General features: G+C 66.8%; 46 protein-coding genes (1 of these 46 running past the window's edge). 34 read left to right on the top strand and 12 right to left on the bottom strand.

Annotated features, from left to right (window positions below; all coding sequences use genetic code 11):
- Positions 1-116 precede the first annotated feature (116 nt).
- The 3 genes from HV786_RS11175 to HV786_RS11185 are packed head-to-tail and all read left to right on the top strand — an operon-like array spanning position 117 to position 4,561.
- Complete coding sequence (locus HV786_RS11175; protein ID WP_252870447.1) at positions 117-2,135, top strand: alkaline phosphatase family protein; 2,019 nt, start codon at positions 117-119, stop codon at positions 2,133-2,135.
- A 21-nt stretch (positions 2,136-2,156) separates the two neighbouring features.
- The gene (locus tag HV786_RS11180; RefSeq protein WP_174245375.1) at positions 2,157-2,354 is read left to right on the top strand and encodes a hypothetical protein; all 198 of its coding nucleotides are present in this window, start codon (positions 2,157-2,159) and stop codon (positions 2,352-2,354) included.
- Positions 2,355-2,389: 35 nt separating this feature from the next.
- On the top strand, positions 2,390-4,561 hold the full coding sequence (locus tag HV786_RS11185; protein ID WP_128828107.1) for a phosphocholine-specific phospholipase C: 2,172 nt from the start codon (positions 2,390-2,392) through the stop codon (positions 4,559-4,561).
- Positions 4,562-4,564: 3 nt separating this feature from the next.
- Here the strand turns inward: HV786_RS11185 and HV786_RS11190 are convergent, their stop codons facing one another.
- Positions 4,565-5,467, bottom strand: coding sequence for a LysR family transcriptional regulator (locus HV786_RS11190; RefSeq protein WP_128828108.1), 903 nt, complete (start codon positions 5,465-5,467; stop codon positions 4,565-4,567).
- A 92-nt stretch (positions 5,468-5,559) separates the two neighbouring features.
- Here HV786_RS11190 and ggt point away from each other — a divergent pair, with 92 nt between their 5' ends.
- The 23 genes from ggt to HV786_RS11305 all read left to right on the top strand — a co-directional run bounded on the left by ggt (position 5,560) and on the right by HV786_RS11305 (position 32,608).
- Positions 5,560-7,188 carry a gamma-glutamyltransferase gene (gene ggt, locus HV786_RS11195; protein ID WP_056316430.1) on the top strand — a complete coding sequence of 543 codons (1,629 nt, stop codon included), beginning with the start codon at positions 5,560-5,562 and terminating at the stop codon, positions 7,186-7,188.
- 47 nt (positions 7,189-7,235) lie between these two features.
- Positions 7,236-8,747, top strand: coding sequence for an ABC transporter substrate-binding protein (locus HV786_RS11200; protein WP_128828109.1), 1,512 nt, complete (start codon positions 7,236-7,238; stop codon positions 8,745-8,747).
- 129 nt (positions 8,748-8,876) lie between these two features.
- Positions 8,877-9,821, top strand: coding sequence for an ABC transporter permease (locus HV786_RS11205; protein ID WP_056316436.1), 945 nt, complete (start codon positions 8,877-8,879; stop codon positions 9,819-9,821).
- Positions 9,818-10,696 (top strand): ABC transporter permease, encoded by an 879-nt coding sequence (locus HV786_RS11210; protein ID WP_128828110.1) that lies wholly within the window; start codon positions 9,818-9,820, stop codon positions 10,694-10,696. Before HV786_RS11205 ends, HV786_RS11210 begins: the two co-directional genes overlap by 4 nt.
- Before the next feature lie 14 nt (positions 10,697-10,710).
- Positions 10,711-12,579, top strand: a complete 1,869-nt coding sequence (locus HV786_RS11215; protein WP_128828418.1) for a dipeptide ABC transporter ATP-binding protein — start codon at positions 10,711-10,713, stop codon at positions 12,577-12,579.
- A gap of 911 nt (positions 12,580-13,490) precedes the next feature.
- Complete coding sequence (locus tag HV786_RS11220; protein ID WP_062840943.1) at positions 13,491-14,027, top strand: YaeQ family protein; 537 nt, start codon at positions 13,491-13,493, stop codon at positions 14,025-14,027.
- A gap of 75 nt (positions 14,028-14,102) precedes the next feature.
- Positions 14,103-14,696: a TetR/AcrR family transcriptional regulator gene (locus tag HV786_RS11225; protein WP_175210865.1), complete on the top strand. Its 594-nt coding sequence runs from the start codon at positions 14,103-14,105 to the stop codon at positions 14,694-14,696.
- A gap of 118 nt (positions 14,697-14,814) precedes the next feature.
- Positions 14,815-15,507 (top strand): SDR family oxidoreductase, encoded by a 693-nt coding sequence (locus HV786_RS11230; protein ID WP_128828111.1) that lies wholly within the window; start codon positions 14,815-14,817, stop codon positions 15,505-15,507.
- A gap of 17 nt (positions 15,508-15,524) precedes the next feature.
- On the top strand, positions 15,525-16,973 hold the full coding sequence (locus HV786_RS11235; RefSeq protein ID WP_128828112.1) for an MFS transporter: 1,449 nt from the start codon (positions 15,525-15,527) through the stop codon (positions 16,971-16,973).
- Between the two features lie 172 nt (positions 16,974-17,145).
- Positions 17,146-18,834, top strand: a complete 1,689-nt coding sequence (locus HV786_RS11240) for a sensor domain-containing diguanylate cyclase (RefSeq protein ID WP_175210875.1) — start codon at positions 17,146-17,148, stop codon at positions 18,832-18,834.
- 62 nt (positions 18,835-18,896) lie between these two features.
- Positions 18,897-19,694, top strand: a complete 798-nt coding sequence (locus tag HV786_RS11245) for a GntR family transcriptional regulator (RefSeq protein ID WP_056316452.1) — start codon at positions 18,897-18,899, stop codon at positions 19,692-19,694.
- A gap of 19 nt (positions 19,695-19,713) precedes the next feature.
- Positions 19,714-20,919, top strand: coding sequence for an ABC transporter substrate-binding protein (locus HV786_RS11250; protein ID WP_128828114.1), 1,206 nt, complete (start codon positions 19,714-19,716; stop codon positions 20,917-20,919).
- A gap of 8 nt (positions 20,920-20,927) precedes the next feature.
- Entirely contained in the window at positions 20,928-21,800 is an 873-nt protein-coding gene (locus HV786_RS11255; RefSeq protein ID WP_056316458.1) for a branched-chain amino acid ABC transporter permease, read from the top strand.
- 2 nt (positions 21,801-21,802) lie between these two features.
- Positions 21,803-22,774 carry a branched-chain amino acid ABC transporter permease gene (locus tag HV786_RS11260; RefSeq protein WP_128828115.1) on the top strand — a complete coding sequence of 324 codons (972 nt, stop codon included), beginning with the start codon at positions 21,803-21,805 and terminating at the stop codon, positions 22,772-22,774.
- Positions 22,767-23,522 (top strand): ABC transporter ATP-binding protein, encoded by a 756-nt coding sequence (locus HV786_RS11265; RefSeq protein ID WP_175210877.1) that lies wholly within the window; start codon positions 22,767-22,769, stop codon positions 23,520-23,522. Before HV786_RS11260 ends, HV786_RS11265 begins: the two co-directional genes overlap by 8 nt.
- On the top strand, positions 23,519-24,229 hold the full coding sequence (locus tag HV786_RS11270; protein ID WP_175210879.1) for an ABC transporter ATP-binding protein: 711 nt from the start codon (positions 23,519-23,521) through the stop codon (positions 24,227-24,229). The genes HV786_RS11265 and HV786_RS11270 overlap by 4 nt, the downstream gene beginning before the upstream one ends.
- A 2-nt stretch (positions 24,230-24,231) precedes the next feature.
- The gene (locus tag HV786_RS11275; RefSeq protein WP_175210881.1) at positions 24,232-25,500 is read left to right on the top strand and encodes a 3-isopropylmalate dehydratase large subunit; all 1,269 of its coding nucleotides are present in this window, start codon (positions 24,232-24,234) and stop codon (positions 25,498-25,500) included.
- Positions 25,497-25,997, top strand: coding sequence for a LeuD/DmdB family oxidoreductase small subunit (locus HV786_RS11280; protein WP_175157294.1), 501 nt, complete (start codon positions 25,497-25,499; stop codon positions 25,995-25,997). Before HV786_RS11275 ends, HV786_RS11280 begins: the two co-directional genes overlap by 4 nt.
- A gap of 10 nt (positions 25,998-26,007) precedes the next feature.
- On the top strand, positions 26,008-27,678 hold the full coding sequence (locus HV786_RS11285) for a hydantoinase B/oxoprolinase family protein (protein ID WP_128828118.1): 1,671 nt from the start codon (positions 26,008-26,010) through the stop codon (positions 27,676-27,678).
- The gene (locus HV786_RS11290) at positions 27,675-29,723 is read left to right on the top strand and encodes a hydantoinase/oxoprolinase family protein (protein WP_175210883.1); all 2,049 of its coding nucleotides are present in this window, start codon (positions 27,675-27,677) and stop codon (positions 29,721-29,723) included. Before HV786_RS11285 ends, HV786_RS11290 begins: the two co-directional genes overlap by 4 nt.
- A 9-nt stretch (positions 29,724-29,732) precedes the next feature.
- On the top strand, positions 29,733-30,341 hold the full coding sequence (locus HV786_RS11295; protein ID WP_175210885.1) for a cysteine hydrolase family protein: 609 nt from the start codon (positions 29,733-29,735) through the stop codon (positions 30,339-30,341).
- Positions 30,338-31,735, top strand: a complete 1,398-nt coding sequence (locus HV786_RS11300; protein WP_175210887.1) for an FAD-dependent oxidoreductase — start codon at positions 30,338-30,340, stop codon at positions 31,733-31,735. The genes HV786_RS11295 and HV786_RS11300 overlap by 4 nt, the downstream gene beginning before the upstream one ends.
- A 9-nt stretch (positions 31,736-31,744) precedes the next feature.
- Positions 31,745-32,608 carry an isocitrate lyase/PEP mutase family protein gene (locus HV786_RS11305; RefSeq protein WP_175210889.1) on the top strand — a complete coding sequence of 288 codons (864 nt, stop codon included), beginning with the start codon at positions 31,745-31,747 and terminating at the stop codon, positions 32,606-32,608.
- A 36-nt stretch (positions 32,609-32,644) separates the two neighbouring features.
- Here the strand turns inward: HV786_RS11305 and HV786_RS11310 are convergent, their stop codons facing one another.
- On the bottom strand, positions 32,645-33,265 hold the full coding sequence (locus HV786_RS11310; RefSeq protein WP_175210891.1) for a chorismate--pyruvate lyase family protein: 621 nt from the start codon (positions 33,263-33,265) through the stop codon (positions 32,645-32,647).
- A gap of 94 nt (positions 33,266-33,359) precedes the next feature.
- On the opposite strand from HV786_RS11310, the gene HV786_RS11315 reads away from it, so the two are divergent.
- Positions 33,360-34,091: a pseudouridine synthase gene (locus tag HV786_RS11315; protein ID WP_062840884.1), complete on the top strand. Its 732-nt coding sequence runs from the start codon at positions 33,360-33,362 to the stop codon at positions 34,089-34,091.
- Between the two features lie 141 nt (positions 34,092-34,232).
- Here HV786_RS11315 and HV786_RS11320 read toward each other — a convergent pair whose 3' ends face one another.
- Positions 34,233-35,144, bottom strand: coding sequence for a LysR family transcriptional regulator (locus HV786_RS11320; protein ID WP_062840885.1), 912 nt, complete (start codon positions 35,142-35,144; stop codon positions 34,233-34,235).
- A gap of 332 nt (positions 35,145-35,476) precedes the next feature.
- Here HV786_RS11320 and HV786_RS11325 point away from each other — a divergent pair, with 332 nt between their 5' ends.
- From HV786_RS11325 to adeC, 3 genes are read left to right on the top strand one after another with little or no spacing between them, the layout of a single operon-like run.
- Entirely contained in the window at positions 35,477-36,679 is a 1,203-nt protein-coding gene (locus HV786_RS11325; protein ID WP_056316490.1) for an efflux RND transporter periplasmic adaptor subunit, read from the top strand.
- 14 nt (positions 36,680-36,693) lie between these two features.
- Positions 36,694-39,873 carry an efflux RND transporter permease subunit gene (locus tag HV786_RS11330; RefSeq protein WP_128828119.1) on the top strand — a complete coding sequence of 1,060 codons (3,180 nt, stop codon included), beginning with the start codon at positions 36,694-36,696 and terminating at the stop codon, positions 39,871-39,873.
- Positions 39,873-41,351, top strand: coding sequence for an AdeC/AdeK/OprM family multidrug efflux complex outer membrane factor (adeC, locus tag HV786_RS11335; RefSeq protein ID WP_271264772.1), 1,479 nt, complete (start codon positions 39,873-39,875; stop codon positions 41,349-41,351). The genes HV786_RS11330 and adeC overlap by 1 nt, the downstream gene beginning before the upstream one ends.
- Before the next feature lie 88 nt (positions 41,352-41,439).
- Here adeC and HV786_RS11340 read toward each other — a convergent pair whose 3' ends face one another.
- The 6 genes from HV786_RS11340 to HV786_RS11365 form a co-directional block, all read right to left on the bottom strand.
- Positions 41,440-41,691, bottom strand: a complete 252-nt coding sequence (locus HV786_RS11340; protein ID WP_056316497.1) for a GlsB/YeaQ/YmgE family stress response membrane protein — start codon at positions 41,689-41,691, stop codon at positions 41,440-41,442.
- Positions 41,692-41,804: 113 nt separating this feature from the next.
- On the bottom strand, positions 41,805-42,419 hold the full coding sequence (locus tag HV786_RS11345) for an SCO family protein (RefSeq protein WP_128828120.1): 615 nt from the start codon (positions 42,417-42,419) through the stop codon (positions 41,805-41,807).
- Positions 42,420-42,576: 157 nt separating this feature from the next.
- Positions 42,577-44,643 (bottom strand): M3 family metallopeptidase, encoded by a 2,067-nt coding sequence (locus tag HV786_RS11350; protein ID WP_175210895.1) that lies wholly within the window; start codon positions 44,641-44,643, stop codon positions 42,577-42,579.
- A 205-nt stretch (positions 44,644-44,848) separates the two neighbouring features.
- Positions 44,849-45,700: a bifunctional methylenetetrahydrofolate dehydrogenase/methenyltetrahydrofolate cyclohydrolase FolD gene (folD, locus tag HV786_RS11355; protein ID WP_056316504.1), complete on the bottom strand. Its 852-nt coding sequence runs from the start codon at positions 45,698-45,700 to the stop codon at positions 44,849-44,851.
- Positions 45,697-46,323, bottom strand: a complete 627-nt coding sequence (locus HV786_RS11360) for a response regulator transcription factor (protein WP_006219003.1) — start codon at positions 46,321-46,323, stop codon at positions 45,697-45,699. Before HV786_RS11360 ends, folD begins: the two co-directional genes overlap by 4 nt.
- On the bottom strand, positions 46,320-48,074 hold the full coding sequence (locus HV786_RS11365; protein ID WP_056316505.1) for a PAS domain-containing sensor histidine kinase: 1,755 nt from the start codon (positions 48,072-48,074) through the stop codon (positions 46,320-46,322). Before HV786_RS11365 ends, HV786_RS11360 begins: the two co-directional genes overlap by 4 nt.
- Positions 48,075-48,426: 352 nt before the next feature.
- Here HV786_RS11365 and aceE point away from each other — a divergent pair, with 352 nt between their 5' ends.
- The 3 genes from aceE to lpdA are packed head-to-tail and all read left to right on the top strand — an operon-like array spanning position 48,427 to position 54,636.
- Entirely contained in the window at positions 48,427-51,135 is a 2,709-nt protein-coding gene (aceE, locus tag HV786_RS11370) for a pyruvate dehydrogenase (acetyl-transferring), homodimeric type (protein WP_056316508.1), read from the top strand.
- Between the two features lie 12 nt (positions 51,136-51,147).
- Positions 51,148-52,821: a dihydrolipoyllysine-residue acetyltransferase gene (aceF, locus tag HV786_RS11375; RefSeq protein ID WP_175210897.1), complete on the top strand. Its 1,674-nt coding sequence runs from the start codon at positions 51,148-51,150 to the stop codon at positions 52,819-52,821.
- A gap of 12 nt (positions 52,822-52,833) precedes the next feature.
- Positions 52,834-54,636 (top strand): dihydrolipoyl dehydrogenase, encoded by a 1,803-nt coding sequence (gene lpdA / locus HV786_RS11380; RefSeq protein WP_062840891.1) that lies wholly within the window; start codon positions 52,834-52,836, stop codon positions 54,634-54,636.
- Positions 54,637-54,747: 111 nt separating this feature from the next.
- Here lpdA and HV786_RS11385 read toward each other — a convergent pair whose 3' ends face one another.
- Positions 54,748-55,938 (bottom strand): MFS transporter, encoded by a 1,191-nt coding sequence (locus HV786_RS11385; RefSeq protein WP_175210899.1) that lies wholly within the window; start codon positions 55,936-55,938, stop codon positions 54,748-54,750.
- A 109-nt stretch (positions 55,939-56,047) separates the two neighbouring features.
- On the opposite strand from HV786_RS11385, the gene HV786_RS11390 reads away from it, so the two are divergent.
- Positions 56,048-56,563 (top strand): MarR family winged helix-turn-helix transcriptional regulator, encoded by a 516-nt coding sequence (locus HV786_RS11390; protein WP_128828131.1) that lies wholly within the window; start codon positions 56,048-56,050, stop codon positions 56,561-56,563.
- 151 nt (positions 56,564-56,714) lie between these two features.
- Here HV786_RS11390 and HV786_RS11395 read toward each other — a convergent pair whose 3' ends face one another.
- Both HV786_RS11395 and HV786_RS11400 read right to left on the bottom strand, forming a co-directional pair.
- Positions 56,715-56,909 (bottom strand): putative motility protein, encoded by a 195-nt coding sequence (locus HV786_RS11395; protein WP_056316520.1) that lies wholly within the window; start codon positions 56,907-56,909, stop codon positions 56,715-56,717.
- A gap of 198 nt (positions 56,910-57,107) precedes the next feature.
- On the bottom strand, positions 57,108-57,671 hold the 3' portion of the coding sequence (locus tag HV786_RS11400; protein WP_175210901.1) for a hypothetical protein. Its footprint extends 366 nt past the window's final position; only the last 564 of its 930 coding nucleotides appear in the window; its start codon lies beyond the right edge, outside the window; its stop codon occupies positions 57,108-57,110.

Here is a 57,671-nt window from a genome sequence, read left to right on the forward strand (position 1 = left end):
AAGAATCCTGATTCAGCAATCAAGGTTTCTCGCCTTTGCTTCACGGGTCTTTCACGTTTGGTCGCCACCATGTCGGCCAGCGTAAGACCCCCTTCATGAAAAAGAGAAGAGAAGCAATGCAGACATTGAATTGGAGAAGATGGTGCGCCATGTTGCTGGCGACCAGCGTATTGGCCGGCTGTGGAGGCGGTGATGATGATGACGACGAAGCCCCCGTGGCCCCGCCGACCCAGCCGCCCGTGACCACGCCGGGCGAGGCGAGCGCCAGCAAGGTGCTGTTTGTCGGCGTGGACGGCCTGACGTATGACGCGCTGCGGCGCGGCGTGGCGGACAACACGCTTCCCAACCTGAGCCAGCTGACCGTCACCCGCGCCTGGACCGGCGGCGTGACCGGCACCGTGACCCAACAGCCCACGCTCACCGCACCTGGCTGGGCCACCTTGCTCACCGGCCAATGGGCCGACGTCCACGGCGTGCGCTCCAATGCCCAGAGCCAGGGCATGAAAGCCCCCAGCCTGTTCCAACGCATCAAGACCGCGCAGCCTGAAGCGCGCACCGCCGGCGCCTTCAACTCATCGCTGCTGGCCAGCCTTTTAAACATCGACCGCGACGCCGGCTACGTCCAGACGCTAACCGACTGCGCAGGCCAGGACGATTGCGTCGCCTCCCAAGCCCGCGACCGCATCGCCGAAGGCTACGACCTCGTCGTCGCGCAATTCGGCGCGCCCGAACGCGCCGCCGCCGAAAGCGGCTTCGGCACCACCTACGACGCTGTCATCCGCCAGACCGACGCCGCCCTTGGCGTCCTGGCCAAACAGCTGGTCGACCGCCGCGCCGCGCACCCCAACGAAAACTGGCTCATGGTCGTCGCCACAAGTCACGGCCTGGACAAGACCGGCGGCAGCGACGGCCTGCCGTTCTCCTCCAACAAGACCATCCTGCTCGCCGCCAATCAGCCCGCGCTGCTCGGCGGCAGCGCCGACGACGCCTCGTTCGACGGCGTATGGGACACCAACTGGTACGCGCTGCCCAGCGCTGCCGACGTGGCGCCCACTGTCCTGTCGCACCTGGACGCCTTGCCCGAGGCCACCGCCTACGACATGGCCGGCACCGCGCTCAGCGAGCCGCTGGCGCTGCGCCGCGTTGCCACCCGCACCTCCATGGACAACAAGAGTGTCACCGTCACCTGGGTCCGCGTTGGAGAACCCACCGGCGACATCGTCGTCAGCCGCGATGGCAAGGAAGTTGCGCGCCTGCCCGGCACCGCCACCGAATACGTCGACACCGGCTTCACCTTCAATGCCGAGGGCGTGCATGAAGTGGCCTACAGCGTCTCCACCGGCCACGCGGTCAGCGCCGCACGCGCCACGGTCGTCTACGTCAAGCCCGTGCCCCTCTTGGCCTCGCTGCGCACCGGCCTGACCATGTTCTTCCCCTTCGAGGGCGACGTGGCCGACAAGGCCGCCGGCGGCGGCGCGATCACGCCGTTCGACGGCACCCAGGCGCCCGCCTATGCCGACCCCGGCGTGTACGGCAAGAGCTTCCGGAACGAGCGCGGCACGGCGGCCCTGGGCGCATTCAAGCTGGACTATCCGGCGGGCCTCCTGGACAGCGTGCAGGCGTTCACCATCGGCTTCTGGTTCCAGTCCGACGGCACCGCCAATGACCGCTCGATCATCGGCAACAAAGACTACAACTCCGGCGGCAACCCTGGCATCACCATCGCCCAATGGGCAGGGCCCGAACTGCGCTTCAACATCGCCGGCGGCGGCAAGCGCGCGGACATCAACGGCGTGAAGTTCACGCCCAACAAGCCCGTCTACGTCGCCATGACCATCGACAAGACGGCCCGCACCATGACCGCCTACCGCTACGACAGCGAACTGGGCTTTGTGCGCAGCGTCACCTCCACCGCCACGCCCGGCGTCAACCTGGCCCAGGTCGCCGGCATCTTCGGTCCGCACATCGGCCTGAACGAAGACGGCCGCGGCACCTACGGCATCTGCTGCGCCGGCACCAAGGGCCCGTACACGATGATTTTCGATGACCTGGCGTTCTGGTCGCGGGCGTTGACCGAGGAAGAAGTGAGATCCCTCGCCCTGTCCGGCAAGTCCGTCTACGAACTGTTTCCCTGATGTCCCAAGGATAAATACCCCATGAGCAAGTCCATGATTTTGCGCGGCTTCCTGCGCGCCGGCGCGGTGCTGATGCTGACCGCCACCCTGGCCGCCTGCGGTGGCGACGATGGCGGCGACGACGACGCCGCCACGCCCGGCAATCCGGGTACGCCCACCCAGCCCGAAACGCCCACGACGCCGCCGCCGGCCAAGCCCGAACTGCGTTGCGCGCCCTGAGCCGCGCCTATCCCAGACACATAGGAAAATCCTCCGTGAAGTCCGATAAAGACACGATCCACGCCGGCAAGCGCCGGTTCCTGCGCAACGCCGCTGCCTCAACTGCGGGCCTCACCGCGCTGTCGATGTTCCCGCCGGCGATCCGCCGCGCGCTCGCCATTCCCGCCAATAACCGCACCGGCACCATCAACGACGTCGAGCACGTGGTCATCCTGATGCAGGAGAACCGCTCGTTCGACATGTACTTCGGCACGTTCAAGGGCGTGCGAGGCTTTGGCGACCGCATCACCATCCCGCTGCCGCAGGACCGCTCGGTCTGGGAGCAGACCAACGGCACACGCGTCGTCATGCCGTATCACCTGGACAGCACGCAGGGCAACGCCCAGCGCGTGGCCGGCACGCCCCACGACTACGTGGATGCGCAGATGGCCTGGGACGGCGGCCGCATGTATCAATGGCCCCGCTACAAGCAGAACCAGTCGATGGGCTACTACCGCCAGAAGGAAGTCGAGTTCCAGTTCGCGCTGGCCGACGCCTTCACCCTGTGCGACGCCTATCACTGTTCCACCCACGGCGGCACCAACACCAACCGCCTCTTTCACTGGACCGGCACCAACGATCCGCTGGCGCAGGGTAACGGCCCGTCGACCCGCAACCAATGGGACAGCCTGGGCGCCTCGAACATCGGCTGGACCTGGAAGACGTATCCGGAACGCCTGCAGGAAAACGGCGTGACGTGGAAGGTCTACCAGAACCTGCCGGAGAACTTCGGCGACAACCCGCTGGCCGGCTTCCAGCAATACCGCCGCGCCAACGAACTGGCGGGCAACGGCAGCAACGGCGCGCCTTATCCGGCCTGGACGCCCAGCATGGACGCGGCCAATCCGCTCTACAAGGGCACCGCCAACACGATGCCGGACGGCGGCTTCCTGCAGGCGCTGCGCGACGACGCGATGAACGGCACGCTGCCGCAGGTGTCATGGATCGTGGCGCCGGCAACCTACTCCGAGCACCCCGGCCCCTCCAGCCCCGTGCAGGGCGCCTGGTACATCCAGGAAACGCTTGACGCGCTGACCGCCAATCCGGACGTCTGGAGCAAGACCGTCCTGCTCATCAACTTCGACGAGAACGACGGCTACTTCGATCACGTGCCGCCGCCCGCCGCGCCCTCGCTGAATACCGATGGCTCGATGGCCGGCGCCTCCACCGTCAACACCGACCTGGAGCGCCACACGCACGCGTCCGCCCAGGACGCCGCCGACAACCGCGTCTACGGCCCCGGCCCCCGCGTGCCGATGTACGTCGTGTCGCCCTGGAGCCGCGGCGGCTGGGTCAATTCCCAGGCCTTCGACCACACTTCCGTGCTGCAATTCCTGGAAGCCCGCTTCGGCGTGAAGGAAGAGAACATCAGCCCGTGGCGCCGCGCCGTGCTGGGCGACCTGACCTCGGCCTTCAACTTCGCCACGCCCAACGACGAAAAACTGCCCGACCTGAACATCCTGACCCGCAGCGGATCGGACCAGGAACGCGCCGCGCAGGAAGCGCTGACCGCCGTGCCGCTGCCCGATCCGTCCACGCAGGCCAAGGGCGTGCAGGAGCCCGGCGTGCGTTATTCCCGCGCCTTGCCGTACGAGCTGCACGCGAGCGGCCGCAGCCAGCCGGGCACCGGCAACATGTGGCTGGTGTTTTCAAACACCGGCAAGCAGGCCGCGGTGTTCCATGTGTATGACCGCCTGCATCTGGACCGCCTGCCGCGCCGCTACACCGTGGAGCCGGGCAAGCAGCTCGAAGGCAGCTGGGACACGGCGGCCGACGGCGGCAAGTACGACCTGTGGGTGCTGGGCCCCAACGGCTGGCACCGCCATTTCGCCGGCGACGTGGCGCATGACCGCACGGCGCAGCAGGATGCCGAGATCCGCGTCTGCTACGACATCGCCAATGGCGACGTCTACGTCAGCTTCATCAACGCCGGCAAGACCCCGTGCACCTTTGAAGTCACGCCCAATGCGTATTACGCCAACCACGAGCGCTGGACCTTCACGGTCGCGGCGGGTGCGCAGGTCGAGCAGCATTGGGCGCTGGCGGGCAGCCACGCGTGGTACGACTTCACGGTGCGGCTTGCCGAGGATCCGTCGTGGCTGCGCCGCTTTGCCGGCCGCGTCGAAACCGGCAAGGCGTCCGTGACCGATCCGGCCATGGCGATGTAAACGTCACGCGGGGGTCTGCGGTTCGCGTGCGCGGAAGGCCTGCGCGCACGCCTCGCAGATCGCCGCCGTGATGCCCTGGCGGGCGTGTTCTCGGCGTTCCAGCATCCCGATGGAACGGGACAGCGGTCCCAGGTCGTCGGGCAGGTGGAAGATCCGCAACTCCGGACTGTGCTGCCAGTTCGCGCCGTTGATCAGCGGCAGCAGCGTCACGCCGACTTCCTGGCGCACCAGTTCCACCAGCGTCTCGATCGCGTTCAGTTCCAGGAAATCATTGACCGGCACCGCCATCCGGCGCAGCAGCCGGTCGATCTGCAGCCCGGTGCGCTGGGTGCGGTCAAAGCGCAGGAACGGATTGCCCGCCAGCACCTCGCGGGCGTCCTTGCCGGCCGCCGAGCGCGGGGCGATCACCACCATCTGTTCTTCATAGAGTGCGGTCCAGCGCGTGCTGGCCATCTTGCGCCCGGCTTCCACCAGGAACGCCGCATCCAGCTCGCCGTCCTCGACCTTGCCCGCCAGCTCGCTGGCCTTGCCCGACAGGATGCGCACGTCCAGCTTGGGGTGGGCCTTTTTCAATCCCGAGATGACCTTCGATAGTGTCCCCATGCAGGACACGATGCTGCCCACCGACACGGACCCGGCCAATTCGCCGGGCGCGGTGTTCGGCCGCCGCAGTCTGTCGTATAAATCAAGCAAGTGCTTGATTTCAGGAAGCAATTCGCGCCCGGCCGCGTTCAGGATGGCCAGGCGCCCGCTGCGGTCGAAAAGTTCTCGTCCCAGCTCGGCTTCCAGCGAGCGCATCTGAAAGCTGACGGCCGCCTGCGTCAGGGCCACCTGCTCGGCCGCTTCCGAGAAGGAACCGTGGTGCGCGACTGCCAGAAACGTGCGCATGAAACGGATCGTACTCATAAAAAATTCTTTTATGACGGAACAAAAAATCAAATTGATTTAATTAAAGCACGAGAGTAACTTCGCCCGCTTAACCTTTTGAGACCCGCCACATGAAAACCTTCGACTGGGCCAACCCGTATCCTTCCGTCCGCATTCCGCTGTTTGCCCGCAACGTGGTCTCCACGTCGCACCCGCTGGCTGCCCAGGCGGGGCTGCGCATGCTGCTCAAGGGCGGCAACGCCGTGGACGCCGCCATCGCGGCCGCGGCCACGATCGTCCTGGTCGAACCGGTTTCCTGCGGCCTGGGCGGCGACTGCTTTGCCATCGTCTGGGACGGCAAGGAACTGCACGGCCTGAACTCGTCGGGCGTCGCGCCCGCCGCATGGAACACCGAATACTTCAAGCGCAAGTACGGCACCGACGCCAATGGCCTGGCCATCCAGCCCAAGCGCGGCTGGGACGCGGTCACGGTTCCCGGCGTGGTGGCCGGCTGGGCCGCGCTGCATGAAAAGCTGGGCAAGCTGCCGTTCGAACAACTGTTCGAACCCGCCATCGAGATCGCCGAACGCGGCTATGCCGTGCCGCCCGTCGTGGCGCACAAGTGGGCCGCCGCCGCCGAGGAACTGAAGTCGCAGCCCGGATACGCCCAGGCCTTCCTGCCCGAAGGCCGCGCGCCCAAGGTCGGCGAGCACTTCCGCTTCCCCGACGCCGCCAACACGCTGCGCCGTATCGCCGAATCCAAGGGCCGCGACTTCTACGAAGGCGAACTGGCCGAGCGCATCGCCGCCTTCAGCAAGGAATGCGGCGGCGCGATGACGCTGGAAGACCTGCGCGGCTACCGTCCGGAATGGGTCAAGCCCATCTCCAAGTCCTATCGCGGCTACGAGCTGCACGAAATCCCGCCGAACGGGCAGGGCATCGCCGCGCTGATCGCGCTGGGCATCGTCGAACGCTTCGACATGGCCGACATCCCCGTGGATTCGGTGCAATCGCAGCACATCCAGATCGAAGCCATGAAGCTGGCCTTCGCCGACCTGTACAAGTACGTCGCCGACCCCCGAGCCATGCAGGTCACGCCCGAGCAAATGCTGTCGGACGCCTACCTGGACAGCCGCGCCAAGCTGATCCGCCTGGACCAGGCCACCCATTTCGAGGCCGGCCGTCCGCACGCGGGCGGCACCATCTACCTGACCGCCGCCGACGAAAACGGCATGATGATCTCGTTCATCCAGTCCAACTACATGGGCTTCGGGTCGGGCGTGGTCGTGCCGGGCACGGGCATCAGCATGCAGAACCGCGGCGTGGGCTTCTCCATGGATCCCAAGTCGGCCAACGTGGTCGAAGGCGGCAAGCGTCCGTTCCACACCATCATCCCGGGTTTCCTCACGCGCGGCGGCAAGCCGGTCATGAGCTTTGGCGTCATGGGCGGCGACATGCAGCCCCAGGGCCACATGCAGACCGTGGTCCGCATGATCGACTACCACCAGAACCCGCAGGCCGCATGCTGCGCTCCGCGCTGGAAGGTCAACCGCGACTTCACGCTCGACATCGAGACCAATATGAAGGCTTCTACGATTGCGGGACTGAAAGACCTGGGGCATGCTTTGAAATCCGTTGACGATCCGTACATGGATTTCGGCGCCGGCCAATTCATCTGGCGCATGTCCGAAAACGACAACGAACTGGGTTACGTCGCCGCCAGCGACAGCCGTCGCGACGGCCAGGCGGTGGGCTTCTAAAGCGCTTCCTTAAACCGGCAAATGCAGCAACAAGGGGAATAAACACAATGAAACGCTTGACCATGACCTTCGGCGCCAGCCTGCTGGCGCTGGCCGCCGGCGCCGCCAGCGCCCAGAACATCCGCATCGGCCTGCAGGAAGATCCCGACGTCCTGGATCCGCACCGCGCCCGCACCTACGTGGGCCGCATCGTGTTCACGTCGCTGTGCGACAAGCTGGTGGACATCGATCCCAAACTGCACTTCGTGCCGCAACTGGCCACCTCGTGGTCGTTCAGCGACGACAACAAGGTGCTGACCTTCAAGCTGCGCGACGACGCGTCGTTCCACGACGGCACCAAGTTCGATGCGGCCGCGGCCAAGGCCAACCTGGACCGCGCCATGAGCCTGCCCGACAGCCTGCGCAAGGGCGAGCTCCGTTCGGTCGCCAAGGTCGACGCGCCGGACGCCACCACGCTGGTGCTCACCCTGAAGGAACCGGACGCCACGCTGCTCGCGCAGCTGTCCGACCGCGCCGGCATGATGCTGTCGCCCAAGACCTTCTCGGACGACGTCGCCGCCGTGGGCCGCAAGCCCATCTGCTCGGGTCCGTACAAGTTCGTCGAACGCATCCAGAACGACCGCATCGTTCTCGAAAAATTCGACCAGTACTACGGCGCCAAGGATTACGCCTTCAAGCGCCTGACGTTCCTGCCCATCCCGGACACCACCGTGCGCCTGTCCAACCTGCGCGCCGGCGACCTGGACATGCTGGAACGCTTGAATCCGTCCGACGCCCCGCAGGTCAAGACCGACGCCAACCTGACGTTCGCACCGGTCGCGGGCCTGGGCTTTCAGCAGTTCATGTTCAACGTGGGCAACGGCAAGCGCGCCGAAGACAACCCGTTCAAGAACAAGCTGGTGCGCCAGGCATTCCAGTACGCGATCGACCGCAACGCCATCAACGAAGTGGCCGGCGGCGGCATCTTTGAACCGGCCCAGCAGCCGTTCCCGCCCGCCAGCCCCTATCACAGCGACAAGTTCCCCGTCACCCAGCGCGACGTGGCCAAGTCCAAGAGCCTGCTCAAGCAGGCGGGCTTTGACCGCGTGAAGGCCGAGCTGGTGTTTGGCAACAACACCACCACCTCGTCCATCGCCGAGATCGTCCAGGCGATGGCCGCCGAGGCGGGCTTTGACCTGTCGCTGCGCCCGACCGAATACGCCGCGCTGCAAAAGGAAGCCTCGGGCGGCAACTTCCAGATCGTGATGCTGGGTTGGTCCGGCCGGGTCGATCCCGACGGCAACATCCACGCCTTCGTCACCTGCAAGGGCGCGCTGAACGACGGCCACTACTGCAATCCTGAAGTCGACAAGCTGCTCAACCAGGCGCGCACGGTGCCGGACGAGGCCAAGCGCAAGGCCATCTACGACCAGGCGCAGACCATCATCCAGGACGAACTGCCCGGCGTGTACAACTACTACCAGCCGTGGCCCTTCGTCATGAGCAAGAAGGTCCAGGGTTTCACTCCCTACCCGGACGGTATGATCCGGCTCAAGGGCGTGACGTTCGCGCAGAAGTAATGTTGGGGCGGCAATCGACCGCCGCACCCGCCGGACGCGCCTTGCGCGTCCGGTTGTCGTTTGCGGCGGACGCGCATCGTCCCTTGTCCGGCCGGCGCCGTCCGTCGTTCCTGTCTTACGGTTTTCCTCATGCTTAAACTCATCTTGCGCCGCGTGATCGTCGCGATCCCGACACTGATATTGGTGTCGATGATCGTGTTCATGCTGCAGAAAATCCTGCCCGGCGATCCGGTGCTGACCCTGGCCGGCGAAGAGCGCGACCCGGCCGTGCTGGACTACCTGCGCGACAAATACCGCCTGAACGACCCGTTGCCGATGCAGTACGCGGCCTGGGCCGGGCAGGTGCTGCAAGGCGACCTGGGCAAGTCCCTGCGCACCGACGTGCCCGTCACGACGCTGATCGCGCAAAAGCTGCCCGTCACCCTGCAACTGGCCGCCATGGCGATGTTCTTTGCGCTTTTGGTGGGCATTCCCATGGGCATCATCGCCGCGGTGCGCAAGGGCAAGCCCGTCGAGATGGGCGCCAACATCGCGGCGCTCTCCGGCATGTCCATTCCCAATTTCTGGCTGGGCATCATCCTCATCATGGTGGTGTCGGTGCAGTGGAAGCTGCTGCCGGCCTCGGGCTACGTGTCGCCGTCCGAGGACTTCTGGCTGTCCATCAAGACCATGCTGATGCCGTCGCTGGTGCTGTCCACCGCGATTGCCGCATACCTGATGCGGCACACCCGGTCTTCCATGCTGGAGGCGCTGTCCGCGGATTACGTGCGCACCGCCCGCGCCAAGGGCGTGTCGCCGCGCAGCGTGGTGCTGCGCCACGCGCTGCGCAATGCGCTCATGCCGATCGTCACGCTGGTCACGCTGCTGTTTGGCGAACTGCTGGCTGGCGCCGTGCTGACCGAACAGGTCTTCACGATCCCGGGCTTCGGCAAGCTGGTGGTCGACGCGGTGTTCACCCGCGACTACGCGGTGGTGCAGGGCGTGGTGCTCTGCGTGGCGGTGGGCTTCATCCTGATGAACCTGCTGGCCGACATCCTGTACATCCTGGTCAATCCCCGCCTGAGGCACTCATGAGCGCAATTCCTGCAACGGCCGCAGCCGTCACGCCGCCCCGCAGCCGCAATCGCGCGTGGGCCAAGTTCAAACGCAACCGTATCGCGATGCTCGGCCTGGGCATCGTGCTGTTCTTCGTCTTGGTGGCCATCCTGGCCCCGTTCATCGTCAGCCAGGACCCCCTGCAAACCAGCTTCACCACCATCCGCAAGGCGCCGTCGGCGGCGCACTGGCTGGGCACGGACGAGCTGGGCCGGGACATCTACAGCCGCATGGTCTACGGCGCGCGCGCCTCGCTGATGGCGGGCCTGGTATCGGTGCTGATCGCGCTGGTCGTAGGCGTGCCCTTTGGCCTGGCAGCCGGTTACTTCGGCGGCTGGACGGACAGCATCATCTCGCGCGCCACCGAGGCGCTGCTGGCGATCCCGTTCCTGATCCTGGCCATTGCGCTGGCCGCCTTCCTGGGGCCCAGCCTGACGAACGCAATGATCGCCATCGGCGTATCGGCGGCGCCCAAGTTCATCCGGTTGACCCGGGGGCAGGTGCTGGCGGTCAAGAACGAAGACTACGTGCAGAGCGCCCGCGCGCTGGGCGCTTCCGACCTGCGCATCATCGGCCGGCACGTATTTCCCAACGTCATGCCGCCGCTGATCGTGCAGGCCACGATCACCATCGCCACGGCCATCATCGCCGAGGCGAGCCTGTCCTTCCTGGGCCTGGGCCTGCAGCCGCCGACGCCGTCGTGGGGCTCGATGCTGAACACGGCCAAGAACTTCATGACCCAGGCGCCCTGGATGTCGATCTTCCCCGGATCGGCCATTTTCCTGGTGGTGCTGGGCTTCAATCTGCTGGGTGACGGGCTGCGCGACGCGCTCGATCCGCGTCAGGAAAAGTAATCGATATGGCAACCATGGATTCCAACCGCGTCGTGCAGGTCAATGACCTGACGGTGCGGTTCAAAACGCCCGAACGCACCGTGGAAGCGGTGCGCAATGTTTCCTTTCACGTGAACCGCGGCGAGACGCTGGCCATCGTGGGCGAGTCGGGGTCCGGCAAGTCCGTGACCTCGCTGGCGCTGATGCGGCTGGTCGAGTACGGCGGCGGGCATATCGCCAACGGCGGGATGCTGCTGCGCCGGCGCAGCGGCGACGTGCTGGATCTGGTCAATGAGCCCGATTCCACGCTGCAACGCGTGCGCGGCGCGGATGTCGCCATGATCTTCCAGGAGCCGATGACCTCGCTGAACCCCAGCTTCACGGCCGGCAACCAGATCGCCGAGGCCCTGCAGCTGCATCAGGGACTGGACGCTGCGGCCGCCCGCGCCGAGACGCTGCGCATGCTGGAGCGCGTGCGCATTCCCGAGGCGCGCGCCATCCTGGACCGCTATCCGCACCAGCTGTCGGGCGGCATGCGCCAGCGCGTGATGATCGCGATGGCGCTGTCGTGCAAGCCGCAACTCTTGATCGCCGACGAGCCGACGACCGCGCTGGATGTCACGATCCAGGCGCAGATCCTCCAACTCATTCGCCAGCTCCAGGAAGAGATGGACATGGGCGTGATCTTCATCACGCACGACATGGGGGTAGTGGCGGAAGTGGCCGACCGCGTGCTGGTGATGTACCGGGGCGACAAGGTCGAAGAGGGCGGTTCGGACGAGATCTTTGCGCGTCCGCAGCACGCCTACACGCGGGCGCTGCTGTCGGCGGTGCCGCGGTTGGGCGCGATGCAGGGCACGGACGAGCCGGCGCCGTTTCCGCTCTTGAAGGTGGACGAAGCCGCGCGCGTGCCGGATCCGGCGCGGCTGGTGGATACGCCGGTGGCCGCGCCGTCGACGGTGCGCCGCGAGAACGGGCCGGTGCTGAAAGTGCGGGATCTGACGACCAGCTTTGACATTACCGGTGGCATTCTGGGCCGGGTGCAAAAGCGCGTGCATGCGGTCGAGAAGGTCAGCTTTGACCTGTATCCGGGCGAGACGCTGTCGCTGGTGGGCGAGTCGGGGTGCGGAAAGACGACGACTGGCCGTTCATTGCTGCAACTGGTCAAGAGCAAGAGCGGGTCGATCGAATTCGACGGCAAGAATATCGGTGCACTGCGCGGCAGCGCCATGCAGACGCTGCGCCAGCATATCCAGTTCATTTTCCAGGATCCGTTCGCGTCGCTGGATCCGCGCATGACGGTGGGCTATTCGATCATGGAGCCGCTCTTGATCCACAAGGTGGCGCGCGGCAAAGCGGCGCAGGATCGGGTGCGGTGGCTGATGGACAAGTGCGGGTTGCTGCCTGAAATGATCGACCGCTATCCGCATGAGTTTTCAGGCGGGCAGCGTCAGCGGATCTGCATCGCGCGGGCGCTGGCGCTCAATCCCAAGGTGGTGATCGCGGACGAGTCGGTGTCGGCGCTGGACGTGTCGATTCAGGCGCAGATCGTGAATCTGCTGCTGGATCTGCAGCGCGAGCTGGGTGTGTCGTTCCTGTTCATTTCGCACGATATGGCGGTGGTGGAGCGGGTGAGCCACCGCGTGGCCGTGATGTATCTGGGGCAGATCGTGGAGATCGGGCCGCGCCGGGCGATCTTTGAAAATCCGCAGCATCCTTATACGAAGAAGCTGATGGCGGCGGTGCCGATCGCGGATCCGCAGCGGCGGCATCGGGAGCGGTCGCTGCTGGTGGATGAGATTCCCAGCCCGATGCGCCGGGTGGGGGATGAGCCGCTGGTTGAGCCGCTGGTTGCCGTGGGAGATGGGCATTTCGTGGCGCGGCATGCCATTGGGGTTTATTGAGGCGGTGTCGGCTGGTTTGCTTGGTTGACTGGCTTTGATGTTGTTTGCTGTGTTTGCTGTATTTGCTGGCGGTGCTGTCGATGCTGGCGGCGGTCGGGGTTCTTAGGCCGCGGCCGGCGCCGGGCCGGGTGCGAGCGCGGGGCCACGATTGCGGTCCGGAGCCTTCGCTCCGGACTTGCCTAGGCGGCCCCCCCCTGCATCATCCTTGTATGGTGTAGGTGCGCCCTCTGCAGTGGGGAGGGCGCTGGGGTATGGGACGTCGTCATCCATCAGCCGGTAGGCGCCGGACTGCCACAACGAGAGCATCCCACCCCGCCTCGTTGGCGCCCTTCGGCGCCTGCCTTCGGATTCCCTCGGGCGCATCGACGCCCCGAGCTCGCACCCGGCCCGTCACCAGCCGCTCCGTTAGTTGCTGGCGCTGGGTGGCGGGGCGAGTTGGGTTCTTGCGTTTTTGCCGCGGGTGGGGTGGGGCGGAAGATCTTGCGGGGCCGCCAAAATCGGCCGCGCGGGCGGCCTTCTTTGGCGTTTGGGTGTCTTGCGTCGTGGTGATGACGCTGCGCGCTGGTGACGCGGTGCTTGTTGATAGACGCTTGCGCCGCCAGGTCTCTGACACCCTTACGAAATGCGCGTGATAGTGCAGCCGGCCTTCCCGGGTGTCTGACACCCATCCAAGCGCGGGTGTTCAAACACCCCGCCATCCATCAGCGCTTTTCCAGCGCCAACCTCAACCCAAATGCAATAAACACCGCCCCGGTCACACGGTCCAGGCCGCGGGTGACTGCGGGCCGGGAAAGCCAGCGGGCCAGGGGGCGGGTGGCAGCGACCAGAAGGACGAACCAGGCAGTAGCGCCCCGCAGCGGGCGGTTATCATGGCGGCCTTCCCGCAATTCGCTTTTGAACGGACCTACGCCATGGCCCTGCGCGCCACCATCTACAAGGCCGACCTGAACGTCGCCGATACCGATCGCCATTATTACGGCAGTCACGGGCTTACCGTGGCGCGTCATCCCTCGGAAACGGACGAGCGGATGATGGTGCGGCTGGCGGCGTTTGCGTTGCATGCGCAGGAGGAGCTGTCGTTCACGAAGGGGCTGAGCGATACCGATGAGCCGGACCTGTGGGTGAAGGACCTGACGGGCGAGATCAAGCTGTGGATCGAAGTGGGCCAGCCTGAAGAGCGCCGCATCCTGCGTGCCTGTGGCCGGGCCGACGAGGTGATCGTGTACTGCTATGGCGGTTCGGCCAGCAAGATCTGGTGGGACGGCGTGCGCAACAAGCTGGAACGCACGCGCAACCTGAAGGTGATCAACCTGCCGGCCGAGCAGAGCCGGGCGCTGGGCCAATTGGCCGAACGCACGATGCAGCTGAACGCCAATATCTCGGACGGCGTGGTGTATTTTTCGGCGGCCAAGGGCGAAGTCACCCTCGAACCCGAGGTGTGGCGCTGAAATAAGGGCCGGGGCTTGCGTTTCGGAACAGGGCGGGCTTAATATGACGATCATCATATTTTTGGCGCCCCGATCATGTCTGCCTCCCGCAAGGAACAATCCCACGAACGCATCGTCGATGCGGCGGCGCGCGCGATCCGCCGCGCTGGGTATTCCGGGGTAGGCGTCGCGGACGTCATGAAGGAAGCCGGCCTGACGCACGGCGGCTTCTACGCGCATTTCCCTTCGCGCGACGCGCTGCTGGCGGCGGCGATGGAGCGTGCCGGCCAGGATGGCGCGGCGCGCCTGTCCCAGAACATGGCGCGCCGCCGCGCCGAAGGCGCCAGCCCGTTGCGCGCCTGGGTTGAAGCCTATCTCAGCGACGCGCACCTGGCCGGCTGCGAGCGGGGTTGCCCCGTGGCGGCGTTGGCCTCGGAAATTCCCCGCCAGTCGGACGACGTGCGCGAGGTGGCGGCCAGCCGGGTGCAGCGGCTGATGGAAGCCGTGCAGCAGGTGCTGCCCGCCGAGGCCGGCGAACACGCGGCTGCGGCGGTGCTCAGCACCCTGGTCGGCGCGTTGCAACTGGCGCGGGCGTTGGGGGACAACCCGCGCGGGCGCGCGGTGCTGGCCTCTGCCCGCCAGGCGGTGCTGGACCAGTACGACCACGAGGCTGCCGCAACGTCTCACTGATTCGATTTCCCCGGCCGCACTGCGCGGCCGTTTTGCTGCCCATAAATATGATGCTCATCATATTGTGATTTACCGAAGTCCCTACATTCACATCAACGCCTCCTCAGGAATGCGCATCATGGAACTGAAAAACGCCGTTGTTTTCATCACGGGCGCCAATCGCGGCCTCGGTCTGACTTTTGCCCGCGAGGCGCTGGCCCGGGGCGCCCGCAAGGTCTACGCCGCCGCGCGCGATCCGTCGGCCATCACGCTGGAGGGCGTGGTGCCGGTCAAGCTGGACGTGACGCGCGCCGAAGACGTGGCCGCCGCCGCCGAACTGGCGGGCGACATGACGCTGGTGATCAACAACGCAGGCATTGCGGACTTCGGCGGTTTTCTCGCGCCGGGCAGCGTGGAGTCGGCGCGCCGGCATCTGGACGTCAACCTCTTCGGCCCGCTACTGGTGTCGCAGGCCTTCGCGCCGGTGCTGGCCGCCAACGGCGGCGGGGCGATCCTGAATGTCCTGTCGATCGCCAGCTGGGTAAACAGGCCGATGCTGGGCGTGTACGCGATGAGCAAATCCGCCGCGTGGGCGCTGACGAACGGGCTGCGCCAGGAGCTGCAGGCTCAGAACACGCAGGTGCTGGGCCTGCACATGGGCTTCGTGGACACCGATCTGACCAAAGACATCGATGCGCCCAAGTCCTCGCCGCAGGCCATCGTGGCCCAGGCGCTGGACGCGCTGGAGGCGGGCGAGCGCGAAGTGCTGGCCGACGAGCTGACGCGCCAGGTCAAGCAGGGCCTGACCGCCAACCCCGCCGTCTATCTGTAAGCGGGGACCGGACAGCCATGCGTACCCCCACAACTTCCGCTGGCGCCAGGGCTGCGGCGGTCAGCCTGACCGCAACCGGCGTCGCCCCGTCCCGTCCCGACGCGCCACAGACCTCGCCCTGGCCCGTCTTCTGGATCGCCAGCATCGCAGTCTTTCTGGTGTCGCTGGACAGCACCATGCTGTATGCGGCGTTCGGCGCGCTGCGCGAAGGGTTTCCGACGGCCTCGGCCGCGGACATGTCCTGGGTCCTGAACGCCTATACGGTGGTCTTTGCCGCCATGCTGATCCCCTCGGGCGGACTGGCCGACACGCATGGCCGCAAGCGCATGTTCATGGGCGGGGTGCTGCTGTTTCTGGCGGCGTCGGCGGCCTGTGGGCTTGCCGCCACGGAACAGTGGCTCATTGCCGCGCGCGTGCTGCAGGCGGTCGGCGCGGCGCTTTTGACGCCGGCATCGCTGTCGATCGTGCTGGCGGCCTTTCCGGCGTCGCAGCGGTCCGTGGCGGTGAGCCTGTGGGGCGCGGTGGGCGGACTGGCGGCGGCCGTCGGACCGAGCCTGGGCGCTTTTGTGGTGGACGTGGCCGGCTGGCCCTGGGCGTTCTACATCAACCTGCCGTTGGGCGCGGTGTCGCTGTGGTTCGGCGCGGGCCTGCTCAAGGAATCGGTCAAGCCCGACGCGCGGCGGCGCGTGGATGGGGTGGGCATGGCGTTGCTGATGGTGGGCGTGGGCGCGGTGGCCCTGGCCATCGTGCAGTCGGAGTCGCCAACGTGGCAGCGCGGCGAACTGGCGGTTGCGGCCGCCGTGGGCGTGATGGCGCTGATCGCGTTCGTGGTCTGGGCGCGCGTGACGCCGCACCCGCTTGTCGATCTGGCGCTCTTCAAGCATCGGACGTATCGCTACGTGAACCTGGCGACGCTCAGCTTCGGCATCGCCTTTGCCATGATGTTCTTTGCGTTCTTCTTCTACATGACGGGCGTCTGGCACTACAGCCTGCCGCGCGCGGGGCTGGCGGTCACGCCCGGCCCGCTGCTGGTGATGCCGACGGCGATCATCACCGGCCGGCTGGCGGCGCGGATGGGGCATCGGCCCTTCCTCGTGGGCGGCGCGCTGGTGTATGCGGCCAGCGGGTTGTGGTTCCTTCTGGTGCCGGGCGCGGAACCGGCCTATATGCGCGAATGGTTGCCCGGACTGCTGCTGAGCGGCATCGGGGTGGGCATGGTGCTGCCGTCGCTGTCCGGCGCGGCGGTGAACCGGCTGCCGGCGCAGCATTACGCGGTGGGCAGCGCGGTCAACCAGGCGACGCGCCAGATCGGCGGCGTGCTGGGTGTGGCGGTCACCGTGGTGCTGCTGGGGCATGGCGCCGCCAGCCATGCGGATTTCTCGCCCATCTACCTTGCGCATGTGGGATTGGCCCTGCTTACCGCCTTGCTGTCCCTGCCGGTGGACACGCGGCCAAAAACCGCTTGAGCGGGCAGCGGGCAGCGGGACGACGCCACGCCGGCAGTGCGGAACTCGGCAAACGGTCACTCGGAGATCAACCCGCCGAAATGATGCAATTTTGGTGCGGAACGTGACAGAATGTCAGCCACCACGCGCTGGCCGGCTGTACCGGTGAATTCCGTATTGATCAGGTTTCGAAATGCCCGCTTCCGGAGATGCGTCCCCCATCCCCCCGTCTGGCCCCGACGCGGCCGGCGCGCCACGCGAACCGGACGGTCCGCTGGACAGGTTGGCGCGGCTGGCCCAGCGCACGATTGGCGTGGACATGGCCGTCATCGCGTGCACCGACGCCGATGGCGCGTGGCGGGCGGTGGCCGGCGCCGCGCCGGGGCCCGCGCCATTTCCCTGGTCCCTCGACCATCCGGTGCGCGCCGCCGATGGCCGCCTGCTCGGCACGCTGCGCCTGCTGCACAACCAGACGCGCCGCCTGTCGCCCGACGATCAGCAAACCTTGCAGGATCTGGCGGGCCTTGCAGCCACGGCCATTGAAAAGCGCCATGCGCTGGCCTGCGAGCGTGCCGACGAAGATACCTGGCGCGACGAAGCCCGCAAGCTGTCGCTGGCCATCGCCGGCAGCGGCACTGGCGTATGGGACCGCAACGTGTTGACCGGCGAGATCACCTATTCGCCGGGCTGGAAGGCCTTGCTCGGTTACAGCGAAGCCGAGCTCACGACGCGCATCGAAGACGCCTACACCCGCCTGCATCCGGACGACCTGGACTATGTTCGGGCCGCCATGCAGGCGCACTTCGATGGCAAGACCGAGAGCTACGAAGTCGAGCACCGCATCCGCTGCAAGGACGGCAGTTACAAGTGGATCTGCAGCCGCGGCAAGGTGGTCAGCCGCGACGAAACGGGCCGCGCGCTGCGCATGATGGGCACGACCACGGACATCAGCACCCTGCGCGCCATGTCCGAAAGGCTCAAGCGCACCGCCGATCTCGTCGTCAACCTGACCGACGCCGTGCCCGGGCTGGTGTTTCAATGCCGGCCGGTGCCGGAGGGCGGTTCGTGGTTCTCGTATGTCAGCGCGGGCATCTGGGACATGTTCGAGCTCACCGCCGACGACGTGCGCGCCAACACCACTGCCATCGAACAGCGCATCCATCCCGACGACCTGCCGGCCTACCGCGCGTCGCTGCAGGCTGCGGCCGCGGCGCAGATGCCCTGGCATCTGGAATTCCGCGTGTGCCTGCCGCTTCAGGGCGTGCGCTGGCGGCAGGGCGATGCCAGCCCGCGCCGCGACGCCGACAACGGCGTGGTCTGGCACGGCTTTGTCACCGACATCACCGACCGCAAGCGGGCGGAACTGGAATTGCGCGAACTGGCCGCGACCGACGCGCTGACCACCTTGCCCAACCGCCGCCACTTCATGTCGCGCATCGCCGCGGAGCTGACGCGGATAAAGGGGCAGGGCGGTCAGGGGGCGGCCGTGCTGATGTGCGACCTGGACCACTTCAAGCACATCAACGACACCTGGGGCCACGCCATCGGCGATGGTGTGTTGCAGCATTTTGCGAACATGCTGCGCGCCCAATTGCGCGAAATCGACCTGGTGGGCCGCATCGGGGGCGAGGAGTTCGCGGTCGTCCTTCCGGACACCGACTTCGAACGCGCGCACGTGTTTGCCCGCAACGTGCAGCGGCGGATCGCCGACACGCCGTATTCCACGGGCGGGTGCCCCATCCCGCTGACGGTCAGCATTGGGATTTCCGCGCTGCACAACAACGACGACGATGCGGGGCTGGCGCTCAGCCGCAGCGATCGCGCGTTGTATTACGCCAAGCAGCGGGGACGGAATCGGATCGAGTCGGTGTTTTCCCGATAGAACAACCGCCGGGACCATTTGTTCCATTGACCGTACATTAGGACACCCCTAGAGTTCCCGTCATGGGAACCTCATTGCCACTTCCGAAATACCACCAGATCTATCTCGTCCTGCGCGAACAACTGCAGGAGGGGCGGTTCGACCAAGACGGCGTGCCCGGCGAGCATGCGCTGGCGGACCAGTTCGACGTCGCGCGCATCACGATTCGCAAGGCGATGGAAATGCTGGTTGCCGACGGCCTGGTGTCGCGCCGCCCCGGCCTGGGCACGTGGCCCCTGCGCGGCGCAGCCGCCGCGCACAGTGCGCCGGCGCCCGATTCGCAGCAGAAGGCGCACCTGACCGGCCTGCTGGAAAACATCGTCAACATGGGCTTGCGCACGTCGGTGCAGGTGCTGGACAGCACGCTCGTCTATGCGCCGCCGTCCGTGGCCGACGCCTTGCATATCCCGCCCGGCACCCCCGTGCACAAAAGCCTGCGCGTGCGCAGCACCGATGCCGGGCCGCTCTCGCATATCACCACCTACGTGCCGCAGTCCGTGGCCGATTTCACGCGCGAAGACCTGGAACGCGAACCCCTCCTGATGCTGCTGGAAGCCGCGGGGGTGGAATTCGGCGGCGCCACGCAGACGATTTCCGCGCGCCTGGCCGATGCGCAGGTCGCGCGGCTGCTGGACGTTGCGGTCGGTTCGGCGTTGCTGGCCGTCACGCGTCTGGTGCGCGACGTGGGCGACCGGCCGGTGCAATTGCTGCAGGGCCTGTACCGGCCCGACCGCTACCAATATCAGTTGCAGCTATCGCGCGTCGGCAGCATCGACGCCAAGGTCTGGGTCAGCGAAGAGCTGTCGGCCCAATTTCATTGAACCCCTCGGAGATCCGCCCATGAATTCGCGCCGCACTTTCCTCTATCAATCCGCCGCCGCGGCGGCCCTCGTGTCCGCCCCGTGGGTGGCCCGGTCGCAGGGCGCCGCGCCCATCAAGGTCGGCGTGCTGCACCCGGTGACGGGCGCGCTGGCGTATTCCGGCCAGCAATGCCGCCTGGGCGCGCTGCTGGCCATCGAGGACATCAACAAGGCGGGCGGCATCAAGTCGCTGGGCGGCGCGCCGCTGCAAGCGGTGCTGGGCGATGCGCAGTCGCGTCCCGAGGCGGGATCGGCCGAAGTCGAGAAGATGAACGAGGCGGGGGTGTCGGCGATCGTGGGCGCGTATGCCTCGGCGATCTGCCTGGCCACGACCCAGACGGCCGCCAAGTACAACCTGCCGCATGTCGTGGACGTGGGCGTGGCCGACCAGATCGTCGAGCGTGGCCTGAAGAACACCTTCCGTTTTGGGCCGGGCTACCGTGCCTGTAGCGAACGCGCCATCCTGGACCTGGCCGCGCTGAACGACGCCGCCGGCAAGCCGGCCAAGACCGTGATGATCGTGCACGAGGACTCGCTGTTCGGCACGGGCACCGCCGCGCTCCTGTCCAAGTCGCTGCCGGAACACGGCTTCGAGGTCAAGGAAGTCGTCAAGCACCCGAACCCGACGCGCGACTTCAACAACATCGTGCTGCGCATGCGGTCCGTGAATCCCGACATCGTGATCCCGGCCAACTACTACAACGAATACGCCTTGCTGCTGCGCGCCATGAAGCAGCAGAAGGTGCAGCCCAAGGCCATCTACTCGGTGCTGGGCGGCGCAGCCTCCAGCTACAAGTTCCTGAAGGAATTTCCGGACATCGCCAACGGCATCATCGACTGCAATCACTGGTTCAACCCGAAGGATGCGCGCGTCGCGCCGCTGAAGGCCCGCGTGGAAGAGAAAGGCGCGTACTTCAGCTACGAGGTCTTCATGACCTACACCGCGATGTTGCTGCTGGCCGATGCGCTGGAGCGCGCCAAGTCCGCCGACCGCGCCGCGATCATCGAGGCGCTGGCGTCCAGCACCTTCCAGGACAACCTGATGCCCTATGGCCCGACCAAGTTCGTCAATGGCCAGAACACCGGGGCGCAGCCGCTGCTTACGCAGGTGATCGGCGGCGACATCAAGGTGATCTTCCCGGCCGAATACCGCCAGGCCGATGCCGTGTTCCCGCTGAAGGCCTGACAAGACCCATGCTCGATCCCGCCATCCTCTTTTCCTCGGTGCTGAACGGCCTGACGACGGGCGCGGTGTACGCGCTCATCGCCCTGGGCCTGACCCTGATCTACGGGGTGCTGCACATCATCAACTTTGCCCACGGCGCGGCGCTCATGGTGGCGCTGTACGCCGTGTACCTGCTCAAGGACCGGCTGGGCATCGATCCCTATGCCGCCTTGCCGCTGGTGGTGCCCGGCATGTTCGTGCTGGGCTACGCCTTGCAGCGCGTCGTCATCAACCGCGCCAGCCACGGCAAGGACGAGAACATCCTGCTCGTGACGCTGGGCCTGGCGATCGTGCTGGAGAACCTGGCGCTGGTCTGGTTCAAGTCCGACACGCGCAGCATCGACACCGCGTACACGCTGTCCACGGTCGAGATCGGCCCGGCGATGATCGCGCTGCCCAAGGTCATCGCCTTCTGCGGCGCGCTGGCGGTGGCGGCGGTGCTGTTCTGGATCATCCGCAGCACCGACCTGGGCCGCGCCATCCGCGCCGTCGCCCGCGAAAAGCAGGGCGCCAAGCTGATGGGCATCGACGTGGAAAAGGTCTACGCGGTGTCGTTCGGCATCGGCATGGCCTGCCTGGGCGCGGCGGCGTGCTTTCTGCTGCCGGCCTACTACGTCAATCCGCAGGTGGGCAGCGGCTTCGTGCTGGTCGCCTTCACCATCGTGGTGCTGGGCGGCATGGGCAGTTTCGTGGGGGCGCTGGTGGGCGGACTGCTCATTGGCGTGGTGGAGTCCATCGGCGGCCTGTTCCTGGGCGACTCGCTGGGACAGATGGGCATCTTCGCGATCTTCATCGCGGTGCTGCTGTTTCGCCCGCAGGGGCTGTTCGGGGCGAGGGGCTGAGCATGAAACGGGATCTTTTCGCTATCGCGCTATTCGGGGTGGTGCTCGTGGCCGTGGCCGCGCTGGCCCAGTCGGGCGTGCTGCTGACGTTCGTGATGATGTCGCTCTACGCGGCGCTGCTGTCGCAGGCCTGGAACATCCTGGGTGGGTACGGCGGCCAGCTGTCGTTCGGGCATGCGCTCTTTTTCGGCGTGGGCGCGTACGCGCAGGCGCTGGGCCAGTTGAACCTGGGCCTGAACCCGTGGCTGGTGCTGCCCATGGCAATTGCGCTGGGCGCGCTGGTCGGCGTGGCGGTGGGCGGGCTGACGTTCCGCTACGGGCTCAAGGGTTCGTACTTTGCGCTGGTGACGCTGGCATTTGCTGAAGTATTCCGCATCCTGGCGCTCTCGGCCTCGTTTACCGGCGGCGGCGTCGGGCTCATGGTGCCGCTGCAGGAAGGCGTGGCCAACATGCAGTTCGGCTCGCGCCGCGGCTACATCTACCTGCTGCTTGCATTCGTGCTGCTGGCGCTGCTGGTGACCGCGTGGCTGCGTCATTCCCGCTTCGGCGCCTACCTGCAGGCCGTGCGCGACAACGAGGACGCGGCGCGCGCCATCGGCGTGAATCCGCTGCGCGTCAAGCTGGGTGGCATCGCCCTGTCGGCCGCCTTCATGAGCGTGGCCGGCGCCTTTTACGTGCAGGTCTTCCAGTACATCGACCCGGGCATCGCCTTTGGCTCGGCCGTGTCGGTGGAGGCCCTGGTGGGCGCCATCGTGGGCGGCATGGGCACCCTGTGGGGGCCGCTGCTGGGGGCGGTGACGCTGCATGCGCTGGCCGACCTGACCCGCAACCTCTTCGGCGAGCTGCCGGGCATCAGCATGGTGATCTACGGCGCGGTGCTGATTCTGATCGTGATGTTCATGCCGCGCGGCATCACCGGCGGCGGGCAGTCGCTTGGCCGCCTGTTTGGAATGAAGGAGCGCGCCCGTGTCTGACATCCTGCTTCAAGCGCGCAATTTGTCCATCACGTTTGGCGGCCTGAAGGCCGTGCAGGACGTGAGCCTGGATGTGCGGGAAGGCTCGCTGACCGCGCTGGTCGGACCCAACGGCGCCGGCAAGACCACGCTATTTGGCCTGCTGTCGGGTTTTCTGAAGCCCGGGTCGGGCTCGGTGCACTTCGCCGGCCAGGACATCACGGGCCAGGCGCCGCACGAATCCGCGCGGCTCGGCCTGACCCGCACTTTCCAGATCGTGCAGCCATTCGGCGCGCAGACCGTGCGCCAGAACATCGCCGTGGGCGCGCATCTGCGCCTGGCGGACCGCGATGAGGCGCTTGCCTCGGCCGAGGCCGTGGCCGCGCGCGTCAACCTGCAGGCCTCGCTGGACAAGCCGGCGGCGGACCTGACGGTGGCCGGACGCAAGCGCCTGGAACTGGCGCGCGCGCTGGCCACGCGGCCGCGCCTCTTGCTGCTGGACGAGGTGCTGGCGGGCCTGAACCCCAGTGAGATCGACGAGATGATTCCGGTGGTGAAAAAGCTGGTGGACGATGGTGTCACCGTGCTGATGATCGAACACGTGATGCGGGCGGTGATGAGCCTGGCCGAGCATGTGTGGGTGCTGGCGCAGGGACGCCTGATCGCCTCGGGCACGCCCGGCGAGGTCACGCGCGACCCCAAGGTCGTGGAGGCCTATCTGGGCCACGGCGCGGCGGCGCGGCTTGCCGCGCAGGGAGCGCCGGCATGAGCGCGCTGCTGGAGGTCAAAGGCTTGCGGGCGGGCTACGGGCGCATGGAAGTGCTGCGCGGCGTGGACCTGGATGTGGGCGCGGGCGAGATCGTGGTGCTGCTCGGCAGCAACGGCGCGGGCAAATCCACCCTGAACAACACGGTGTGCGGCCTGTGCCGGCCGTGGGGCGGCACGGTGCGCTTCGAAGGCCAGGACCTGACCGGCCGCCACTACCGTCAGGTGGTGCAGGCAGGCCTGATCCAGGTGCCCGAGGGCCGCCGCGTGTTCCCGAACCTGAGCGTGAGCGAGAACCTGGAACTGGGCTCGTTCACCCGGGCGCGCGAACGCCGCGCGCAAAACCTGGACAAGGTGCTGGACATTTTTCCGCGGCTGCGCGAACGCCTGGATCAACTGGCGGGCACGATGTCGGGCGGGGAACAGCAGATGCTGGCCATCGGCCGCGGCCTCATGGCCGAGCCGCGCCTCTTGATCCTGGACGAACCCTCCCTTGGCCTGTCGCCGTTGATGGTCGAGGAACTGTTCGGCCTCATCAAGCGGTTGCATGGCGACGGACTGGCTATTTTGCTGGTCGAGCAGAACGTGGGCCAGTCCCTCGAAACCGGGCAGCGGGCCTATGTGCTGGAAAACGGCGCCGTGCGCTACAGCGGCAGCTGTCCCGACCTTTTGGCCAGCGACGACGTGCGCCGCGCCTATCTGGGGATGTAATCATGGCCCAGCCTCAAACCCTGGCCCAGAAGCTGATCGCCGCCGCCTGCGGGCGTGAGACGGTGGCCGAGGGCGAAATCGTGACCTGTGCAGTCGACCTGGCGATGTTCCACGATTCCAGCGGCCCCCGGCGCCTGCAGCCCATGCTGCAAGAGCTGGGCGCCACGTTGTGGGACCCGTCCCGCATCGTGCTGGTCATCGACCACTACGTGCCGGAATCGGACGACGAATCGCGCCGCATCGTGCGCATCGCGCGCGACTGGGCCGCGGAGCAGCAACTGCCCAACGTGTATGACTCGGTCGGCATCTGTCATGTAGTCGTGCCGCAGCACGGCCACATCCGCCCCGGCATGTTCTGCGTGGGCGGCGATTCCCATTCGCCGACCGGCGGCGCGTTTGGCGCGTATATGTTCGGCATCGGCAGCACCGAAATGCTGGGCGTGGCGGTCACCGGCCAGATCTGGGTCAAGGTGCCCAAGACGCTGATGATGCACTGGCGCGGGCAACTGGCGGCCGGCGTCACCGCCAAGGACATGATGCTGCACATGATCGGCCGCTACGGCATGAACGGCGGGCGCTACCAGGCGGTGGAATTCTGCGGCGAGGCAGTGCGCGCGCTGTCCATGCAAGAGCGCATGACGCTGTCGAACATGAGCGCCGAGCTGGGCTCGCAGGTGGGCCTGATCGCCCCGGACGAGACCACCGCGGCCTATCTGCGCGAGGCGGGCGTGACGGCGGACCTGGACCTGGCGCGCTGGCAGAGCGACCCGCAGGCCGACGCCGAATGGCACGAGTTCGATGCCGCGGCGCTGGCCCCGCAGGTCGCCGCGCCGCACAGCCCGGCCAACGCGCGCGGCGTGGACGAATACAACGACGTGCCGGTTCAGGTGGCGTATATCGGCGCCTGCACCGGCGCCAAGCTGGATGACCTGCGCGCCGCGGCCAGCGTGCTGCGCGGCCGCCGGCTGGCGGACGGCATGCAGCTGATGGTTGCGCCGGCCAGCCGGGTGGATCAGGAACAGGCCGACCGTGAGGGCGTCATGCAGGTGCTGCGTGACGCCGGGGCTCAGGTGCTGGCCACGTCCTGCGGCGCCTGTGCGGGCTATGGCGGGTCCATTCCGGACGGCGCCAGCGTCATTTCCACCACGGCGCGCAATTTCAAGGGGCGCATGGGCTCGGAGACCGCGCAGGTCTACCTGGCTTCGCCCTACACGGTCGCGGCGTCGGCCGTGGCGGGCCGCGTGGCCGATCCCCGGGAGTTCCTGGCATGAACGCAGACACCACGACGCACCGCGTCTGGCGCGTGGGCGCGGACATCGACACCGATGCGCTGGCGCCGGGCGCCTACATGAAATTCGGCATCGACGAGATCGCGCGCCACTGCCTGCAGCGGGTCCGGCCCGACTTTGCCGGCCAGGTCCAGCCCGGCGACGTGCTGGTGGCCGGCCCCAACTTCGGCATCGGTTCGTCGCGCGAGCAGGCGGCCGCGGCGCTTGTGCGCCTGGGCGTGGCCGCCGTGATCGCGCCGTCCTTCAACGGCCTGTATTTCCGCAACGCATTCAACGTGGGGCTGCTGCTCCTGACGTGCAGCCAGGCCGACACCCTTGCCGAGGGCGAAGGCATCACGTTCGACCCGGCCGCCGGCCGCATCGGCCGTCCCGGCGGCACGCCCGCCGAACTGCACTGCGAGCCCGTGCCCGGCTTCCTGCTTGACATGGTGCAGGCCGGCGGACTGCTGAATCTGCTGAAACAGCGTCAAACCTCTTAGGAACAACATCATGCTTGACCCCGTTACCCTGGCGGTCCTGAAGGGCCGCCTGGAACAGATCGCCGACGAAATGGACGCGACGCTGTATCGCAGCGCGTTCAATCCCATCATCGCCGAGGCCCATGACGCCTGCCACGGCATGTACGACGCCGCCACCGGCGCCACGCTGATCCAGGGCAAGTCGGGCCTGCCCGTCTTCGTGGGCGCGATGGCGTTCGCGGTGAAGGCGGCGGCCAAGGCTGCGGCCGGCCGTGGCGGCATGGTGGATGGCGACGTGTGGCTGTTCAACGATCCGTACGAAGGCGGCACGCACGCCAACGATTTCAAGCTGGTCAAGCCTGTGTTTCGCGGCGGCAAGCTGTTCTGCTTCCTGGCGTCGGCGGCCCACTGGCATGACGTGGGCGGCGCGGTGCCCGGCAACTACAACCCGGCCGCCACCGAATGCTGGCAGGAAGCGGTGCAGATCCCGCCCGTGCGCATCGTGCGCGCCGGCGTGCTGGACCAGGACGTGCTGGCCATCCTGAAGGCCAACACGCGCCTGCCCGACAGCCTGTGGGGCGACCTGAACGGCCAGCTCGCGGCGCTGGAACTGGGCGCGCGCCGGCTGGACGGTCTGCTGGACGAATACGGCGACGCCACGGTGCTGGAGTCCCTGGACACCCTGCGCGAACGGGCGCGCCGCCTGATGCGCGATCACATCGCCCGGCTGCCGGATGGCGAGTACGCCTTTGAAGACATGCTGGACAACGACGGCGTGCGCGACGCGCCGCTGCGCATCGCGCTCAAGCTCACCATCGCCGGTGACCGCCTGGGGCTGGACTTCACCGGCACATCGCCGGCCTGCGCGGGTCCGGTCAACATCTCGCGCGCCACCGCCATCGCGGCCTGCTACGTGGCGCTAAAGCACCTGTTCCCGGATGTCCCCGCCAATGCAGGGGTGCTGGATGCGGTGGAGGTGACGCTGCCGGACGGCCTGGTGATCTCGGCCGACCGTCCGCGTCCGGTGGGCGGCTACACCGAAACCATCCTGCGCATGATCGACGTGATCTTCTGCGCGATGGCCCAGGCCGCGCCGGACCGCGCGATGGCGCAGGCCTACGGCACCATCAACGCGCTGTCGATCGCCGGCTACCGCAGCGACGCCGCCCGCAAGGGCCAGCGCTGGGTGATGTTCAGCTTCTTTGGCGGTGGCCACGGCGGGCATTCGGACGGCGACGGCCTGAGCCACGGCAATGCGCCGATCTCCACCGCCACCATTCCGCCGCTGGAAATTCTGGAAGCGGCGTATCCGGTGCGCTTCACGCAATGGGCGCTGCGTCCGGATTCGGCGGGCGATGGCGCGCATCGCGGCGGCCTGGGCGCCATCTATGAAATCGAATTGCTGGAAGACAGCGCCGAGGCGTTCATCTTCGGCGAACGCGGCCGCAGCGCGCCCAAGGGCATCGCGGGAGGCGGCCAGGCCGCGCTAAATGTTTTTCGCTATCAGCAGGACGGCCAGTGGCTGTCCCCGCCCATGAGTTCCAAGATGCTAGGCATCCGGCTGCAACGCGGCGACCGCGTGCGCCTGGAAACCCCGGGCGGAGGCGGCTATGGCGATCCCGCGCGGCGTGACCCCGCGGCGCGCGAGCACGACCGCAAGATGGGCTATGTGGGTGACATTCAGAAGGAGCAGTCGGCATGAGCGCGGCGCAAGGTTTGGTGGTGGGCGTGGACGTGGGCGGCACGTTCACGGATCTGTTCGTGCTGGACGAGGCGGGCGGCAGCGCCCGCGTGGTCAAGGTGCCGTCGACCCGCGGCGAGGAAGCGCGCGGCTTCATGAACGGCATTGCCCGCGTGGCTGACGGCGCGGGCGACATCGCGACGATCGTGCACGGCACCACCGTGGGCACCAACGCACTGCTGGAGCGCAAGGTCGCGCGCACCGGCATCATCACGACCGAGGGCTTTCGCGACGTGCTGGAAATGCGCCGCCGCGACCGGCCGCAGACCTGGGGCCTGCGCGGCAACTATGAACCCGTGGTGCCGCGCGATCTGCGCCTGGAAGTGCGCGAGCGCGTGCTGGCCGATGGCGCGCTGCACACGCCCGTGGACCTGGACCAGGTCGAGGCCGCGGCGCGCACGCTGCTGGCGCAAGGCTGCGAGGCGGTCTGCGTGTTCTTCGTGAACGCCTACGCCAATCCCGTCAACGAGGCCCAGGCCGCCGCGCGCGTGCGGTCCATCTGGCCCAACGGCAACGTCACCGCCGCCACCGAGGTGCTGCCCGAGATCCGCGAGTTCGAGCGGTGCTCGACGGCGGTGCTGAATGCCGCGCTGCAGCCCGTGGTGGGCAGCTACCTGACGCGGCTGGAGTCCGATCTGCAGCAGCACGGCTTCCAGGGCGAACTGCTGGTGGTGCAGAGCAATGGCGGCGTGATGTCGCGCCAGACGGCTTGCGACGTGCCCGTGCGCACCGCCTTGTCGGGGCCGGCGGCCGGCGTGATCGCTTGCGCGGCCATTGCCCGCGCCGCGGGCTTTCCCAATGTGGTCACGGGCGACATGGGCGGCACCTCGTTCGACGTGTCGCTGGTGGCCGAGGGCGAGGCCTCGCTGTCGGCGCAGACCGCCATCGACTTCGGCATGGTCGTGCGCGCGCCGATGATCCAGATCGAAACCATCGGCGCGGGCGGCGGCTCGATCGCCAGCGTCGACGCCGGCGGGCTGCTGCAAGTCGGCCCTGAATCCGCGGGCAGCATCCCCGGCCCGGCCTGCTATGGCCGCGGCAACACCCGGCCCACCGTCACGGACGCCAACGTGCTGCTCGGCCGCATCGCCGCGCACCGCCCGTTGGGCGGCGGTCTTCTGGCCAAGATGGACGTCGACCTGGCGCGCGCCGCCATCGAGGAACACGTGGCGCGTCCGCTGGGCCTGGACGTTCACGCGGCCGCGGAAGCCATCCTGACGGTCGCCAACGCCAAGATGGCTGGTGCGATCCGCGTCGTGTCGATCGAGCGCGGCCACGATCCGCGCAAGTTTGCCTACATGCCGTTTGGCGGCGGCGGCGCGCTGCACGTGTGCGCCATGATGAACGAGGTGGACGCCGCCCACGGCATCGTGCCGCGCTACCCCGGCGTGACGTCGGCGCTGGGCTGCGTCATGGCCGACATGCGCCATGACGGCGTGCAGACACTGAACGTGGCGCTGGATGCGCTGGACGCGGCCGACCTGCTGGCCCGAATCGACGGGCTGGCGGACGCCTGCCAGCAGCGCCTGGATTCGGCGGGCGTGTCGTTCGAGGGCATCCGCGAAAGCATCGAGCTGGACATGCTGTACGTGGGCCAGAGCCACACCGTGCGCGTCGAGGTGGGCCGCGCGGACCTTAGCCGCGAGGGCATTGCCGCCGCGTTCGACCGCGCCTACCAGGCCGCCTTTGGCCGCAGCCTCACCGGCATTGCGATCCGTATCCTGAACCTGCGCTACGCGCGGATCGGCCAGCGTCCCAAGTTCGATCTGGCCCTCTTGGCGCCCACCAGCACAGCCATGCCCGCGGCGCTGGGCACGCAGGCAGTCTTTCATGCCGGGCAATGGCACGATGCGGTGCGCTACGCGCGCCTGGACCTGCCGGTCGGCGCCGAGGTGGCGGGCCCCGCCATCCTGGAACAGCCCGACACCACCATCTGGATCGAGCCCGGCTTTGCGGGCCGGGTCGATTCCCTGGGCAATCTGCTGATCGCCCGGACTGCATCGTAGGAGCCCGTCATGCACGCCTTCGATCCCCGCACGACCGCGCTGGTCATCATCGATCTGCAGAACGACTTCCTGGCGCCGGGCGGCGCCTACGACCGCGGCGGCGCTGTCAGCCCGCAGGCCAGGGCCTTGCCCGCGCGGGTCGCGCCCGTGGCCCGCGCCCTCAAGGGGCAGGGCGGTTTCGTGGCCGCCAGCCAGTTCACGCTGTGGCCCGATGCGCATGGCGAACCCATGATCTCGCCGCATCTCAAGCAGCTGCGCCCGTTCCTGCGCCGTGGCGATTTCGTGGCCGGCTCATCCGGACAGGCTAATGTGGCCGAGCTGGACGGGCTGGTCGACGTATCGGTCTGGAAGGTCGCGTATTCCGCCTTCTTCAACACGCAGCTCGACTGGGTGCTGCGGCGCGCGGGCATCTCCAGCGTGGTGGTGGCCGGCATCGTCACCAATGGCGGGGTCGCCAGCACGGTGCGCGATGCCCACATGCGCGACTATCACGTGACGGTGCTGGCCGATGGCTGCGCCGCGCCGACACCCGCCATGCACGAGGCCGCGCTGGCGGACCTGCGCACGGTGGCCGAGGTGGTGTCGTGCCAGGACCTGCTGGACAGGCTGGCATCGTGAGCGCACCCGTCGTCAGAAGGGGCGAGGCGCCCGGTGCGGACGCCATGCACGTGCCGGTGGCGATCATCGGCGCGGGCGCCTGCGGCCTGACCGCGGCGCTGCGTCTGGCCAGCGCCGGCATCGAGACGGTGCTGATCGAACGCGATGCCGTGCCCAGCGGATCCACGGCGCTGTCTTCCGGGTTCATTCCCGCGGCCGGCTCCGCGGTGCAGCGCGCCGCAGGCATCGAGGACGACGCGCAGCGCTTTGCCGCCGACATCCAGGCCAAGGCCAACGGCACGGCCTCGCCAGCCCTGGTGGCCGCGTACACCGGCGCGGCCGCCGCCGCCATGGACGCATTGGCCGCGCACGGGTTGCGCTTCGAGGTGCTGGACGGCTTCCTGTATCCGGGACACACGGCGCGGCGCATGCACACGCTGTCCGAGCGCACCGGCGCGGCGCTGGTCGCCGCCCTGGAACGCGCCGCCACCGGGGCAGGCGCCTACCTGCTGACGCGCGCGCTGGCCCGCGAAATCTGGACGGACGACGAAGGCCGCGTGTCGGCGGTGGGCTGCGAACGCCCGGACGGCTCGGTCGACGTGATCGGCTGCGATGTCCTGATCCTGGCCTGCAACGGTTTTGGCGGCAACGCCGCGATGGTGGGCGAGTACCTGCCCGCCATGCGCGAGGCCGTCTACGGCGGCCATGCGGGCAACGACGGCAGCGCCATCCAGTGGGGCACGCAGCTGGGCGCGCGCCTGGCGGACCTGGGCGGCTACCAGGGCCACGGCTCCTGGGCCACGCCACAAGGCGCGCTAATTTCCTGGGCCGTGATGATGGACGGCGGCGTGCAGATCAACCGCGAGGGCCGGCGCTTTCACGACGAGACGCACGGCTATTCCGAGGCCGCGGTCCACGTGCTGGCGCAGCCGGACTCGGTCGCCTGGAACGTCTTCGACGACCGCACGCTTGCGCTGGCGCGCGGGTTTCCCGACTTCGTGCAGGCCGAGCAAGGCCAGGCGCTCAAGACGTGCGCCGGCGTGCCCGAGCTGGCCGCGCTGATCGGCTGCGATCCGCTCGTGCTGGGCCAGACGCTGGATGCGGTCCGCCCCGGCGCGCCGGATCCGCTGGGACGCCGCTTTGAACGGACCCTGCAGGCGCCGTACCACGCGGTCAAGGTGACCGGCGCACTCTTTCACACACAAGGCGGACTGGACATCGACGCGCAATGCCGCGTCCTGGACAACGCCGGCCAGGCGCTGCCCAACCTCTTGGCCGCGGGCGGCGCCGCCCGGGGCGTTTCAGGCAACGACGTGTCGGGCTATCTGTCCGGCAACGGCTTGCTCAGCGCGGTTGCCGGCGGCCATATCGCCGCGGCCACGGCGGCGGCGCTGCTCGGGCGCCGCCTGGATTAGGAACCCAAGATGCAAACACAGAACCTGAAAGCGCAATTGGCGGCCGGCACCGTGCTGGCTCCCGGCGTCTACGACGCCTTGTCGGCGCTGATCGCCGAGCAGGCGGGCTTTTCCGCGCTGTACCTGTCGGGCGCGTCCATCGCTTACTCGCGGCTGGGCCGCTCGGACATCGGCCTGACCACGTACACCGAGGTCGAGGACACGCTGGCCCGCATCGCCGAGCGCGTGTCGGCGGCCGTGATCGTGGATGCCGACACGGGATTCGGCAACGCGCTGAACACCCAGCGCACCGTGCGCGGCTTCGAGCGCGCGGGCGCGGCCATGATTCAGCTCGAAGACCAGACCTTTCCCAAGCGCTGCGGCCACCTGGACGGCAAGAGCGTGATTCCCGCTGCCGAGATGTGCGGCAAGCTGCGCGCCGCCGTGGACGCACGCGTCAATGCGTCGACGCTGATCCTGGCGCGCACCGACGCGCTGGCGTCCGAGGGCCTGGAGGCGGCGCTGGACCGCGCCGAATCCTATCTGGAGGCTGGAGCGGACGCGCTCTTCATCGAAGCGCTGCGCTCGCCGGAACAGATGCGCGCGGCCTGCGACCGCTTCGCGGCGCGCGTGCCGCTCTTGGCCAACATGGTGGAGGGCGGCAAGACGCCGGTGCAGGACGCCGGCGCGCTCGCCGCCGTGGGGTTTCGCATCGTGATCTTCCCGGGCGGCACCGCGCGCGCCGTCGCGCATACGCTGCAGGGCTACTACGGCAGCCTGCGCCAGCATGGCACGACGGGGCCGTGGAAGGACAGCATGCTGGATTTCGACGGGCTGAACGACGTCATCGGCACGCCGGAATTGCTGGCGCAGGGGCGTCGGTACGAAGGCTGAACGCCTGCGCGGGGGCCGCCGGTCAGCGGCTCAGGCTCAGCGCGGCGTGCGCTGGTGGGGCACGAGCGGCGGCACGGGCCGGCCCGCGATCAATTCCCAGAAGTCCGGCAGAAAGCACTCGGCCACCAGCAACGGCTGGCCTTGGCGCCAGAACACCGAACGGCGCGCCCAGATGCGGCCGGCCTGCAGCGCGCGGGCTTCGGGCGGCAGAACGTCCGAGGCAGTGGCATGGAACGGCACGGGCGACGCCAGACGGCGGCATGCGAACGGCGACCGGATGACCGTGCTGTCGTGATACAGCATGTCGGCCAGCGGCCGGGTCAACAGGCGCCGCATCCCTTGCCAGGCGCCGTGCGAGGCCGTCAGCGGCGTCAGGCTGCGCGCCGGCACGCTGTCCACGCCGTTCACCGACATCAGCACTTCGCGGATCCACACGGGCGCACCCGGCGCGATCTGCATCGCGCGCGCCTCGTCGGCCGGCGCGCCGTCGGCGTACTCGGCCAGCACCCGCAGGCGCACTTGCCCGACCTGGCGCAGGCCAGCGGTCAGCGCGCCGGGCCGGAACAGCCAGTGGCGTTGGGCGGGGGACAGAAGGGCCGGGGCTTGCGCCAGCCAGCCGGCGGCGAGAGGGGGGCGATGGGCTGCGGGTTTCGTCATGGCTGCGTATTATGCCAAGCCCCGCGGCAAGGCCGTCTGCGTCGCAATGCCGCAGGACCGGGGCAGGGCAGCCGGCCCGCATACAATACCGCCCATGGAAAAAGTACGTATCTCCAAGCTCATGTCCGAGCGCGGACTCTGTTCCCGCCGCGAGGCGGACAGCTATATCGAGCGCGGCTGGGTCCGCGTCGACGGCGTCGTCGTGTCCGAATTGGGCGCGCGCGCCTATCCCGACCAGGTCATCACGCTGGAACGCGCCGCGCACGCGCGCCAGACCTCCCGCGTGACCATCCTGATCAACAAGCCCGTGGGCTATGTGTCCGGCCAGGCCGAAAAAGGCTACACGCCCGCCGTGGCCCTGATCGATTCACGCTCGCGATTTGCCGGCGACCGCGCCCCGCAGCGTTTCGAACGCGCCCATCTGGACGGTCTGGCCGTCGCCGGCCGCCTGGACATCGATTCGCAAGGGCTGCTCGTCCTGACGCAGGACGGCCGCGTCGCCAAGCAACTGATTGGCGAAGACTCCACCATCGACAAGGAATATCTGGTCCGCGTTCAGGGCGAGCTCTCCGACAACGGGTTGGCCTTGCTGAACCACGGCCTGTCGCTGGACGGCAAGCCGCTCAAGCGCGCCCAGGTGCGCTGGCAGAATCACGATCAACTGCGTTTCGTGCTGCGCGAAGGCAAGAAACGCCAGATCCGCCGCATGTGCGAAATGGTGGGATTGAAAGTGATCGGCCTGAAACGCGTGCGCATCGGCCGCGTCGCGCTGGGTGATCTGCCGCTGGGCCAATGGCGCTACTTGCGCGACGACGAATCGTTTTGAGCCGGTGCTCGCCAGCCGGGTGCGCCCGTCTTTCTGCTAAGCCCGGTGTCAGACACCCTGGCGAAACACCTCTCGCAGCATTGGTCACCTCACCCGACAACACTTGTCGGCGGCCGAAGGATTTTTCAGTCTGTTTCGGCCTTAGCCGCGTTTCATGAAAGCAGGCGTATCCTTCGCTTGCCAGTGGCTGCCCAGCCGCTCCATCAGGAACTCGATGAAGATCCGGGTCTTGGCGGGCAGCAGGCGCGTCTCGGTGACGGCGTGGACCGGAAACGGGCCAAGCTGCCAGTCGGGCAACACGCGCTGCAACTGGCCGGACTGCTGTTCCGCCAACTGACCTCCCACCAGCACCGCAATGCCCGCGCCCAGCATGGCCAGGCGGCGGGCCATGGCGACGCCGTTGACGGAAAACCGGTTGCCCGGCGTGAACTCGATGTGCTGTTCGCCATTGGTGAGCGGCCAGCGCGTCACGCGGCCGGCGCCTTCCGCGCGGAACTCAATGCACTCGTGCCGGGTCAAGTCGCTGGGATGCTTCGGTTCGCCGTGCTTTTCCAGGTATTCGCGCGAGGCATACAGGTAGGCAGGCAGCATGCCCAGCAATCTTGCAATCTGGGTCGAGTCGGGCAGGTCGCCGATCTCGATCGACACGTCGCAGGTCTGGAACACGCGCGAAGCGTGGTCCGGGTTCGCGAGGTCCAGGAAAAACGTCACATCGGGATAGCGCCGGGAAAACTCCATGAACGATTCAGCCAGGAAGTCCGTGCCGAAGTCCGCGGGCATGTTCACCCGTAGCGGTCCGGCCGGCGTGTCCACCAGCTTCTGCAGTTCTTCATGGGCGATCTGCGCCTCGGCCACGATGCGCTGGCAGCGTTCGAAATACAGCCGCCCGGCGTCGGTCAGTTCCACCTTGCGCGTGGTGCGGCTCAGCAGCCGCAGCCCCACGGACCGCTCCAGTTCGGCCACCTGGCGAGACAAGGTCGACTTGGGAACGCCCAGCGTTGCCGCAGCGCGGCTAAAACTGTTTGTCTTGGCGACCTCGACGAAGAGTTCCATTCCCTGTAGGCGTTTCATGACGGAATTTTGTCACAGTGCGGATCGGACAATTGTCCCATAAATGGAATGATGTTTTCTCTTCATGCCCCTTTGTTTCTAAAGCGGGATAACTCAGAATGCGAGTTCTGCAATGCAGCAATGCGATAAACGTCCAGCCTTGCGTGTTCCACGCGAATCCACCCAGGTCGAACGCCGCGGACCGCGCCAAGACGGTCTGACGGGCTGATGTTCTTCGCAGAATCGCCCCAGGCAAACCGGCCCCTCCAGGGCCAACAGGCACGCGGCGCTTGCGCGGCGTGGGGCTACCTTTATTGAAATCGGGAATGCAATCTATGAATAAGAAAAGCGCTATGTGGCGCGGCGCGGCGGTCTTCGCGCTGACGGCATCGGCTCTCACCCTGGCCGCTTGCGGCAAGAAGCAAGAGGCGCCCCAGGCGGGCAAGCCGCAGGTCACGGTCGTCACCCTGGCGACGCAGCCCGTTTCCCTTACCACCGAACTGCCTGGCCGCACGTCCCCATTCCGCGTGGCCGAAGTCCGCCCGCAGGTCAACGGCATCGTCCAGAAGCGCCTCTTCACCGAGGGCGGCGAGGTCAAGGCGGGCGAACAGCTCTATCAGATCGATCCCGCCCTCTACCAGGCCAACGTCGACAGCCAGAAGGCTGCGCTGGCCCGCGCCCAGGCGCAGCAGAAGACGGCCGCGCTGCTGGCCGAGCGCTACAAGCCGCTGGTCGCTACCCGCGCGGTCAGCCAGCAGACCTACGACAACGCCGTCGCCTCGCGCGACCAGGCCGCCGCCGATGTGCTGTCGGCCAAGGCGGCGCTGGACACGGCCCGCATCAACCTCGTCTACACCAAGGTGCTGTCGCCCATCGACGGCATCATCGGCCGCTCCGCGGTCACCGAAGGCGCGCTCGTGACGGCCAATCAGACCAGCGCGCTCGCCGCGGTGCAGCAGATCGACCCGATCTACGTCGACCTCACGCAGTCCAGCGTGCAATTGCTGCGCTTGCAGGATGCGCTGGCCAGCGGCCAGCTGCAAAAGGCGGATGGCGAGCAGGCCGCGCTGGTCACGCTGACGCTGGAAGACGGCTCGCAATACAAAGAGACCGGCAAGCTCCAGTTTTCGGAAGTGACCGTGGACCCGGGCACGGGCTCGATCACGCTGCGCGCCGTGTTCCCCAATCCGGACCGGCGCCTGTTGCCCGGCATGTTCGTGCGCGCGCGGCTCGCTGACGGCGTTGCGGCCGACGGCCTGCTGGTGCCGCAGCGAGGCGTGACGCGCAACCAGCGCGGCCAGCCGACCGCGCTGGTCGTCAACGCCAAGAACCAGGTCGAATTGCGTGACCTGAAGACCGACCGCGCCATCGGCGACAAGTGGCTCGTGACGGACGGCCTGGCCGCCGGCGACCGCGTGATCGTGGAAGGCCTGCAGATGGTGCGCCCCGGCGTTGAAGTGGTCGCCACCGAGGCCAGCGCCAAGGCGCCGCAGCCGCAGCAGCCGCAAGCTGCCGGCGCCGCGCCGGCCAAGCAGTAATCAGGGAGCCACGCATGGCAAAGTTTTTTATCGACAGGCCGGTATTTGCCTGGGTGATTGCGATCGTGCTGATGATGGCCGGCGCGCTGTCCATCCTGCAATTGCCGGTTGCCCAGTATCCCAACATCGCGCCGCCCGCCATCGGCATCGCGGTGACCTACCCGGGCGCGTCCGCGCAGACCGTGCAGGACACCGTCGTGCAGGTGATCGAGCAGCAGATGAACGGTCTTGACGGCCTGCAGTACATCTCCTCGGAAAGCAACTCCGACGGCAGCATGTCCATCACGCTGACCTTCAAGCAGGGCACCAACCCCGACACCGCGCAGGTGCAGGTCCAGAACAAGCTCGCGCTGGCGCAGCCGCTCCTGCCGCAGGAGGTGCAGCAGCAGGGCATCCGCGTCACCAAGGCCACCAAGAACTTCCTGATCGTGGCGGGCTTCGTGTCCACCGACGGCACGATGACCAAGGACGACCTGGCCGACTACGTCGCCTCGTACGTGCAGGATCCCATCAGCCGCACGCAGGGCGTGGGCGACTTCCAGCTCTTCGGCTCGCAGTATGCGATGCGGATATGGCTGGACCCGGCCAAGCTCGTCAACTACGGGCTGACCACGGTCGACATCACCACCGCGATCAAGGAACAGAACGTCCAGGTGTCGTCCGGCCAGCTGGGCGGCCTGCCGTCCGTGCGCGGCCAGCAGCTGAACGCCACCATCATCGGCCCGTCGCGCCTGCAGACGCCAGAGGACTTCGGCGAGATCCTGCTCAAGGTCAATTCCGACGGTTCGCAGGTGCGCCTGCGCGATGTCTCGCGCATCGAACTGGGCGGCCAGACGTACGCCATCGACAGCTTCTACAACGGCAATCCGGCCTCGGGCCTGGCCATCAAGCTGGCGCCGGGCGCCAACGCGCTGGACACGGCGCAGGCGGTACGCGACACCATCAACAACCTCAAGCCGTATTTCCCGCCGGGCATGGACGTCGTCTATCCGTACGACACGACGCCGTTCGTCAGCCTGTCGATCCATGAAGTGTTCAAGACGCTGGTCGAGGCCATCATCCTGGTGTTCCTGGTGATGTATCTCTTCCTGCAGAACTTCCGCGCGACCATCATTCCCACGCTTGCCGTGCCGGTGGTGCTGCTGGGCACGTTCGGCGTGCTGGCCGCCTTCGGCTATTCCATCAACACCTTGACCATGTTCGGCATGGTGCTGGCCATTGGCCTGCTGGTCGACGACGCCATCGTGGTCGTGGAAAACGTCGAGCGGGTGATGGCCGAAGAGGGCCTCACGCCCAAGCAGGCCACGCGCAAGTCCATGAGCCAGATCACCGGCGCGCTGATCGGCATTGCGATGGTCCTGGCCGCCGTGTTCATCCCGATGGCGTTCTTCGGCGGCTCCACGGGCGTGATCTACCGGCAGTTCTCGATCACGATCGTGTCTTCGATGGTGCTGTCCGTGATCGTGGCCATCGTCTTCACCCCGGCCCTGTGCGCGACGCTGCTCAAGCCCATTCCCAAGGGCCATCATGGCGCCAAGAAGGGCTTTTTCGGGTGGTTCAACCGCACGTTCGAACGCAGCAGCAATGGCTACGCCAACACCGTCGCGCGCGGCCTGAACCGCACCAAGCGTCTGATGGTCGTGTATCTGGCGCTGGTCATCGCGATGGGCTGGCTGTTCACCCGCATCCCCACCGCGTTCCTGCCGGCCGAGGACCAGGGCATCCTGTTCGCCCAGATCCAGACGCCCGCCGGCGCCACCGCCGAGGCCACCAAGGCCGTCATCGACGACGCCACCAAGTACCTGCTGACCGAAGAAAAGGACGCCGTCACCTCGGTGTTCGCGGTCAACGGCTTTAACTTCGGCGGCCGCGGCCAGAACGCGTCCATCCTGTTCATCAAGCTGCGCGACTGGGAAGAGCGCGGCGACGCCAGCCTGAAGGCCGCCGCCGTGGCGGGGCGCGCCAACGCGCATTTCGCCCAGACGGAACGCCGTGCGAAATTGTTCGTCGTGCCGCCGCCGTCCGTGATGGAACTGGGCAACGTCACCGGCTTTGACTTCCAGCTCATGGACCGCGCCGGCGTGGGCCACGAGAAGCTGCTTGCCGCGCGCAACCAGCTGCTGGGCGAGGCCGCTCAGAGCCCGGTGCTGGCGGGCGTGCGTCCCAACGGCATCGAGGACGCGCCGCAGTACCAGCTGGACATCGACCGCGAAAAGGCCCGCGCCCTGGGCGTGGCCGTGTCGGACATCAACAGCACGCTGGCCACCGCGTGGGGTTCGTCGTACGTCAACGACTTCATCGACCGCGGCCGCGTGAAGAAGGTGTTCGCGCAGGGCGAGGCATCCTCGCGCATGCTGCCGGAAGACCTGAACAAGTGGTACGTGCGCAACAAGGATGGCGACATGGTGCCGTTCTCGGCGTTCTCCACCGCCACCTGGAGCTTCGGCCCGCAGAAGCTGAACCGCTATAACGGCGTGCCGTCGTACAACATCCAGGGCCAGGCGGCGCCGGGCTACAGCTCGGGCGCGGCCATGGAAGAAATGGAGCGCCTGGCGGCCAAGCTGCCGGTGGGTGTCGGCTTTGAATGGACAGGCCTGTCGTTCGAAGAACGCCTGTCCGGCGCCCAGGCGCCCGCGCTGTACGCGATCTCGCTCATCGTGGTGTTCCTGTGTTTGGCGGCGCTCTATGAAAGCTGGACGATTCCGTCCGCGGTCATGCTGGTGGTGCCGCTGGGGATCATCGGCGCGCTGCTGGCCACGCTGATGCGCGGCCTGTCCAACGACGTGTACTTCCAGGTGGGCCTGCTGACGACAATCGGGCTGGCGGCCAAAAACGCCATCCTGATCGTGGAGTTCGCCAAGGAGCACTACGAGTCGGGCGCCAGCCTGACGGAATCGGCCATCCACGCCGCCCGTCAGCGTCTGCGTCCCATCCTGATGACGTCCCTGGCGTTCATCCTGGGCGTGACCCCGCTGGCGATTTCCAGCGGCGCGGGCTCGGGCAGCCAGAACGCCATCGGCACGGGCGTGATCGGCGGCATGCTGACCGGCACGTTCCTGGCCATCTTCTTCGTACCGGCTTTCTTCGTCATCATGCTGCGCGTGTTCAAGGTCAAGCGCATGAGCGAAAACGTCGACAAGCACGACACCAGCGCCAAGGGGCCGCAGGACGTGCCGGCGGAGGGTCAACCGTAATGACATTCCCGATGAGAACCTTGCTGTCTGTATCCCTGGCGGCGGCCCTGGCGGGCTGCTCGCTGGCCCCCACCTACGAGCGCCCCGATGCGCCCATCGACGCGGCTTACCCCACGGGGCCGGCCTACAACGCGGCCCAGACGGCCGCGCCCGGTGGCATGGCCGTGGCCGATATCGGCTGGCGCGACTTCTTCGGCGATCCGCTGTTGCAACAGCTCATCGAACAGTCGCTGACCAACAACCGCGACCTGCGCGTGGCCGCGCTGAACGTCGAGGCGGCGCGCGCGCAGTACCGCATCCAGCGCGCCGACCTGGCGCCCAGCATCGGCGTGGCGGGCCAGGGCTCGGCCCAACGCACGCCGGCCGACCTGTCGCCCAGCGGCCGGGCCACCACCAGCCACAGCTACCAGGTGGGCGCCGCCATGTCCGCCTGGGAGCTGGACCTCTTTGGCCGCATCCGCAGCCTGAGCGACAAGGCGCTGGAGTCGTATCTGGCGCTGGACGAAACCCGCACCGCCACGCAGCTCACGCTGATCGCCGAAGTTGCGAACGCTTACCTTACGCTGCGCGCGGACCAGGAACTGCTCAGCCTGACGCGCGACACGCTCAAGAGCCAGCAAGACTCCTTCAACCTGACCAAGCAGAGCTACGACCAGGGCCTGTCCACCGCGCTGGACCTGAGCCAGGCCGAAGTGTCGCTGCGCACGGCCGAGCGCAACCTGTCGCAATACACGCGCCAGGCCGCGCAGGACCGCAATGCGCTGGTGCTGCTGGTGGGCCAGCCGCTGTCGCCCGAGATGGCGGCGGCGCTGGACAATGCGGTCAAGCTGGACGACAGCATGCTGCCGACCACGCTGCCCGCCGGCCTGCCGTCCGATCTGCTGGCCCGCCGCCCGGACATCCGTGCGGCCGAGCATCAGTTGAAGGGCGCCAACGCCAATATCGGCGCGGCGCGCGCGGCGTTCTTTCCGACCATCAGCCTGACCGGCTCAGCCGGCACCGCCAGCGCCAGCCTGGGCGGCTTGTTCGACGGCGGTTCCGGGGCCTGGAGCTTCGTGCCCCAGATCACCGTGCCGATCTTCGCGGGCGGCTCGCTGCTGGCGGGGCTGGATCTGGCGAAGGTGCAGAAGAACATCCAGGTGGCGCAGTACGAGAAATCCATCCAGACGGGATTTCGCGAAGTGGCCGATGCGTTGGCCGGCCGCGGCACGCTTGACGAGCAGATCCAGGCGCAGCGGTTGCTGGTGGACGCCAACCAGCGCGCGTATGACGCGTCCGAGCAACGTTTCCGGCAGGGGATCGACGATTACCTGAGCGTACTGGATTCGCAGCGTTCGCTGTACACCTCGCAGCAGGCGCTGGTCGACACGCGCCTGGCGCGGCTGACCAATCTGGTCACGCTGTACAAGGTGCTGGGCGGCGGCTGGACGGAGCGCACGGTTGCCGCGCCTGCCGCGCCGGCAGCGCCCGCGGGCTGATTGCCTGGCGCGCGTTTCCGGTTTGCCATGCAAAACGGGCCGATCTTGCGATCGGCCCGTTTTTTTTTGCCTGTCGGACGCGCGGACGTCAGGTGCGCTTTCTTGCGATCAGGCCCACCACGAACAGCACGATGATCGCGCCGACGACGGATCCGATCCATCCCGCGGGTTCGCCGGGGGCGTACCAGCCCAGCGATTGTCCCAGGAAGCCGGCCACGACGGCGCCGATGATGCCCAGAATGGTGGTCATGATGATCCCCATGTTCTGGTCCCCGGGCATGATGGCGCGGGCGATCAGGCCCACGATAAACCCGACGATGATCATGATGATGATGCTCATGCGCGTACTCCTTACTAGGGAAAAGGGGGCAATGTGGATTGATGATACTCACGGATACCCGCACCCCGCGCGCCACCGTTGTAACAACTGGTGTGCGGCCCCCGCCCGTCGGGTCAGGAGGTCAAGTCGATGAGCTGGCGCACGTCCTTGGTCAGCGCCTCGATGCTGTCGGTGTCGGACGCCAGCAGGCGCGCCTTTCCGTCCTTGTCGAAAATGTACACGCCGCGGCTGTGCGTCACTTCGTACATGTCGGCGTCGTCGCCAGGGCGGGGCTTTTCAATCTGGTAGGCCACGCGGTAGCGGCGCGCCAGGTCCGCGATCTGCTTTTCGTCGCCCGTCACGCCGATGGCGTTGTTGTTGAAGGCATTGACGTAGGCCTGCAGGATGTCTGGCGTGTCGCGGTGCGGGTCCACGCTGACAAAGAGAATCCGCACGTCCTTGGCCTTGTCGCCCAGGTTCTGCAACACCGCGGTCAACTGCGCCATGGTGGTGGGGCAGATGTCCGGGCAGCTGGCGTACCCGAAAAAGAGCAGCACCGTCTTGCCCTTCAGGTCGTCGCTGCTGACCGTCTTGCCGCCCGCGCCCGGCAGCGAGAACTTCAGGTCCGGCAGGTGCCCCTTGACGTTGTAAAGCGTCCAGTCCACGTTCCTGTCGCCGCAGGCGGCAAGAAACACACACAAAGCCATCAGCAGTCCGCGAAAGAAGCGGCCGGTAATCGAGTGTCGCATGGGTCCAGTAGCCGGAAGGGGGTAAACCTTTCGGATTCTACCTGCTGGATCTGTGGAGAGTTTGCGCGGGCGCAATGCCTTGTGCTGGCGCAGGCTGAAATCAAAAAAATGGCCCGCTTGAACGCGGGCCATTTCCAGGGAGCGAACAACCGCTCGATCAGCCAGCCGTCATACCGCTATGACGCAGCAGCGCATCGATACGCGGCGCGCGGCCGCGGAACGCGGCAAACGAATCGGCCGCCGGGCGCGAGCCGCCCACGGCCAGCACTTCGCGGCGAAAGCGCGCGCCGGTTTCCGGATCCAGCGTGCCCAGCGCATTGCCCGCCTGTTTGGCAGCCGCTTCCTCGAAGGCCTCGTACGCGTCCGCCGACAGCACTTCGGCCCACTTGTAGCTGTAATAGCCCGCGCCGTAACCGCCCGCGAACAGGTGCGAGAAGGCGTGCGGCAGGCGATGCCATTGCGGCGGGAACAGCACCGCCACTTCCTGGCGCACTTCCTGCAGCAACGCCAGCACTTCGGAAATCGACGCGCCCTTGCTGCGGTCGTGCATCAGCATGTCGAAGAGCGCAAATTCGATCTGGCGCACCGTCTGCATGCCGCTCTGGTAGTTGCGGGCGGCGACCAGGCGGTCGTAGAGCGCGCGGGGCAGGGGCTCGCCGGTGTCCACGTGCGCCGACAGCTTCTGCACCACGGCCCATTCCCAGCAGAAGTTTTCCATGAACTGCGAGGGCAGTTCGATGGCGTCCCATTCGACGCTGGCGAACGCCGCGGCGCCGGGCTCGTCGACTTCGGACAACAGCGCGTGCAGCGCGTGGCCGGTTTCATGGAAGAGGGTGATGACGTCGTCGTGCGTCAGCACGGCGGGACGATCGCCGTTGGGGCGCGAGAAATTGCACGTCAGGTAGGCAATGGGCGTCTGCACCGTGCCGGCCACGACGCGGCGCGTGCGCTCGCTGTCGACCCAGGCGCCATTCTGCTTGCCGGCACGGGCGTACAGGTCCAGGTACAGATGGCCGATCAGCGCGCCTTCCGGGCTTTCGACGCGCACGCCGCGCACGTCGCCGTGCCACGACGACACGGGCGTTTCGGCCAGGCGCACGCCGAACAGGGTCTGGATCACGTCAAACAGGCCGGCCAGCACGCGCGGTTCGGTGAAGTACTGTTTGACCTCGTCTTCCGAATACGCATAGCGCGATTCGCGCAGGCGTTCCGAGGCGTAGGCCACGTCCCACGGCTGCAGGCTGTCCAGGCCCAGTTCGCCGGTGGCATAGGCCGTGAGTTCGGCCAGGTCACGCTGCGCGAAAGGCTTGGCCCGCGCGGCCAGGTCGCGCAGGAACCCGGTCACTTCCTTGGCGTCGCGGGCCATGCGCGTCTGCAAGCGCAGCGCGGCAAACGTGCCCAGGCCCAGCAGGCCCGATTCCTCGGCGCGCAGCGCCAGCAGTTCTTCGATCAGCGGCGAGTTGTCGAACTTGGCGTCGCCCTGCTCGGACGCGACCGTGCCGTAGCCGCGGTACAGCGCCTCGCGCAGCGAGCGGTCCTTGGCGTACTGCATGACGGGCAGGTAGCAGGGCATCTTCAGCGTGAGCTTCCAGCCGGCCTTGCCGTCTTCCTGGGCGGCGGCGCGCGCTGCGGCGATCACGTCCGCCGGAATGCCGGCCAGGCGGCTTTCGTCTTCCACGATCAACGACCACGCGTCGATGGAATCGAGCACGTTTTCCGAGAACTTCTGCGAGGCCTGCGCCTCGCGGTCGGAAATCTGGGCATAGCGTTCACGGTCCGCGCCTTGCAGTTCGACCCCGCTCAGGCGGAAATCGCGCAGAGCCATTTCCACGATGCGGCGGCGCACCGGCGTCCAGGACGCGAAGTCGGGCGCGGCGGCCAGCCGCTGATATTGCTTGTACAGGCCTTCGTGCAGGCCCACCCAGGTCGAAAACTCGGTGACCAGCGGCAGCGCGGCGTTATAGGCCTCGCGCAGCTCCGGCGTATTGACGACTGCATTCAGATGGCCGGCCACCGACCAGGCGCGCCACAGGCGCTCGGACGCGGTGTCCAAGGGCTCGACCACGGCCTCCCAGGTGGGCGCGAGCGCGGGGTCGGCAGCCTGGTCGACGGCCTTGCGGGCGATGCCCAGCAGCTCCTCGACGGCAGGCACGATATGCGCGGGTTTGACGGCCGCGTAATCGACCAGTTCGGACACGGGAGCGAGCAGGGGGTTCTGAGTCATGGTGTTACCGGCTTATTGAGTGGCGGACGGCGCGCGGCGCGCCGGCGATAAGGATCAGGTGAGGGCGATCGTCCCGAACGCAAGGCCCGCCGGCGGGCGGGGAGGGTGCCTGACCCCAAGTTGCGGCAAGTGTCTGACACCCCTGAGACGCCCGTTCAAGCTGAAGCGCATCTCACACGGGTGTCAGACACCGAGGTCTACGCACTCAGCCTGCGGCGCGTTCCGCCGCTTCGACCGTGTTGACCAGCAGCATGGCGATGGTCATGGGGCCGACGCCGCCGGGGACCGGCGTGATGGCGCCGGCCACTTCCTTGGCGGACGCGAAGTCCACGTCGCCGCACAGCTTGCCGTCGGCGCCACGGTTGATGCCCACGTCGATGACGACGGCGCCCGGCTTGATCATCGAGCCGTCGATCATGCCCGGCTTGCCGGTGGCCACGACCAGCACGTCGGCGCGGCGGGTCTGCGCGGCCAGGTCGCGCGTTTTGGAATTGCAGATCGTGATGGTGGCGCCGGCCTGCAACAGCAGCATGGCCATCGGCTTGCCCACGATGTTGCTGGCGCCCACGATGACGGCCTCAGCTCCGCGCAGGTTCACGCCTTCCGATTCCAGCATCTTCATCACGCCATACGGCGTGCAGGGACGGAACAGCGGCTGGCCGGTCATGAGCAGGCCAGCATTGCTGATATGGAAGCCGTCCACGTCCTTTTCGGCCGCGATGGCCTCGATGACCTTGTGGGCGTCCATGTGCTTGGGCAGGGGCAGCTGCACCAGGATGCCGTGGATGCTGGGATCCTGGTTCAGGACCTGGATGCGGGCCAGCAGTTCGGCCTCGGTCATCTCGGCCGGGTATTGCTCTTTCACGGAATGCAGTCCGGCCTTTTCGCAGGCCGCGACCTTGTTGCGCACATACACCTGCGACGCGGGATCCGCTCCGACAAGCACAACGGCCAGGCCGGGGCGGGTGCCCTTGGCGGCCAGGGCCGAGACACGCTCGGCGACTTCTTCGCGAATGCGCTGCGAGAGCGCGGCGCCGTCAATAATCCTTGCGGTCATGCGTGTGCCTCGGGTTTGGCCAGAGCCACTTTCATCAAATCTGCAACGGTGGTCACTTCAAGTTTTTCCATGATGTTGGCGCGGTGCGCCTCGACGGTCTTGATGCTGATGCCCAGGTCGTCGGCGATCTGCTTGTTCAAGCGGCCCGCAACGATGCGCTCCAGCACCTGTTGCTCGCGCGCGGTCAGGCGCGCCAGCATGGCTTCGTGGTCCTTCTGAGCCTGGTGCTTGCTCACGCGCTGCGTGGCCTGCTCCAGCATGCGCGCCACGATCTCGCGCAGGTCGGATTCGTTGAACGGCTTTTCCAGGAAGTCGACGGCGCCCTTCTTCATGGTGGACACCGCCATGGGCACGTCGCCGTGGCCGGTGATGAACACGATGGGCAGCGGGGCATTGCGCGCGATGAGCTGTTCCTGAAGTTCCAGGCCGCTCATGCCGGGCATCCGCACGTCGGCGATCAGCACGCCGATCTGGCTGGCGTCGTAGTCTTCCAGGAACGATTCGCCGCTGGCGTAGGCGCGAACGCGGTATCCATTGGCTTCAAGCAGCCAACGCAGCGAATCGCGGACCGCTTCGTCGTCGTCGACAATGAATACCGTGCTCGACAGGTGGGGCGTGTTCATGCGTGCAACTCCTCGGACTGATCGTTCTGGGCCTGCGTCTGGGTCGCAGCGCAGGGCAGGGTGAAGCGGAAGATAGTACCGCCGGCCGGGTTGGGGTCAGCCCACAGGCGGCCGTGATGCGATTCGATAATGGTACGGCAGATATTCAGCCCCATGCCCAGGCCCTGGGACTTGGTGCTGAAGAACGGTTCGAACAGGCGCTCGGGTTCGGCCAAGCCGTGGCCGCGGTCCACCACGGCCACCTCGATATGCTGGTCGTGAAGAATTACGGCAACCTTAAGCTCGTCGGACTCGCTCTTTTCCATGGCTTCCAGCCCGTTCTTGAGCAGATTCAGCAGTACCTGTTCAATAAGGATGGGGTCGGCCAGGACGTCGGGCGCGTTGGACGGCACGAAGCTGTCGATGCGGATGCGGCGCTTGCGGGCGTCGATCTCGGCAAAACCGATGGCGTTGTCGACAATGCGGCCGATCGCCACGCGCTGGCGGCGCGGCTCGCTGCGTTTCACGAATTCGCGGATGCGGCTGATGATCTTGCCGGCGCGCTCGGCCTGCGAGGCGGCTTTTTCCAGCGCGGGCAGCAGCATGTTGGGGCTGGTGTGGCCGGCCTTGACCAGGGCCACCGCGCCCATGCTGTAGTTGGCAATGGCCGTCAGCGGCTGGTTCAGTTCGTGCGCCAGCGACGAGGCCATTTCGCCCATGGTGGTCAGGCGGCTGGTGAGCTGGATCTTTTCCTGCTGCACGCGCGACGCTTCTTCGTGGCCGCGGCGCTCGGTGATGTCGCGCGCCACCTGCATGCGCACGCGGCGCCCGTCGGTCCAGGCCAGCATGCGGTGGTGCACTTCAAACCAGCGCTGCACGGACGGCGCGAAAACTTCGACCGATTCGTCGGTGAAGCGGCCGCGGCGGCCGGCCAGCAGTTCGTCGTGACCGCCCGTCTGCGCGCCGAACACGCGGCGATAGGTGCGGTTGGCGAACAGCAGCTCCAGCCCGTCATGCGTGTCGGCGGTGACCGAGATGGCGTCGTCCAGGCCTTCCAGCACGGTCATGAAACGTTCGTGGGCGGCCGTCAGGGCCTCGCGGATGCGCTTGGGCTCGGTGATGTCCGTCATGGACGTCATCCAGCCGATCTGGTTGCCGTTGGGGTCCAGCAAGGGCGACACGTACATGCGCGCCGTGAAGCGCGATCCGTCGCGCCGCTGGGCCTCGACCTCCAGGCCGCTGCTGGGCGTCTTGCCCGACATCAGCACGTCCAGCGTGTGCTGGTGCTGTTCGTGGCGGCCCGGCACCCAATAGGGGAAGGGCGGACTGCGGCCGATCAGGTCGGCCTCGTTCCAGCCGATCATCCGGCAGAAGGCCGGGTTCACATAGGCGATGCGGCCCTCCATGTCGAGCACGCGCATGCCCGTGGACATGGAGTTTTCCATGGCGCGCCGGAAACCGGTCTCGGCAATGAGCGCGGCTTCGGCGGTGGACCGGAAGCGCGTATAGCGCCACAGCATGAGCAGGCTGATGACGATGACGCAGGACAGGGCCAGCACGACCCAGATCAGGCGTTGCTGGCGCAGTTCCTGGTCTATGGTCACAAACATGACGCTGTCGTCATGGATGCGCTGCAACCAGAAGAACACCCCCATCACACAGATATAGAGGATCAGCACCATGGCGGGCGTGACCCAGTACACCCCGCGCCGCCGGGTGCGGGCGTGATCGTGGAAAGGCGTAGGTATGTTGGACTTGGGCGCGCTGGACATGGAATTCGGGGCCGGTAGACCGCGCATTTTAGTGCGTGTTGGAACGGAATTGCCGGGAATCAAGTCCACCATTCGTCCTAGCCCATAAAAACCAGGGCGTTCAGCAATTCAGGTTCTGTTCAAGTTTCCGCATTATGAAATGCCGTACCGCAACATGAAATTTTCCTTGCGACCGGTTAATCTTCTTTCTTAGAATGCCGCCTGACAGGGAAACCGCCCCTGGCAGGTCCTTAGAACGCCCCGACCCCATTCATGACATGGTAGCCCGGATGATCCCGGCTACCATGCAATGTCCGCGAGCAGATCAATAAGCGGTTTGTGGTCACGAACGAACCCCAACAGGAGACACACGATGTCCTCTAACGCCCAGGCTGGCGCCGTGCAGGCCGCCAACGACGAAGACACCCTTGAAACCCAGGAGTGGCTCGAAGCCCTGGCAGCCGTCCTTGATCGCGAAGGACCGCAGCGCGCCCATTACCTGCTGGAACGCCTGATCGACGAAGCCCGTCGCTCCGGCGCTCACATTCCGTTCTCCCCCAATACCGCTTACGTCAACACGATTCCCCCCGGCCTGGAGCCGGCGCACCCGGGCAACCTGGAGCTGGAATCGCGCATCCGCTCGTACGTGCGCTGGAACGCCATGGCCATGGTGGTCAAGGCCAACAAGCACAACCCGCCCGATGGCGGCGACCTGGGCGGCCACATCGCGTCGTTCGCCTCGCTGGCCACCATGATCGGCTGCGGCCAGAACCACTTCTGGCACGCTGAAGACGAAGGTCACGGCGGCGACCTGGTCTACTTTCAGGGCCACACCTCGCCCGGCATGTATGGCCGCGCCTACCTTGAAGGCCGCCTGACCGAAGACCAGCTGAACCATTTCCGCCAGGAAGTGGACGGCAAGGGCCTGTCCTCGTACCCGCATCCCAAGCTGATGCCGGACTTCTGGCAGTTCCCGACGGTGTCGATGGGCCTGGGCCCGCTGATGGCCATCTACCAGGCCCGTTTCCTGAAGTACCTGCACGCCCGCGGCATTGCCGACACCAGCAACCGCAAGGTCTGGGTGTTCTGCGGCGACGGCGAAATGGACGAACCCGAGTCGCTGGGCGCCATCGCCCTGGCGGCCCGCGAAAAGCTCGACAACCTGATCTTCGTCATCAACTGCAACCTGCAGCGTCTGGACGGCCCGGTGCGCGGCAACGGCAAGATCATCCAGGAACTGGAAGGCGACTTCCGCGGTTCGGGCTGGAACGTCATCAAGCTGATCTGGGGCGGCTACTGGGATCCGCTGCTTGCGCACGACAAGGAAGGCATCCTGCGCCAGATCATGGAAGAAACCGTCGACGGCGAGTACCAGGCGTACAAGGCCAACGACGGCAAATTCGTGCGCGAACACTTCTTTGGCAAGCACCCCAAGCTGCTGGAAGCCGTGTCGCGCATGAGCGACGAGGACATCTGGCGCCTGAACCGTGGCGGCCATGATCCCCACAAGGTGTACGCGGCCTTCAAGTCGGCCAGCGACCACACCGGCCAGCCCACCGTCATCCTGGCCAAGACCATCAAGGGCTACGGCATGGGCCACGTCGGCCAGGCCAAGAACCCGACCCACCAGCAAAAGAAACTGGAGCTGGACTCCATCCGCGAATTCCGCGACCGCTTCGGCATCCCCATCCCGGACGACAAGCTGGCGGACCTGCCGTACTTCAAGCCGGCCGAAGACTCGCCCGAAATGAAGTACCTGCACGAGCGCCGTGCCGCGCTGGGCGGCTACCTGCCGCGCCGCCGCGCCAAGGCCGACGAACAGCTCAAGGCCCCCGCGCTGGACGCGTTCAAGGCCGTGCTGGAGCCCACCGCGGAAGGCCGTGAAATCTCGACCACCCAGGCCTTCGTGCGCATCCTGAACCAGGTCCTGCGCGACAAGGAACTGGGTCCGCGCGTCGTGCCGATCCTGGCCGACGAATCGCGCACCTTCGGCATGGAAGGCCTGTTCCGCCAAATCGGTATTTATGCGCCGGAAGGCCAGAAGTACACCCCGGTCGACAAGGACCAGGTCATGTACTACAAGGAATCGGCCGACGGCCAGCTCCTGCAGGAAGGCATCAACGAAGCGGGCGCGATGAGCTCGTGGATTGCGGCGGCCACGTCGTACTCCTCGAACAACCGCATCATGATCCCGTTCTTCATCTACTACTCGATGTTCGGGTTCCAGCGCATCGGCGACCTGGCCTGGGCCGCCGGCGACATGCAGGCGCGCGGCTTCCTCCTGGGCGGCACCGCCGGCCGCACGACGCTGAACGGCGAAGGCCTGCAGCACGAAGACGGCCACAGTCACATCCTGGCCTCGACCATCCCGAACTGCGTCTCGTACGACCCGACGTTCGGCCACGAGCTGGCCGTGATCATCCAGCATGGCTTGAAGCGCATGGTGGAAGACCAGGAAAACGTCTACTACTACCTGACGGTGATGAACGAAAACTACCCGCAGCCCGGTCTGACCAAGGGCGACGAGGAAGGCATCATCAAGGGCATGTACAAGCTCAAGTCGCACGGCAAGGGCAAGAACCGCGTGCAGCTCATGGGTTCGGGCACGATCCTGCGCGAAGTCATGGCCGCGCAGGAGCTCCTGGCCGCCGATTGGGACGTCGCCTCGGACCTCTGGAGCGTCACCAGCTTCACCGAGCTGCGCCGCAACGGTCTGGACGCCGAACGCCACAACATGCTGCACCCCGACGAGAAGAAGCCGCAGGTCGCTTACGTCACGGAACAGCTGGCCAAGACGGAAGGCCCGATCATCGCGTCGACCGACTACATGAAGCTCTTTGCGGACCAGATCCGTCCGTTCGTGCCCAAGGGCCGTGAATACAAGGTGCTGGGCACCGATGGTTTCGGCCGTTCGGATTTCCGCGCCAAGCTGCGCGAGCACTTCGAGGTGGATCGCCACTTCGTCGTCGTGGCCGCCCTGCGCGCGCTGGCCGACGAAGGCAAGGTGCCGGTCGCCAAGGTGGCCGAAGCCATCAAGAAGTACGGCATCAATCCGAACAAAGCCAACCCGCAATACGCCTGAGGGTAAAGAGACATGAGCAACATCGTGCAAATCAAGGTTCCCGACATCGGCGACTTCAAGGAAGTGGAAGTCATTGAAGTGCTGGTTGCCGTGGGCGACACGATCAAGGCGGAACAAAGCCTGATCACGGTCGAATCCGACAAGGCCTCGATGGAGATCCCCGCGTCGCAGGGCGGCGTGGTGAAGTCCATCTCCGTGAAGGTCGGCGACAAGGTCGCCGAAGGCGCAGTCGTGCTGGAAGTCGAAGCGGCCGAGGCTGACGCTGGCGCCGCCAAGGAAGAAGCCCCCAAGGCCGAGTCCAAGCCGGCTGCCAAGGAAGAACCCAAGCAGGCGGCCGCAGCTGCTGCGCCCAAGGCCGAGGCCTCGGCCCCGGCTGCCGCCAGCGGCCCGGTCGAGATCGAAGTGCCGGACATCGGCGACTTCAAGGAAGTCGAAGTCATCGAAGTCATGGTCGCGGTCGGCGACACCATCAAGGCCGAGCAAAGCCTGATCACCGTCGAGTCCGACAAGGCCTCGATGGAGATCCCGGCCTCGCAAGGCGGCGTGGTCAAGGAAGTGAAGGTCAAGGTGGGCGACAAGGTCGCCAAGGGTTCGGTCGTGGTGGTGGTGGAAGGCGGTGCGCAAGCCGCCGCCGCCCCGGCCGCGAAGTCCGAAGCCTCGGCCCCGGCCGCCAAGTCGGAAGCGAAGGCCGAGGCCGCCGCCTCGTCGGCCCCGGCCGCGCGCCCGGCGCCCGCCGCCGCGCTGGAAGACGCCAACCTCAAGCCCGGTCAGTTGCCCCATGCCTCGCCGTCCGTGCGCAAGTTTGCGCGCGAACTCGGCGTGAACCTCTCCAAGGTCAAGGGCACCGGTCCCAAGGAACGCATTACCGCCGACGACGTGCGCGGCTTCGTCAAGCAGGCCCTGTCGGCTGCGCCGGCGGCGGCCGCTGCCGGTGGTTCCGCCGATGGCGCCGCGCTGGGCCTCTTGCCGTGGCCGAAGGTCGACTTCACCAAGTTCGGCCCGATCGAAGCCAAGCCGCTGTCGCGCATCAAGAAGATCTCGGGTGCGAACCTGCACCGCAACTGGGTCATGATCCCGCACGTCACCAACAACGACGAAGCGGACATCACCGACCTGGAAGCGCTGCGCGTCACGCTGAACAAGGAAAACGAGAAGTCGGGCATCAAGGTCACGATGCTGGCCTTCCTGATCAAGGCCGTGGTCGCGGCCCTGAAGAAGTTCCCCGAGTTCAACGCCTCGCTGGACGGCGACAACCTGGTGCTCAAGCAGTACTACCACATCGGTTTTGCGGCCGACACGCCCAACGGGCTGGTGGTGCCGGTGATTCGCGATGCCGACAAGAAGGGCATCCTGCAGATCGCCCAGGAAATGACCGAACTGTCCAAGAAGGCGCGTGACGGCAAGATCTCGCCCGCTGAAATGCAGGGCGGCTGCTTCTCGATCTCGTCGCTGGGCGGCATTGGCGGCACCTCGTTCACGCCCATCATCAACGCGCCGGAAGTGGCGATCCTGGGCGTGTCGCGTTCCTCGCACAAGCCCGTCTGGGACGGCAAGCAGTTCGTGCCGCGCCTGATGGTGCCGCTGTCGCTGTCCTACGACCACCGCGTCATCGACGGCGCCTCGGCCGCGCGCTTCAACGCCTATCTGGGTGCGTTGCTGGCCGACTTCCGCCGCATCGCGCTGTAAACGGGGAGCCCTATGAGCAATACCGTTCAAATCAAAGTGCCGGACATCGGCGACTTCAAGGAAGTGGAAGTCATCGAGGTGCTGGTGGCCGTGGGCGACACGATCAAGGCGGAACAGAGCCTGATCACGGTCGAATCCGACAAGGCCTCGATGGAAATCCCCGCGTCGCAAGGCGGCGTGGTCAAGTCCATCGCCGTTAAGGTCGGCGACAAGGTCGCCGAAGGCGCGGTCGTGCTGGAAGTGGAAGCGGCCTCGGGTGCTGACGCTGGCGCCAAGGAAGCGGCTCCCAAAGCCGACGCCAAGCCGGCCGAGAAAGCCGCTCCCAAGGCTGAAGCTGCGAAATCCGAAGCGCCTGCCGCCAAGGCTGCAGCTCCGGCCGCCGCCACCTTCAGCGGTTCGGCCGACGGCGAATACGACATGCTGGTGCTGGGCGCGGGCCCTGGCGGCTATTCCGCCGCCTTCCGCGCCGCCGACCTGGGCCTGTCCGTGGTCCTGGTCGAACGCTACAGCACGCTGGGCGGCGTCTGCCTGAACGTGGGCTGCATTCCGTCCAAGGCGCTGCTGCACAACGCCGCCATCATCGACGAAGCGCGCGAACTGGCTGCCCACGGCATCAGCTTCGGCGAGCCCAAGATCGACCTGGACAAGCTGCGCGGCTACAAGGACAGCGTGGTCGCCAAGCTGACCGGCGGCCTGGCCGGCATGGCCAAGGCCCGCAAGGTCACCGTGGTGACGGGCGTGGGCGAGTTCGCCGACGCCAACCACCTGACCGTCAAGGGCGCCGACGGCAAGACCCAGACGCTGCGCTTCAAGCAGGCCATCATCGCCGCCGGCAGCCAGTCGGTGAAGCTGCCGTTCCTGCCGCAGGACGATCGCATCGTGGACTCCACCGGCGCCTTGCTGCTGCGTGAAGTGCCCAAGAAGATGCTCATCATCGGCGGCGGCATCATCGGCCTGGAAATGGGCACGGTGTACTCCACGCTGGGCGCGCGCCTGGATGTCGTGGAAATGCTGGACGGCCTGATGCAGGGCGCTGACCGCGACCTGGTCAAGGTGTGGCAGAAGAAGAACGCCTACCGCTTCGACAACATCATGTTGAAGACCAAGACGGTGGGCGCCGAGGCCAAGAAGGACGGCATCTACGTCACCTTCGAAGGCGAGGGCGCGCCCAAGGAGCCGCAGCGCTACGACCTGGTGCTCCAGGCCGTGGGCCGCAGCCCCAACGGCAAGAAGATCGGCGCCGACAAGGCGGGCATCGCCGTGACCGACCGCGGGTTCATCGAGGTCGATCGCCAGATGCGCACCAACGTGCCGCACATCTTCGCCATCGGCGACATCGTCGGCCAACCCATGCTCGCCCACAAGGCCGTGCATGAAGGCCACGTCGCCGCCGAAGCCGCCGCCGGCCAGAAGTCCTTCTTCGACGCGCGCGTCATCCCGTCGGTGGCCTACACCGATCCGGAAGTGGCGTGGGTTGGCCTGACCGAAGACGAAGCCAAGAAGCAGGGCATCAAGATCGAGAAGGGCGTGTTCCCGTGGGCCGCCTCCGGCCGCGCCATCGCCAACGGCCGCGACGAGGGCTTCACCAAGCTCATCTTCGACGCCGAGACGCATCGCATCCTGGGCGGCAGCATCGTCGGCACCCACGCGGGTGACCTGATCAGCGAACTGGCCCTGGCCGTGGAAATGGGCGCCGACGTCGTCGACATCGCCAAGACCATCCACCCGCACCCGACCCTGGGCGAGTCGGTGGGCATGGCCGCGGAAGTCGCCGAAGGCGTCTGCACCGACCTGCCGCCGATGAAAAAGAAGTAACGCGCCGCGGCTTGCCGCGATCGCAACAAAAAGCGCCGCTCCTTTTTGAGGGGGCGGCGCTTTTTTTCTTATGTGCGTTGTGGATGCGTGCGCTGTGGATGTGTGCGCTGTTTACCCGGCGTCGATCCGCCGATACGAACCTGGCGAGAACCGCAGGGCCAGCGCCAGCAGCACGACCGCGCCGGCCAGCATCACAATCCATGCCTCGGTCAAACTTGCAAACCGATCGCGCAGGACGCCTGCCAGCAACGGCATGAAGCTTGCAATCAAGTAGCCTCCGCCTTGCACGAAAGCCGCCAGCATTCCCGCTTGCGCGGGATCGTCCAGGTGGTCCATCGCCACGATCAGCGACAACGGAAACAGCGCGCCGATTCCGATGCCCAGGAGCAGGCACGCCAGCAGCGCCAGCTTGAGGGGGGCCACGATCAGGCATATCAGTCCGCAGATCAGAATGGTCAACACGGCGGCCAGCGGCTTGCGGCGATCCGCAAACCTGCCGATCCATGCCGACACGGCCAGACCCGCCATCACTTCGGCCAGCGTCAGGCCGCCCAGCAGAAAGCCCGCGGCGGAAGGTTCCCAGCCGAGACTGGTATAGAACGGCGGCAGCCACGCCAGCACCAGCGTGTAGGCCCCGGTGCCGATGCCAAAGAACAGCATCAGCTCCCACGCCCGCAGATTGCGCCAGAAGCTGCGCGGCGCCGTGCGAACCGTGCGGTGAAGGGGCGAGGTCGCGTCGGCTCGACCTTGCGCGGCCTTGAGCCACAGCGGCAGTGCGAGCAGGGCGGGTACGCTCCAGAAGGCCAATGCGGCGGGCCACCCGAAGCTGCCTGCAAGCCCCGCAGCGCTGGCCGCCGCCACGGCCGCGCCCGCCATGATGCCGGTGGTGTACAAGCCGAACACGCGTCCCATGTCATGCGCGAAATTGCGCTTGATGAAGGCGGGCAACAAGGTCTGCACCAGCGCAATGCCGACCCCCGCCAGCACCGCCGTCAGCAGCAGCCCGTAGGTCTGCGTCCCAACGTAGCGCGCCGCGCAAGCAACGGCCACGAGCGCCACGCCCAGCGCGATCCCGATGCGCTCATTCAGCCATCCCGAAATGCGTGCACCCGCTAGCGCGCAGACGCCCATGACGAACACGGGCAAGGTGGTCAACAGGCTGGCCTGCGTGTTGGTTGCGCCGGTGGCCTCCTGGATCATATCCAGCAACGGCCCGATGGCGGCCAGGGCGGGCCGCAGGTTCAGCGCCACGGCCACGATGGCGACGATGGCAAACAAGGGGCGTAACCTCACGCGCGTCATGGATATCTCGACATCAAGTTATTTGATGTCGAAGTATATAGACGGCATGGTGAGTTCGGCAACGGGATATCATGGCTGCCAACGCAAATAGCTTTACGCAGAGACAACCATGAATGACCGTGCAAGGCGCTCGCAGGAAGAATGGCAGCGCGAGCGGCCCGACATCGACGCCAATGTGATGGCGCTGGTGGGGCGGCTGCTGCAAGCCACGCATCTACTGGAGCGCAACTGGTTCCTGCCGCTGGCCGCGCAATTCGAACTGCATCAAGGCGAATTCGACGTCATCGCCACGCTGCGGCGGTCGGGCAGCCCTTACGCCATGACACCCACCGACCTGCATGAAGGGCTGATGCTGTCGTCAGGCGCCATGACCAGCCGCCTGGACCGCCTGGAGCGCAAGGGCCTCATCGAACGCGTGCCATCACCCAACGACCGGCGCAGCACGCTCGTGCGTCTTACCCCGGCCGGACTGGCGCTCATCGACAAGCTGCTGCCGCTGCACGTGGCGAATGAGCAGCAGGCACTGGCGTCGTTGACGCAGAAGGAGCAAGCGCAACTGGATGGGTTGCTGGCGAAGCTGCTCGTGGGGTTGGGGCGCAAGCCGGGGGGGGAACGGTCACCGTAGGGTAAGCGACGCAGAGTCTTCGGCTATCGAAAAACGAGCTTTGGCGCAGATGTCTGAATCCCCGGCCCGTCCTGTCCGGCCACGAAAAAGCCGCCCGTGGGCGGCTGATCTTCGTTCAGTGCGTTGCAGCCGATTGCCGCGCGGCAGGGATTCAGGCGTGGGTGTTGATGCGCGAACCCAGCGTGCCGTCGATGGCCAGCACCGGCAGCGATTGGAGCAGCGTGGCGACCGAGTCGGCTTGCGCGTTGATCGCTTTTTTCGTGACCGATGCCTGCACTTCCATCATGAGATTCGCGTCGCGCAGGGCCAGCGCGGAATTGACGGTGTTGTTGACGGAAGCATCCATGGTCTAGGTGTCCTGGTGATGTGAGGCCGGGTCAACGGCCGAAGCAAGTCGCATTATGGGGCACGCCGTTCGAATGATGCAAAACATTTCGCAATGATCGCGGGCCGGAGTGCATTGTGGCGCGAGTACGTGGCGGGCATGTGACATGCCGGCCTCTGCCGGTTTCGGGCGCGCCGCGCCATGAGCGGCCCTGGCGCATTACGGTTGCGCCGGACATTCCTTCACTTTGCCCCAGCCTTGATTGGGTTCGCAGAATTGCTTGCGCGCTGCCCATGCGCATTCGGGACGCTCGAAGAAACCCAGTTCCGCGCACCGTTCCAGTTCGCCATCCAGCGCGGCGACCCACGCCATCGGGTCCGGCGCGGGGATCACGGTGATGCGCAGCGACGGCTGCGGACCGGTGGGCGCGTGTTCGGAAGATGATGGGGAGGCTGCGGCGCGAGCCGGTTCCGCGGAAGCGGCCGCGGGGGCGGCATGATCCGACGTCGAAGAAGCCCCGTCGGCATGATCCGGCGCTGAAGAAGCCGACGCGGCCTGATTCGACGCGGAAGAAGCAGCGTTCGTCTCAGGCCGGTCTGCCGCGGAAGAGGAAGCATTCGGCGCCGGCCGATCCGACGAGGAATCAGTCGCCTTTTCCTCTTGGCTTCCCTCCGGCGACGGCGCGGCGCGCTTGTTGGCCGCATCCGATTCAGGCGGCTGAGTCGGCTGCGGGGTCAGGGGCACGCGCACCGGACTGGCGGCCGTCGAGCCCGACGTTGCCGT

The organism is Achromobacter mucicolens (assembly GCF_902859725.1).
Lineage (GTDB): Bacteria > Pseudomonadota > Gammaproteobacteria > Burkholderiales > Burkholderiaceae_B > Achromobacter > Achromobacter mucicolens.

Coding starts and splice junctions, on each gene's coding strand:
- HV786_RS11190 (WP_128828108.1), bottom strand. CDS start 5,467: ATGAGTACGATCCGTTTCATGCGCACGTTTCTGGCAGTCGCGCACCAC.
- HV786_RS11350 (WP_175210895.1), bottom strand. CDS start 44,643: ATGACTCAGAACCCCCTGCTCGCTCCCGTGTCCGAACTGGTCGATTAC.
- HV786_RS11325 (WP_056316490.1), top strand. CDS start 35,477: ATGAATAAGAAAAGCGCTATGTGGCGCGGCGCGGCGGTCTTCGCGCTG.
- HV786_RS11235 (WP_128828112.1), top strand. CDS start 15,525: ATGCGTACCCCCACAACTTCCGCTGGCGCCAGGGCTGCGGCGGTCAGC.
- HV786_RS11175 (WP_252870447.1), top strand. CDS start 117: ATGCAGACATTGAATTGGAGAAGATGGTGCGCCATGTTGCTGGCGACC.
- HV786_RS11210 (WP_128828110.1), top strand. CDS start 9,818: ATGAGCGCAATTCCTGCAACGGCCGCAGCCGTCACGCCGCCCCGCAGC.
- HV786_RS11180 (WP_174245375.1), top strand. CDS start 2,157: ATGAGCAAGTCCATGATTTTGCGCGGCTTCCTGCGCGCCGGCGCGGTG.
- HV786_RS11270 (WP_175210879.1), top strand. CDS start 23,519: ATGAGCGCGCTGCTGGAGGTCAAAGGCTTGCGGGCGGGCTACGGGCGC.
- HV786_RS11215 (WP_128828418.1), top strand. CDS start 10,711: ATGGATTCCAACCGCGTCGTGCAGGTCAATGACCTGACGGTGCGGTTC.
- HV786_RS11240 (WP_175210875.1), top strand. CDS start 17,146: ATGCCCGCTTCCGGAGATGCGTCCCCCATCCCCCCGTCTGGCCCCGAC.
- HV786_RS11200 (WP_128828109.1), top strand. CDS start 7,236: ATGAAACGCTTGACCATGACCTTCGGCGCCAGCCTGCTGGCGCTGGCC.
- HV786_RS11310 (WP_175210891.1), bottom strand. CDS start 33,265: ATGACGAAACCCGCAGCCCATCGCCCCCCTCTCGCCGCCGGCTGGCTG.
- folD (WP_056316504.1), bottom strand. CDS start 45,700: ATGACCGCAAGGATTATTGACGGCGCCGCGCTCTCGCAGCGCATTCGC.
- HV786_RS11360 (WP_006219003.1), bottom strand. CDS start 46,323: ATGAACACGCCCCACCTGTCGAGCACGGTATTCATTGTCGACGACGAC.
- HV786_RS11395 (WP_056316520.1), bottom strand. CDS start 56,909: ATGGATGCTTCCGTCAACAACACCGTCAATTCCGCGCTGGCCCTGCGC.
- lpdA (WP_062840891.1), top strand. CDS start 52,834: ATGAGCAATACCGTTCAAATCAAAGTGCCGGACATCGGCGACTTCAAG.
- HV786_RS11225 (WP_175210865.1), top strand. CDS start 14,103: ATGTCTGCCTCCCGCAAGGAACAATCCCACGAACGCATCGTCGATGCG.
- HV786_RS11390 (WP_128828131.1), top strand. CDS start 56,048: ATGAATGACCGTGCAAGGCGCTCGCAGGAAGAATGGCAGCGCGAGCGG.
- aceE (WP_056316508.1), top strand. CDS start 48,427: ATGTCCTCTAACGCCCAGGCTGGCGCCGTGCAGGCCGCCAACGACGAA.
- HV786_RS11345 (WP_128828120.1), bottom strand. CDS start 42,419: ATGCGACACTCGATTACCGGCCGCTTCTTTCGCGGACTGCTGATGGCT.
- HV786_RS11280 (WP_175157294.1), top strand. CDS start 25,497: ATGAACGCAGACACCACGACGCACCGCGTCTGGCGCGTGGGCGCGGAC.
- HV786_RS11245 (WP_056316452.1), top strand. CDS start 18,897: ATGGGAACCTCATTGCCACTTCCGAAATACCACCAGATCTATCTCGTC.
- HV786_RS11230 (WP_128828111.1), top strand. CDS start 14,815: ATGGAACTGAAAAACGCCGTTGTTTTCATCACGGGCGCCAATCGCGGC.
- HV786_RS11220 (WP_062840943.1), top strand. CDS start 13,491: ATGGCCCTGCGCGCCACCATCTACAAGGCCGACCTGAACGTCGCCGAT.
- HV786_RS11330 (WP_128828119.1), top strand. CDS start 36,694: ATGGCAAAGTTTTTTATCGACAGGCCGGTATTTGCCTGGGTGATTGCG.
- HV786_RS11205 (WP_056316436.1), top strand. CDS start 8,877: ATGCTTAAACTCATCTTGCGCCGCGTGATCGTCGCGATCCCGACACTG.
- HV786_RS11365 (WP_056316505.1), bottom strand. CDS start 48,074: ATGTCCAGCGCGCCCAAGTCCAACATACCTACGCCTTTCCACGATCAC.
- HV786_RS11320 (WP_062840885.1), bottom strand. CDS start 35,144: ATGGAACTCTTCGTCGAGGTCGCCAAGACAAACAGTTTTAGCCGCGCT.
- HV786_RS11285 (WP_128828118.1), top strand. CDS start 26,008: ATGCTTGACCCCGTTACCCTGGCGGTCCTGAAGGGCCGCCTGGAACAG.
- HV786_RS11315 (WP_062840884.1), top strand. CDS start 33,360: ATGGAAAAAGTACGTATCTCCAAGCTCATGTCCGAGCGCGGACTCTGT.
- ggt (WP_056316430.1), top strand. CDS start 5,560: ATGAAAACCTTCGACTGGGCCAACCCGTATCCTTCCGTCCGCATTCCG.
- HV786_RS11295 (WP_175210885.1), top strand. CDS start 29,733: ATGCACGCCTTCGATCCCCGCACGACCGCGCTGGTCATCATCGATCTG.
- HV786_RS11340 (WP_056316497.1), bottom strand. CDS start 41,691: ATGAGCATCATCATCATGATCATCGTCGGGTTTATCGTGGGCCTGATC.
- HV786_RS11260 (WP_128828115.1), top strand. CDS start 21,803: ATGAAACGGGATCTTTTCGCTATCGCGCTATTCGGGGTGGTGCTCGTG.
- HV786_RS11255 (WP_056316458.1), top strand. CDS start 20,928: ATGCTCGATCCCGCCATCCTCTTTTCCTCGGTGCTGAACGGCCTGACG.
- HV786_RS11385 (WP_175210899.1), bottom strand. CDS start 55,938: ATGACGCGCGTGAGGTTACGCCCCTTGTTTGCCATCGTCGCCATCGTG.
- HV786_RS11290 (WP_175210883.1), top strand. CDS start 27,675: ATGAGCGCGGCGCAAGGTTTGGTGGTGGGCGTGGACGTGGGCGGCACG.
- HV786_RS11250 (WP_128828114.1), top strand. CDS start 19,714: ATGAATTCGCGCCGCACTTTCCTCTATCAATCCGCCGCCGCGGCGGCC.
- HV786_RS11305 (WP_175210889.1), top strand. CDS start 31,745: ATGCAAACACAGAACCTGAAAGCGCAATTGGCGGCCGGCACCGTGCTG.
- HV786_RS11275 (WP_175210881.1), top strand. CDS start 24,232: ATGGCCCAGCCTCAAACCCTGGCCCAGAAGCTGATCGCCGCCGCCTGC.
- adeC (WP_271264772.1), top strand. CDS start 39,873: ATGACATTCCCGATGAGAACCTTGCTGTCTGTATCCCTGGCGGCGGCC.
- aceF (WP_175210897.1), top strand. CDS start 51,148: ATGAGCAACATCGTGCAAATCAAGGTTCCCGACATCGGCGACTTCAAG.